Below are 54,512 nucleotides of genomic sequence, written 5' to 3' on the forward strand. Positions count from 1 at the left end.
GCACTCCTGTTCGGCGCGCATGAAACGAGCCGGCTTGCGCGCCTGACGGCGCGGGTCTAACCCTTCCAGCGGGCCACGCCCCCCCACCGGGGCGCATCTGCTTCTGGAAGGGAGCCTGCCACCATGGCGACAAAGCCGGACCTGCGTCCGAAGAATCCCCGTTTCTCCTCTGGCCCCTGTGCCAAGCGTCCCGGCTGGACGCTGGCCGCGCTGGAAGGCGCCGAGCTGGGCCGCAGCCATCGCGCCGCCGGACCGAAGGCGCGCCTCGCCGAGGTCATCACCCTGTCGAAAGCCGTGCTCGCCATGCCCGAGGGCTGGCGGCTCGGCATCGTCCCGGGCTCCGACACCGGCGCGGTCGAGATGGCGCTGTGGTCGCTGCTGGGCGCGCGGGGCGTCGAGATTCCCGCCTGGGAATCCTTCTCCGCCGACTGGGCCTCGGACGTGGTCAAGGAGCTGAAGCTGGCCGATGCGCGGGTGCTGAAGGCGCCCTATGGCAAGCTGCCGGACCTGGCTTCGCTGGATTGGAAGAAGGACGTCGTCTTCGTCTGGAACGGCACCACCAGCGGCGTCCGCGTGCCCAATGGCGACTGGATTCCGGACGATCGCGAGGGCCTGGCCATTTGCGACGCCACCAGCGCCGCCTTCGCCATGGACCTGCCCTGGAACAAGCTGGATGTGGTCACCTGGTCCTGGCAGAAGGTGCTGGGGGGCGAGGCCGCGCATGGCATGCTGGCCCTGTCGCCCCGCGCCGTCGCCCGCCTGGAATCCTACACCCCCGCCTGGCCACTGCCAAAAGTGTTCCGCCTGACCAAGGGCGGCAAGCTGGCGGAGGGCGTGTTCAAGGGCGAGACCATCAACACCCCCTCCATGCTCTGCGTCGAGGATGCGCTGGACGGGCTGCGCTGGGCCGAATCGGTGGGCGGGCTGAAGGGCCTGATCGCGCGGTCGGAAGGCAATCTGGCCGCCATCGCCGATTGGGTGGCGAAGACCCCCTGGGTGGACTTCCTGGCCGAGGATGCGGCGACGCGGTCCTGCACCTCCATCTGCCTGAAGATCGTGGCGCCCTGGTTCACGGCGCTGGACGCCGAGGGCCAGGCGGCTGCGGCGAAGAAACTGGCCTCGCTGGTCGAGAAGGAAGGCGTGGCGCTCGACGTCGCGAACTACCGCGACGCGCCGCCGGGCCTGCGTATCTGGGGTGGCGCGACGGTGGAGACCTCCGACATCGAGGTGCTGCTGCCCTGGCTCGACTGGGCCTTTGGCCAGGTTGAAGCGCAGCAGAAGGCGGCCGCGTGATGGCCGCCCCCAAGGTTCTCATCAGCGACAAGCTCTCGCCGGCGTCGATCGCCATCTTCCAGGCGCGCGGCATCGAGGTGGATTTCAAGCCCGGCCTGAAGCCCGCCGAACTGCGCGAGATCATCGGCGACTATGATGGCCTCGCGATCCGCAGCGCCACCAAGGTGACTCGCGAAATGCTGGATGCCGCGCCGCGGCTGAAGGTGGTGGGGCGCGCCGGCATCGGTGTCGACAATGTCGATGTGTCGAGCGCCACGGCGCGCGGCGTCGTCGTGATGAACACGCCCTATGGCAACGCCATCACCACGGCGGAGCACGCCATCGCGATGATGTTCGCGCTGGCCCGGCAGATCCCCGAGGCCAGCGCCAGCACCAAGGCCGGGAAGTGGGAGAAGAACCGCTTCATGGGCGTGGAGCTGTCCGGCAAGACGCTTGGCCTGGTGGGCGCGGGCAATATCGGCAGCATCGTCGCCAACCGCGCCGTCGGCCTGCACATGAAGGTTATCGCCTTCGACCCCTTCCTGTCGGAGAAGCGGGCGCTGGAGCTGGGCGTGGAGAAGGTGGACCTCGACGCCCTGGTCGCGCGCGCCGATTTTCTCACGATTCACGCGCCGATGACGGAGCAGACACGCAACATCCTCTCGCGCGAGCGCATCTTCGCCATGAAGAAGGGCGCGCGGCTGATCAACTGCGCCCGCGGCGGGTTGGTGGATGAGGCGGCGCTGTATGACGCGCTGAAGGCCGGCCATCTCGCCGGCGCCGCGCTCGACGTGTTCGAGACGGAGCCGGCGACCGACAGCCCGCTGTTCACGCTGGAAAACGTGGTCTGCACCCCGCATCTGGGTGCGGCGACGGCGGAGGCGCAGGAGAATGTGGCGCTTCAGGTGGCGGAGCAGATGAGCGACTTCCTGCTCACCGGCGCCGTTTCCAACGCCATCAACATGCCCTCCGTCACCGCGGAGGAGGCACCTCGCCTGCGGCCCTATATGGAGCTCGCGCGCCAGCTCGGCGCGCTGGCCGGCCAGCTCACCGCCGCCCAGGGCGAGGAGATCAAGGCGATCCATGTCGCCTATGAGGGCCAGGCGGCGGAGCTGAACCAGCGCCCGCTGACCGCCGCCGCGCTGGCCGGCGTGCTGACGCCGATGATGGGCGCGGTGAACATGGTCAACGCCCCCGTGGTGGCCCGCGAACGCGGCATCGAGGTGGCGGAGACGGTTCTGGAACGCAGCGGCGACTATGCCACGCTGGTGCGCGTGACGGTGGTGACGCAGGGCCTCAACCGCTCCGTCGCCGGCACGCTGGTGGGCACCGGCAAGCCGCGCCTGGTGGAGATCAAGGGCATCGCGGTGGAGGCCGATTTCGCCTCGCACATGCTGTATGTGACGAACCAGGACCGCCCCGGCTTCATCGGCCATTTCGGCACCACCCTGGCCGATGCGGGCATCAACATCGCCACCTTCCATCTGGGCCGCAACATGCCGGGTGGGGATGCGATCTGCCTGGTGGGCCTGGATGCGCCGGTGCCGGATGCGGTGCTGGCCACGGTGCGGGCGCTGCCGCTGGTCACGCGGGCGACGCCGCTGGCCTTCTGAAGGGGGCTCAGCCGGCGCGGGCGTTGCCGTCCAGCCGGCGGATTTCGCCATAGGCCGCCGCCGCGCCTTCCGAGACGCGCGGCAGCCGGGGCAGGGCGCCTAGCCGGGCCAGGGTGCCGGCGGGGCCGAGCGGAAAATCCGCGCCAGTCAGCGCCGCCTCCGCCCGCGCCGGGCGGCCCTGGTCCAGCGCGGCCGCGGCGTCACGCAGCGCGGCGATCACCGATGCGGCGGGGGCCTCCGGCGCGATGCCGATCGCCTGCCGCAGTTCCGCCACGCCGAGGCGGGTGGCGTGCAAAGCGGGGCCGGAGGCCTCGTGCCGGTAGCGCGGATCGTCCCGCAGTGCGGCGGCCACCACCTCCAACTGCACGGCGGCGCGGGCGGCCTGGGCGGGGTTGCCGGCGAGGCGGGAGGTATCGCCCAGCCACCAGGGGGCGGAGAGCGCGGCGCCGCGCACCGGGTCGCCGAAGCCCCCCAGATGCTGGGCGGCCGGATCGGCGCAGGCGGCGGCGAGCAGCAGGGGCAGGATGGCGCGGTATCGGGTCATGCCCGCCATCTTGCGCCGGGCGGCGGCGCGGGCAAGTCACCATTCGTGACGTGACCGGGACGCGCCGGCCAGGGCATGCAGAGGCCCATGACCCTACATCTTCCCGCCCTGCATCGCCGGGGCCTGATCCTTCTGGCGCCCGCCTTGCTGCCCATCGGCTGCGCCCCCGCCCAGGGCCAGGCGCTGGGCACGCCGGCGCAGATGGAGGGGCCCTACTACCCCCGCGCCATTCCCACCGACGCCGATGCCGACCTGCGTCGCGTGGCCGGGCAGGGGCGGCAGGCGGCGGGCCGGCCGCTGCTGCTGGAAGGGCAGGTGCGCAGCCTGGATGGCGCGGCGTTGCCCGGGGCGCGGATCGAGATCTGGCAGGCCGATGATGCCGGCATCTACCTGCATCCGCGCGACGGCCGACTGGCGCAGCGCGACACCGGCTTCCAGGGCTATGGCCGCGCCGTGGCCGATGCCGCCGGGCGCTACGCCTTCCGTACCATCCGCCCCGGCCGGTATCCGGGCCGCACCCCGCATATCCATCTGCGCGCCCATCCCCCGGGCGGCGGCGCGCCGCTGACCACCCAGATCTATTTCCCGGATGAGCCGCTGAACGCCCAGGATGGCCTGCTGCGCCGCGTGGCGGAGGCGCGCCGCGCTTTGCTGCTGGCACGGCTTTCCAGCACGGATGAAGGGCAGCGGGCGGAATTCGATATCGTTCTTGTCTGAGCGCCAGGGGTTGCGGAGGGGCCGCCCCCCTGCCACACACGCGCCGCCTTCACACGGCGCGAAGACCTCATGACCGACGATCCTCCGAATCCCGCCCTTCTGCCCGCAGGCCTTTCCGACGTGCTGCCGCCCGAGGCGGAGCGCGAGGCGATGCTCGTCGAGGTCCTGGCGGAGGTCTTCGCGCGCCATGGCTATGAGCGGGTGAAGCCCCCGCTGCTGGAATTCGAGGACAGCCTGCTCGCCGGTTCCGGCGCCGCCGTCGCCGAACAGACCTTCCGGCTGATGGACCCGGTCAGCCACCGGATGATGGGGCTGCGCGCGGATACCACGCCGCAGGTCGCCCGCATCGCCGCCACGCGGCTGGCCCGCGTGCCGCGCCCATTGCGGCTGAGCTATGCGGGCCAGGTGCTGCGGGTGCAGGGCACCCAGCTCGCCCCCGCGCGGCAATTGCCGCAGGCGGGCATCGAGCTGATCGGGCCGGAAAGCGCCGAGGCGGATGCGGAAGTGGCCGCCGTGGCGGCGGAGGCGCTTGCCGCCGTCGGCATCACCGAGGCCTCGCTGGACATCACTTTGCCACGCCTGGCGCCTGCGCTGCTGGATGCGGCGGATGTGCAGGGCGATGCGCGCCGCAAGCTGGCCCGGGCGCTGGACCGCAAGGATGCGGCGGCGGTCGCCGACCACGCTGCCCGCGCCGGCGGCGCCGCGCTGCTGCTGCCCGCATTGCTGGCCGCCGCCGGCCCCGCCGATGCCGCGCTCGCTGTTTTGGCAGCAGAGGCTTTGCCGCCCGCCGCGCGGCAGATCGCCGACCATGCCGCGGCGGTGGTGGAGGCGATTCGCGCCCGCGCGCCGGGACTGCGCATCACCCTCGACCCGCTGGAATTCCGCGGGCTGCAATATCACACGGGCGTCGCCTTCACGATCTTCGGCGCCGGCCGCACCGGGGAGCTGGCGCGCGGTGGCCGCTACCTGTCCGGTGAGGAGCCGGCGACGGGCATGACGCTGTACCCTGATGCGGTGCAGCGCGCCGTCGCCCCCGGGCCTGTGCGCCTGCGCGTCTTCCTGCCCGCAGGCGCCGATGCCGCCCGGGCTGCCGCCCTGCGCGCCCAGGGCCACGCCACCTTGGCGCAGCTCGCGCCCAGCGATACCGCGCAGTCCCTGCGCTGCACCCATCTGATGGACGGCAATGGCGCCCTGCGCCCCCTGCCGGAAGCAATCCAGGAGTAGTTCGACATGGCCAATGTCGCCGTGATCGGCGCCCAGTGGGGCGACGAGGGCAAGGGGAAGGTTGTCGACTGGCTCGCCAGCCGGGCCGATATCGTCGTGCGCTTCCAGGGTGGCCATAATGCCGGCCATACGCTGGTGGTGGGCAACCAGGTCTACAAGCTGTCGCTGCTGCCCTCCGGCGTGGTGCGCGGCAAGCTCGGCGTCATCGGCAATGGCGTGGTGCTGGACCCGGATGCGCTGCTGTCGGAAATCGCCCGCGTCACGGCCCAGGGCCTGTCCGTCACGCCCGAGAACCTGCGCATCGCCGAAAATGTGCCGCTGATCCTGCCGCTGCACTCGGCCATCGACAAGGCGCGGGAAGTGGCCCGCGGGGCGCATGCCATCGGCACCACCGGGCGCGGCATCGGCCCGGCCTATGAGGACAAGGTGGCGCGCCGCGCCATCCGCCTGTCCGACCTGGCGGAGCCGGAGGTGCTGTCGCACAAGCTGGATGAGCTGCTGCTGCACCACAACACCCTGCTCAAGGGCCTCGGCGCCGAGACCTTCGAGAAGCAGGACCTGCTGGACCGGCTGCTGGAACTGGCGCCGAAGCTGCTGCCCTTCGCCGAGCCGGTCTGGGAACTGCTGGACGCCGCGCATCACGAGGGCAAGCGCGTGCTGTTCGAGGGCGCGCAGGCGGTGATGCTGGATGTCGACCACGGCACCTATCCCTTCGTCACCTCCTCCAACACCGTCGCCGGCAATGCGGCGGCCGGGTCGGGCGTCGGGCCGAAGCAGATCGGCTATGTGCTCGGCATCGCCAAGGCCTACACCACCCGCGTCGGCAGCGGCCCTTTCCCGACCGAGTTGAAGGACGAGACCGGGCGGCTGCTGGGCGAAAAGGGCCATGAATTCGGCACCGTCACCGGCCGCCCGCGCCGCTGCGGCTGGTTCGATGCCTGCATGGTCCGCCAGGCGGTGAAGGTCGGCGGCATCGAGGGGCTGGTGCTGACCAAGCTCGACGTGCTGGACGGCCTGCCGGAACTGCGCATCTGCACCGGCTATACGGTGGACGGCCAGATGATGAAGCGTCTGCCGGCCTCCATCGCGGCGCAGGAAAAGGCGGTGCCGGTCTTCGAGGTGCTGCAGGGCTGGGCCGGCTCCACCCGCGGTGCCCGCAGCTACGCCGAACTGCCGGCCGAGGCGGTGAAATATGTGCGCCGGATCGAGGAGCTGGTGGAAGCGCCGGTGGTGCTGCTGTCGACCAGCCCGGACCGCGACGACACCATCATGCTGCGCGACCCTTTTGCGGGATAAGGACCCCAGCCATGAGCCAGGCCGAAGAATTCCACAACCTGGATGACGAGACGCAGGGCCTGGCCCGCGAATTGGCGCCGGGCGTCACCACCCGCATCTTTCCGGGCGAGCACGCCATGCTCTCCGTCGTCCGCATCGCCCCCAATGCCATGGGCACGATGCACGACCATCCGGAGGAGCAATGGGGCGTGCTGCTGGATGGCAGCGCCGTGCGCATCCAGGGTGGGGAGGAGATCGCCGTGAAGAAGGGCGACTTCTGGCGGACCCCGGGCGGCGTGCCGCATACCATGAAGGCCGGCCCGGAAGGCTGCCGCGTGCTGGATATCTTCGCCCCGCCGCGCGAGGCCTATCGCAAGCAGGGCAAGGGCTTCGGCTGAGACGCCGCCGGAATGAAGGCCCACCAGCCGTCATCCTCCGGCAGCATCGCCTCGGCGGCGCAGGCCCAGATGTCCCAGCTATGCTGGGCGACCTGATCCATCGCGATGAGCCACGCCAGCACGAGCAGCGCCATCAGGCCGATCAATGCGCGCGTGCTCATCGTGACGATCTCCTGCTGACCTTTCAGAATCGGTAGGTCACGCCGACCAGGCCGAAGGGCTGGGTCTTGCTTTCGGTGATCGGGCTGTCCGCCGCATCGCCCAGCAATTGCGCCACCCCCGCCGTGCCGTTCAGCGACCACCGATCGCTGAGGCTGTAGATCGCGGTGAGGCTGCCCTGGACCGAGCGGAACCCGGCCTCGGCATTGTAGGCGGCGAAGCGGGACCGGCTGGCCTGCCGGGATGTCACGCCGAACCATTGTTGCATGCTTTCCTCATCCGCCCAGCTCGCCTCGACCCGGCCGAGCAGCATCAGGCGGGGGCCGACCGGCTGGCGCATGGAGGCGCCGATGGTCAGCGTGGTGCCCTCCTGGTCGCCCAGGGCGCGCGCCGCCTCCAGCGACAGGCCGAAGCGGCCGAAATCGCCGCGCAGGAACAGTTTGGCCCGGGCCGCGCCCTCGATATCGCCCATGCCCTGAAGCCGCGCCGCCACGTCCTGGTCGCGGCCCGGCGCATAGCCGATGGAGCCGCCGATGGAGAAGGGACCCTGGCGGAAGGCGACCACGCCCAGCCCGTCGCGCGGATTGAGGAAGACGGTATCGAGCAGCGGCAGAGCGGGGCGGTAGGCGAGATCGACCAGCGGGAAGGGCGAGACCTGGGTCGTCTCGCTGCCCGGATAGGCCGGGCCGACGGCCGCGCCGGCCCCCAGCCGCAGCGACCAGCCACCGGCGGCAAGCGGCGCCGGCTGGGCCTGGGCCGCCAGGGGCAGGGCGGTCGCGGCCCCCGCCAGGATCAGGGTGGCCAAGGTGCGGGATGTCTGGCGAAGGCGGCGTGTTTCAGGCGTCATGCAGGCGATCCTTGGTGGCGTTCCGGGCGAGTCCCGGAATGAGCCTCCTTCTACCGCCGCTGGATTGCGGCAAGCTGGCACGGTCGCGGCCCCGGCGCGTCAGCTTCCGGCAACCTGGCCGTGGAATGCTGGCGCCGCCGGTCATCCCGGCCCGATCCCATGCCTAGAACCGAGAGGCCCATGCGTATCCTGCTGGTGGAAGACGAGGTCGAATTGGCAGGGGCGCTGCGCGTGGCGCTGGCGCGGCGCGGCTTCGTCGTCGACTGGGTGCCCGACCTGGAACAGGCGTGGGAGGCGGTGCGGGAGCCGGGGCTGCGCGCCGTGCTGCTGGACCGTGGCCTGCCCGATGGCGACGGGCTGCGGTTGCTGCCCGTGCTGCGCCGGCTGGCCGATCCGCCGCCGGTCATCGTGCTGACCGCCCGGGGGCAGACCACCGATCGGGTGGAGGGGCTGGATGCCGGGGCCGAGGACTACCTCGCCAAGCCCTTCGAGCTGGACGAACTGCTCGCCCGGCTGCGCGTGGTGATGCGCCGCCGTTCCGGCGCGGCGCCGGAGCCGCTGGTGCTGGGCGCGCTCAGCTTCGACCTGGTACATCGCGAGGCGCGCGTGGCGGAGGTGCCGCTGCATCTGCCGCGCCGCGAGCTGGCGGTGCTGGAATTGCTGCTGCGCCGCGCCGGGCGCGTGGTGCTGCGCGAGACGATCGAGAGCGCGGTCTTCGGCCTGGACGATGCGCCGGTCTCGAACACGCTGGATTCCCATGTCTCGCGGCTGCGCCGGCGGCTGGCCGAGAGCCAGGCGCGGGTGGGCATCCATCCCGTGCGCGGCGTCGGCTACATGGCGCGCGCCGAATGAAGCGCTGTGCCGACCGGCCGCCATCCCTCGCGCGGCGCATGACCATCGGGCTCATCAGCTTCCATTCGGTTGGAATTCTGCTGTTGCTGCTGTCCCAGCCACTGGTCTTCGCCAGCCCCGGATCGCTGCGCGAGTGGTTCGCGACGGAACAGGCCACGAGGTTGCTCGCGGAATCGCTGCGCCGCGACGCGCGGGGCGTGCTGGTCTTCGCGCCGACGCTCGCCATGGAAGCCTATATGCAGGCCACGCCCGAATTCTGGTTCGGGGCATCGGACGGAACCGCCCGTGTGCTCGGCGGCAGAGGCTTGCCGCCCGTCGGCCTGTGGCCGGGTGAGGGCGGTACGCTGGGGGCGCGGGCGGAGCTGCCGGTCGGCGTTGCCATCGACATCTGGACCGAAGGCCGTCGCGTGGGGGCGTTGATCGGGGGGCAACGCGGCAGCCTCTCCGCCGGCATCTGGGCCTGGGTCACAGAATGGCTCGGGTACTGGCTGAAGGCGGTTGCGGTCATCTCGGTCTGCACCAGCCTGGTGACCTGGTGGCTGGTCGGCTTCCTGCTGCGCCCGATCCGCGCCGCCGCCGCGGCCGCCAGCCGGCTTGTGCCGGGCCAGCACCAGGTGCTGCTGCCGGTGGCGGGCGTGCCCGGTGAAATCCTGCCTTTGGTCACCGCCGCCAATGCCGCCTTCGACCGGTTGGAGAAGGAGCATGAGCGCCAGCGCCGCTTCATTGCCAATGCCGCGCATGAACTGCGCACGCCGATCGCCATCCTGTCCCTGCGGCTCGATGAACTGCCCGAGGGCGCGACGCGCCAGCGGCTGCGGCTCGACCTCCGGCGCCTCGCCCTGCTGGCCGACCAGTTGCTGGACCTGGAGCGGATGCAGCACGCCCAGGCCGAGGTCGGCGCGGTGGCCGTCCAGCCGGTGGAGATGGTGGGGCTGGCCCGCGAGGTGGTGGCGGAAATCGTGCCGCTCGCACTCGATTCCGGCAGCGACATCGCCTTCCACAGCGCCGTCCCGCGCTGGGTCATCCAGGGCGATCCGCCGTCGCTGCGCAGCGTGTTGCTGAACCTGCTGGGCAATGCCCTGGCCCATGGCGGACCCGGCGTGCAGGTGGAATTGCGGATCGGGGTCGATGGCGTGCTGGAGGTCGCCGACCATGGCAAGGGCGTGCCGGCGGAGGCGCGGGAGCGGGTGTTCGAGGCCTTCCAGCGGGCCGGCGGCGGCACGGGGGCAGGGCTTGGCCTGTACATCGTGCGCGAGGTGCTGCGCGCCCATGGCGCGAGCATCGAGCTGCGGGATGGGAATCCGGGTGCCGTCTTCCGGCTTCGGTTTCCCCCGGTCCAGGGGCAGGTCGAAGGCGCGATGGGTTGAGACCGGTTCCAGGCGCCATCGCCTGCATTCCGGGCAGGGCGGCCGGCGGCCTGATCGCCTTGCCGGCAGCGGCCTCGCCGGGCCGCCCGCTTCCGCGTGAAAGCCGGGTGCCGGAGAGGCGCGTCGCATGTCTATCCTGTGGGGAAGCCTGAAGGACACGACGCCATGTTCCGACGCCATCTCCTCGCCACCCTGCCCCTGCTCGCCGCGCCCACCATCCTGCGCGCCCAGCCCGCCTGGCCGGACCGGCCGGTGCGCATCCTGGTGCCCTTCGCCCCGGGCGGGAACACCGATGGGCTGGCGCGGCTGACGGCGGAGATGCTGCAGGCCGAGATTCCCGGCGGCAGCTTCGTGGTGGAGAACCGCACCGGCGCCGGCGGGTTGATCGCGGCGGAGGCGATGGTGCGCGCCCCGGCCGATGGCCATACCTTGATGATGGTGGCGGTGGCCGTGCTGGCGGTGGCGCCGGTGGCGATGGCCCAGGCGCCGCGCTTCGATCCGGTGGCGGATGTGACGCCGATCGTGAACCTCGGCACCAACCCCTTCGTGCTGATGGCCCATCGCAGCGTGGAGGCCACCGACCTGCCCGGGCTGATCGCCTGGATGCGGGCGCGGTCGGGCAACTTCCCCTATGCCTCCGGCGGCGTCGGCAGCTTCCAGCACCTGTCGATGGCGCTGCTGCTGCAACGCATCGGCGTGCAGGCGGAACATGTGCCCTATCGCGGCGGCGCGCCCGCCCTGGCCGATCTGATCGCCGGCAACGCGCCGGTGATGTTCGCCAATCTGTCGGAGGCCGTGCCGCATGCCCGGAACCCGGCGGTGCGGCTGTTCGGCGTCTCCAGCACCGGCCGCGCCGCCGCCCTGCCCGAGGTGCCGGCGATCGCGGAGGTGGTGCCTGATTTCGAGACGATCACCTGGAACGGGCTGATGGGGCCGAAGGGCATGCCGCCGGCGGTGGTCGCGCGCATCCACGGCATCGTTGCGGCGGCCCTGCAGAAGCCCGCCGTGCAGGCCCGCATGGCGCAGATCGGCGCCGATCCGCTGGGCGAGGGGCCGGAGCCCTTCGCCGCCCGGCTGCGCGCCGATGTGGCGCGCTGGGGGGAGGTGGTGCGGAGCGCCGGGATCCGCTTCCAGTAGAAGGGTTCAGCGTGCCACTGCCGTCAGGCCCAGCCGCCGCGCCGTCTCGGCGGGGCCGGCGGCGGTCAGGCCCTCCAGCTCGCCGAAGCTGATCGGCTCGGCCGGACGCAGGCTGAATTCCAGCTCCCGCGGCTGGCGGATGAAGCTGGCGATCGCCTGGCGCACCGGCAGGAAGGGGTCGGCGGCCGGCGCGGCGGGGGCGGCGGCCGGGGCGCCCTTGCGGGCCGGGGCCGGGCGGCCGGGCGGCGGTGCGCCGGGGACCGGCATGGCGAGCGCCGCCTGGGCCATCTGTTCCCGCAGCCGCTCCTCCGGCATGCGCTGCTGGCGAGCCTGCTGGGCGATGGCACGGCCGAGCAGCCCCTGGTCGCGCAGGCTCAGCGACAGGCTGCGCAGCCGCGCCTGCATCAACCGGGCCATATAGGCGTCGTTGTCGCGGGCCTCGCCCGGGGTCGGCAGCGGCATGCCGATCAGGTCGGCGCGCAGCGTGAGGGTCACCGCCTGGTCCCAGGCGATGCGGAAGGGGTCGATATCCATCGCCCCATCGGCGCGCCGCACCGTGCCGCGCAATTCCAGCCCGCCGCCAAGGTCGCGGTAGCCCGCCTGGTCCAGCCAGGGGGCGGCGCCGGGCGGCAGGCTGACGCGCAGCCCCTGCAGGGCCATGCCGGTGCTGGCCAGCCCGCTCTGGTCCATGGAGGCCTCCACCAGCATCCGGCCGAGGCTGAACACCTGCTGGCCGCCGGCCTCCGCCGCCATGCCTTCCAGCACGATGCTCTGCGGTGTGCCGACCACCGGGTCCGGCACCTGCTTGTCGTCCATCACCGCGGCGATGGTGGTGGCGATGTCGATGCCCTGGGCGGCGATGCGGCCGATGCGCAGGTCGCCGGCGCCGAGCTGGCCGAAGGGCGCGGCCAGCCGCACGCCTTCCAGCGCCACATCCGTGGTGCGGCCCGGCACCCAGTCCCGCACCGCGAATCGGCCGATGGCGAGGTCCACCTGCTTCTCCGGATCGCGCAGGGTGGCGCCTTCCAGGGTCAGGTTCTGCACGGAGAACTGGCGCGGATCGGGCATCGAGCCATCCAGCGGCGGCAGCACCATGGATTGCACGGCGACGCGGCCGAGGCGGAAGCTGGTGCCGCCCTTCCCGTCGTCGCGGAAGTCCACGCCTTCCAGCGTCGCGGCGCCCAGCACGCCCGGCCCATAGCCCTCCGCCGAAGCACGGCCGACGGAGAGGTTGCCGTTCTTGCCGGTGCCGCGCAGCGACTCCAGCTCCATGGTGCCGAGCTCGAAGGTCTCCAGCGCGAAGGGCTCGCCGGGGGCGGGCAGCGCCATGCCACCCAGCACCAGGCGGGCCAGCTCGAAGCGGTCATCCTCCGTGCCGATATTGGTCAGCAGCACCACGGAGCGGGCCTCCGCCCGGCCCAGCCGCCGTTCCGTGACGTCCTGCACCAGCAATTCGGTGACCGACAGCCGCTCCCGCGCCGAGGTGATGGTCAGGTCGCCGAGCCGGGCGCGGCCCGTCACCGGGTCCACCTGGCGCATGCCCACGGCGAGCTGCGCATCGGCGCCGAAGCTGCCGCGCAGCCTTTCCAGCGCGGCGTCGAGCTGCCGCTCCGCCTCCGCCTGCGCCAGGGCGCCCACGCCGAGCAGGGCGATGGCGCCGGTGACGGCGGTGCTGAAGACGAAGGTCGCAAGACGGCGGCGCATGGCGGGCTCCCGTGATCTGGTTGGGGCCAGCCTATCCAGGAAGCGGGGTGCCGGTCCAATGCGGCCTATAGCGCCGGGTTTCGCGCCTGTTTCACGGGATGGCGGCGGCGGCGCGGACTCCCTCGATCATGCTGGTCTTCAGCAGATGCGCCCGCGCCTTGGCCGGGTCGGCAGCCGTCGCGCGGAGCTCATCCAGCCGTGCCAGGCGTGCGGCAGGGTCCTTCTCCTCCAGCGTCTTCTTGTTCGCGATGGTCATGGCCTGCAGGAAGGCCTCCGCCACCTTGCGGCGCTGGCGGTCGTAGCGGTCCAGCAGATCGTCATCGCCGCCCGCCAGAACGGCGGCGATTCGCTCCGCGGCGAGGATGGCGTCATGCACGCCGAAATTCATGCCCATGCCGCCGAGCGGATTGTTCACATGCGCCGCATCGCCGGCCAGCAGCACGCGACCCTTGCGGAAGTTCGCGGCGACGCGCTGGTGCACGGCATAGAGGTTTGTGTGCACCACCTCATAGCCTTCCGGGTCGGGGATCAGCGTGGCCAGGCGCCGGGCCGCGGCGACGCGGTCCAGCAGCTCGGCCTCCGGCGCTTCCGGATCGGTCGGGAAGACGATTCGCCACAGGCCCGGCGGCGCCTTGCCCGGCACCTTGAACAGCGCGCACCAGGTGACGGGGTCCGAGACGTAGGAAGAAATGGCATAGCCCTTCGCCGCCATGTCCCGCGGCGTGGTCACCACCAGGAAGCGCTCGGGATAGGTGAAGCCCTCGAAGGCGATGCTCTGGCTTTTCCGCACCACGCTGCGCCCGCCATCGGCGCCGAGCAGATAGGCGGCGCGGTGGAGGTCGCCCTCCGAGGTCGTCACGGTGACGCCATCGGCATCCTGCGCCGCATCGGCGACGGTCACACCCCACAGGACCTCGGCATGCGCGAAGGCCTCCAGGTGCCGCAGCAGGATGCGGCACAGCTTGTGCTGTTCGCATTGCAGCCGGAAGGGGAAGGGGGTGGCATCGGCCAGGATCGAGAGGTCGAATTCCGCGACCACCCCTTCCTCCCGCCCGCGAAACTGCCAGACCGGCGCCCGGATACCCTCCGCCAGCAGGTCGGCCGTGACGCCCGATTCGAAAAGCATCTCCATCGTCGGGGGGTGGATGGTGGCGGCGCGCGGGTCCTCGAAGGGTTCCGTATGGCGTTCCAGCACGCGCACGGCGATGCCGGCGCGGGCCAGCATCAGCGCCGCCGTCAGCCCCGCGGGGCCGGCGCCGGCGACCAGGACCTGCGGATCGGCCATGCGGATCAATGCTCCGCCAGCAGGCGGCCATGGCCGGGGATGCGATCCTCGATGCCGGTGGCGCGCATCGCATGCCAGGCGAGCACGGCATTGATCGCCAGCACCGGCTTGCCGAACCAGCGTTCCCCTTCCGCCGCCACATCGACGCCGACGAGGTTGGTGCCGACCTGCACCAGCGCCTCCACCCCCGGCGCATCCAGCTCCCGCAGGCTGTCGCGGATGGCCTGTGGCTGCACCTGGGCGATTTCGCGCGGGGAGGGGCATTTCAGGCCCTTCAGCGCCACCACCTCGAACCCCGCCTCGACGAACCAGGCGCGCACCATCTCATCGCCGCGCGGCTGGTGCGGGGTGAGGATGGCGATGCGGCGGGCGCCGAAGGCGCGCAGCGCGGCGGCGGTGGCGAAGCTGCCCATGCTGACGCCGACGCCGGCCTTGGCCTCCAGCTCCGCCGTCAGCTTCTCCGACGCCGCGAGGCCGCCCCAGAAGGCTTCCAGCGCCACGCCCATCACCAGGTGGTCCGGCGCGCAGGTCATCACCTGCTCGATGGCGGCGCCGAGCCCGTCGCGCATCGCCTGCACATGTTCCAGGAAGGCCTGTTCGCTGGTCAGCGGCCGTTCCTTGATGGAGACGCGGGCGAGGTGGAAGGTCACGCCGGCGGGGCGCAGCACATCCATCTCCGGCTGCACGATGGTGTTGGTGGAGGGCACCACGACACCGATCTTCTTCCGCCAGCCCAGAGCATCCGCCATGCGAGGAATCTCCCAATTGTCCGGACAGGTTAGAGAGGGTCCGGGCGATCGGGAAGCCTGCGTCAATGTTGTATGGGCGGTTCCGGCGGACGCACCGAGAGGCGGTCGATGCGCAGGCCGCGGCGTTCCATCACCCGCAGCGTGAAGCCCTCGACGGTGATCTCGGCGCCGACCTTGGGAATGCCCCGATGGCGCGCCACGGCCAGGCCGCCGATGGTCGCGGCCTCATCCTCCGGCAGTTCCCAGCCCAGCTCGCGGTTGATGTCGCGCACGCGGACATCGCCGCGCACCTCCACCTGCCCCTCCTGCGCCAGGTCGCCGAGGATGGCCTCGCCGCGCTCCGCGATCTGGCCGACCACCACTTCCATGATGTCCTCCAGCGTCACGATGCCCTTCAGCGAGCCGTATTCGTCGAGCACCATGGCCATCTTGATCGGCGCCTTGCGGAAATCCTGAAGCTGTTCCCGCAGCGGGCGGCTTTCGATGACCAGCGTGGCCGGATGGGCCACGGCGCGCAGGTCCATCCGCGCCCGGTCATCGCCCGCCGCATGCAGGGCGCGCAGCACGTCGCGGGCATGCACCACGCCCAGGATTTCCTCGCCCGCCCCCAGCAGCGGAAAGCGGCTGTGGCCCGAGGCCAGTACCTTGGCCAGAAGCTGCTCCGGCGGTTCGGCCGCATTCAGGCTGGTGACGCGGGAACGGTGGGTCATCACGTCGCGCATGACCATGTCATCCAGCGCCAGCACGCCGCGCAGCATGCTGCGTTCCTGGCGCGCGGCGAGGTCGGCGGAGCCCTGGTGGCCCATGCCATGCAGGTCGATCGCGCCGAGCAATTCGTCTTCCGTGATGCCCGGCTTCTCGACCTCCGGCGGGCGGCCGCCGAAGACGCGCAGGGTGAAGCGGACCAGCAGGTTCACCACATCGGCGACCGGCCCCAGCAGCCGCATGGTGCCGGACAGCACGGGCACGACGCGCAAGGCCGCCGTGTCCGGGCTGCGCAGGGCGAGGGTCTTCGGCAGGACCTCGGAGAACACCACCAGCAGGGCGGTCATGACGAGGGAGGCATAGGCGACGCCGCCTTCCCCGAACCAGGAAATCAGCAGGGCGGAGGCCAGCGCCGTGGCTGTGGTATTGACCAGGTTGTTGCCGACCAGGATGGCGGCGACCACGCGGTCCTTGCGCTCGCTCAGCCGGCCGAGTGTCACCGCCTTGCGGTCGCCTTCCTTGGCGCGGCGGGTGACGAAGGCGCGGCTGGCAGCGGTGAAGGCGGTTTCGGTCCCGGAGAACAGCGCAGAGGCGCAGAGCAGGGCCAGGATGATGCCAAGCATCAACAGGCTGGTGCCATCCATCGCGCGTCGTCTCTCCGTATTGCCGGCCGGGATCGGCCGTTTGGGGAAGCTAGCACAGGTAAGCCGAATCGCGCAGGGCGGTGCTTGCGGCGGGGCCGGGCTGGCGTGAATGTTGCTTTGCAATCGCGTGCCGCCGGAGCGTTCCGGGGCCAGGGGACTCGCACAAGATGGACCTCGCCTACCTCGCCGAATGGGCGAACCTGCTGATCCGCTGGCTGCACCTGATCACCGGCATCGCCTGGATCGGCACCAGCTTCTATTTCATCGGCCTGGACAACCAGCTCGACGCCCCGCGGGACGGCAACCCCCTGGTGAAGGGGGAGCAGTGGTCGATCCATGGCGGCGGCTTCTACCACAAGCAGAAATACCTGAACGCGCCGGCCAGCCTGCCGGAGCGGCTGCACTGGTTCAAATGGGAGGCCTACTGGACCTGGATCAGCGGGTTCTCGCTGTTCATGCTGATCTACTGGGGCCAGGCCAGTACCTATCTGGTCGATCCGGCGGTGATGGACCTGGCGCCGGGTGTGGCGGTGGCAATCTCGGCCACGATGCTGGTGGCGGGGTGGGTGGTCTATGACCTCGCCTGCCGCTCGAAATGGGGGGAGAACGAGGCGCTGCTCTCGGCCTTCGGGGTGGGGCTGCTGGTGGTCGCCGCCTTCGTCGCCTGCCATGTGTTTTCCGGCCGCGGCGCCTTTCTCCAGATCGGGGCGATGACCGGGACGATCATGGTGGCGAATGTCGCCATGGTCATCATTCCGGGGCAGCGGAAGATGGTCGCCGCGATGCAGGCGGGGCAGGTGCCGGATGCGAAATACGGCCGCTGGGGCAAGCAGCGCAGCGTCCACAACACCTATCTGACCCTGCCGGTGCTGTTCCTGATGATCAGCCCGCATTACCCGATGACCTGGGGCGCGCAATGGAACTGGGTGGTGCTGCTGGCCATCACCCTGGCGGGCGCGCTGGTGCGGCAGTTCTTCGTGCTGCGGCAATTCGGCCGCAACCCGGTGGCGCTGCCCATCGCGGCGGTGGCGGTGATCGGGCTGATGGCCTTCGCCCTGATGCCCGCGCGCGGCCCGGCGGGCGGGGAAGCGCCGGCCTTCGCCGAGGTGCAGGCCATCACCGCCGCGCGCTGCGCGAGCTGCCACGCGGCGCAGCCGACCCAGGAGGGTTTTGTCGAGGCGCCGAAGGGCGTGCGGCTGGATGAAGCCGGGCAGATCCGCCGCTGGGCGCAATCCATCCGCCAGCAGGTGGCGACGGAGGCCATGCCGCCCGGCAACCTGACGGAGATCACGGCGGAGGAGCGGGCGAAGCTGATCGCCTGGGTCGCCGCCGGGGCGCCGCGCGAATGAAGGCCTCCGCCCTGACCACCCATATCCTCGACACCGCCACCGGCCGCCCCGCCCAGGGCGTGATGGTGGAACTGTTCCGGATCGGGGCGGGCGGCCCGGTGAAGGTCACGCAGGCCGTGACCAACGCCGATGGCCGCACCGATGCGCCGCTGCTGAATGCCGAAAGCTTCGTCGCCGGGCGCTACGAACTGCGCTTCCATATCGGCGCGCATTTCGGCGGGGCGGGTTTTCTCGACGTCGTGCCGATCGTGGTGACGCTGCGGGAAGGGCAGGGGCACTACCACGTGCCGCTGCTCTGCTCGCCCTGGTCCTATTCCACCTATCGCGGCAGTTGACCGCCGCCCGTCTTGCCCGCCGCCGCCGCAGAGGCCAGTTTCGCCGCTTCTGACAGGGATGAGACGCAAATGGGCATCAAGGTCGCGGTCATCGGCGCGGGCACCATGGGGCATGCGCTGGCCCTGGTCTTCGCCCTGGGCGGGCATGAGGTGCGGCTGACCGACAGCAGCATGGCCACCCTCGACAAGGCCGGCGGGCTGATGGAGACGGCGCTGGAGACGCTGGTGGTGGCCGGCGAGGCACCGCGGGAGGCCGATGCCGACTGGCTGCACCACGCCGTCACGCGCCTGCCGGTGCTGGCCGAGGCGGTGGAGGAGGCGGACCTCATCCTGGAAGCCATCATCGAACAGCCGGACGCCAAGCGCGCGCTGTTCGAGGAGCTGGACCGGCTGGCGCCGGAGGCCGCGATCATCGCCAGCAATACCAGCTACCTCGACCCCTTCCCGCTGATCCCGGAACGGCGCCAGGCGCGGGCCGTCATCATGCACTGGTACACGCCGCCCTATCTGGTCGATCTGGTGGACATCGTCGGCGGCCCGGCCTGCGACCCGGCGGTGGTGCAGTTCGCCGCCGATTTCTGCCGCGCCATGGGCAAGCGCCCGGTGGTGATGCGCAAGTTCATCCCCGGCTACATCGCCAACCGCGTGCAATCCGCCATCGGGCTGGAAGTCCAGAAGCTGCTGGATGAGGGGATCGCGACGGCCGAGGAGATCGACACCGCGATCATCGAGGGCATCTCGCTGCGCCTGCCGATCCTGGGCGTGCTGGCCAAGGCGGATTTCACCGGCCTCGCCTTCACTCAGACCAGCCTGCGCAACCGCATGTACGAACCGCCGCCGGTGCGCGGGAAATGCGAGGCGGTGGATGCGATGGTGGCGCAGGGCCGCACCGGCGTGATGGCCGGCGCCGGCTTCTACGACTGGCCGGGCGAGACGGCGGATGTGCTGGAGGACCGGGACCGCCGGCTGCTCGCGCTGAAACGCGCGCTGCGGCAGATCGGCACGCTGGCGGGGCAGGGGCGGGACAAGGGAGAGGGCGCATGATCACCTATGATTTGCGGGGCAAGGCGGCGCTGGTGACCGGCGGCGCCTCCGGCATCGGGCTGGCCACCGCGACGCTGCTGGCGCGCAGCGGCTGCGATGTGGCGGTGAATTTTCTCGAAGGCGATGCGCGCGGGCCGGCTTCCGTCGCCGCGCTGCAGGCGGAGACCAATGCGCGCATCCTGGCCGCGCCGGGCAATGTCGGCGATGCGGCGGATGCGGAGCGGATGGTGCGACAGGCGGCCGCCGATCTCGGGCGGCTCGACTACCTGGTGAACAATGCCGGCACGCCCGGCACGCCGACCGCCATCGCGCCCCATGAATTCGACCGGCTGACGGAGGAGCTCTGGGACGCGGTGCTCGAGGTGAACCTTCGTGGCGTCTTCCGCTGCGCCAAGGCGGCCGGGCCGGCGCTGCGGGCGGCGGGGGGTGCCATGGTCAACATCGCCTCCATCGCCGGCATCAACTCCGCCGGCTCCTCCATGGCCTACGGCGCGACAAAGGCCGGCGTGATTTCATTGACGAAGAACCTGGCGCGCGGGCTGGCGCCGGAGGTGCGGGTGAACGCCGTGGCGCCGGGCGCGGTGGACAGCACCTGGATGATCGAATGGACCGAGGAACAGCGCCGTTCCTCGATCGAGGGCGCGCTGCTGAAGCGCCGCTGCACGCCGGAGGATCTGGCGGAGGTCATCGTCTTCCTGCTGGCCGGCGCCGCCATGGTCACGGGCCAGACGGTGGTGGTGGATGGCGGGCTGACGACCTGAGTCGCGACCTCGTGAAGCGGGTCGGCTTGATATACTAAACTAAATGGTTCAGTGATGGGTGGCACTCAATGGAGGCCACCCATGCCACGGATGATCTTCGTCAACCTGCCGGTCACCGACCTGCCGCGCGCCGTCGCCTTTCACGAGAAGGTCGGCGCCAGCAAAAACCCGCAATTCAGCGACGACACCGCCGCCTGCATGGTCTTCTCCGAGACCATCCACGCCATGCTGCTGACCCATGACAAGTTCCGGCAGTTCACCAGCAAGCCCATTGTCGATGCCCACAAGGCCTGCGAGGTGCTGATCTGCCTGTCCGCCGACAGCCGGGCGGAGGTGGATGACCTGGTGCGCCGCGCCGCCGCCGCCGGCGGTGACGCAGATCCGCTGCCGGTGCAGGATCACGGCTTCATGTATGGCCGCAGCTACCAGGACCCGGACGGCCATATCTGGGAAGTGATGTGGATGGACATGGAAGCCGCCACCGAAGCGATGGGGAAGGGCGCATGACCGGCATGACCCTGTGCCTGTGGTTCGACGGCCAGGCGGAGGCGGCGGCGAACCTCTACACCGCCATCTTCCGCGAGGGCGGCAAGCCGGCGGAGCTCGCCGGCCGCATGCGCCCGGCGCCGGAAGCGCCGGTGCTGACGGTGGAGTTCAGCCTGGATGGCCAGCGCTTCCTCGGCCTCAATGGCGGGCCGCATTACCGGCCGACGCCAGCCACGTCGCTGATCGTCGATTGCGCCGACCAGGCGCAGATCGACCATTTCTGGACCCGCCTTTCCGAAGGCGGCGCGACCAACCAATGCGGCTGGCTGACCGACCGCTACGGCTTTTCCTGGCAGATCGTGCCGGCTGAACTCGCCAGCATGATGCGCGACGCGGATGCGGCCCGGCGCGGCCGCGTGATGCAGGCGATGATGGGCATGACGAAGCTCGACCTCGCCGCGCTGCGCGCCGCGCGCGACGCCGCTCAATAGACCGCCGCGATGCACTCGATCTCCAGCAGGAATTCGGGAACCGGCAGCGCGGCGACGACGCAGGTGGTGCGGGCCGGCAGGGCGTCGGCGGGGAAGGCCTCGGCATAGAGGCGGTTCATCTCCGCCACGTCGCCTGCCCGCGTCAGCAGCACATTCGCCTTCAGGATGTTGCGCATGTCGCTGCCACCTTCCTCCAGCGCGCGTTGCAGATGGCCGAGGACGATGGCGAATTGCGCCGCGAAATCATCCTTCGGCACGCCATCCGGCCCCATCGGCCCGATGCCGGAGACGTAGAGCGTCGGGCCGTGCCGGACGGAGATGGCGAAGGGTGGCCAGGCGCGGCCGGTGGCGGGCGGCATGAAGCGGCTGATCTCGGGCATGGCGACGGCTCTCCTGGCTGGACGGGGCCAGGAAGCGCGTTCCAACATGCCCTGGCAACAGCCCGAGGTCACATGACATGCCGCAGGTCGATACCGCCCGCTTCCTCAAGGACCTGCACGAGCTGCGAAAGATCGGCGCCTACAAGACCGGCGTGCACCGCCCGACCTTCTCGCCGGAGGATATGGAAAGCCGACGCTGGCTGATGGAGCGCATGGCCGAATGCGGGCTGGAGCCGAGCATAGACGGCATCGGCAATGTCATCGGGCGGCATCCCGGGCCGGGGCCGAAGCTGCTGGTCGGCAGCCATATCGAAAGCCAGAACCAGGCCGGCTGGCTGGATGGCGCTCTGGGCGTGATGGCCGGCGTGGCGCTGGCGCGCAGCGGCCTGCCGGTGGATGTCATCGCCTTCGCCGATGAGGAAGGCCATTACGGCGGCTTCATCGGCAGCCGGTCCTTCATCGGCGAGCTGCCGGAGGATGAGATCGACCGCCTGTCCAACCGCTACCACGGCAAGCCGCTGCGCCAGGCGCTGCGCGAGGCCGGGCTGGAAGGCCTGCCGCGCATCCAGCGCGAGCCCGACCGGCACAAGGGCTTTTTCGAACTGCATATCGAGCAGGGCACGCAGTTGGAATCCGCCGGCCAACAGGTCGGCGTGGTGACGGGCATCGTCGCCATCTGGCAGTGGCGCATCACCATCGAGGGCATGCAGGACCATGCCGGCGGCACCACCATGGCCGAGCGCCGCGATGCCGGCCTGACCGCGGTGCGGCTGCTGGCCATGCTGGACGAACGCATGCCCTTCGCCTGCGGCCCGCGCAGCACCTGGACCTGCGGCCGTATCAGCCTCGACCCCGGCGCCGCCTCCATCATCCCCGGCAGCGCCGAGGTGCTGTTCCAGTTCCGCGACGTGGAACAGCCGATGCTCGACCGCATGGAGGCCTGCCTGCGCGCCTGCGTGCAGGAGGCCAATCGCCGCGAGCGCTGCACGGTGACACTGGAGGCGATGAGCCTGTCCAAGCCCGCGCTCTGCGACGACGCCATGCAGGCGGCGCTGGCCGCAGCGGCGGAAGACCTGGCGCCGGGCGCCTGGCGCCATATGCCGAGCGGGGCGGGGCATGACGCGCAATACATGGCAAAGGTGATGCCCGCCGCCATGCTGTTCTCCCCCTCCATCGCCGGCATCAGCCACCATTGGGCGGAGGATACGAAGGACGAGGACCTGGCGAAGTGCGTCGAGGTGCTGGCGGAAGGCGCGGCGCGGTATCTGGGAAACAACCCGCCAGTGGGATGTGGGGGCACTTGAACTCCCTCTCCCCCCGACGGGGGGAGAGGGCCGGGGTGAGGGGGGCTCCTCGGGATAATGCGAGGCCAAGACCCCTCACCCGCCCCTCAGCTCAGCAACGTCTCCGCCAGCCGCAGCAGCGACCCGCCCGGCTGGCGCAGCGCTTCCAGCACCCGGAAATGGTCCGCGCCCGGAATCGGCACCAGCGGCCCCGGCGCATGGGCGGCGCTGCGCAGCGCGTGAAAATCGCGGCTCTGGCGCACCAGCTCCGGCAGTTCCGCGGTGCCATAGGCCACGGCCAGCGGCTTCCGCACCACCGGCCGCCGCATCGGCGACAGTTCGGCGATCTCCGCCTCGGTCAGCTTCAGCGCGGCGTCGAGATAGGTGTCGCGGATCGGCGCCAGTTCGAAGATGCCGGAAATGGCGAGCCCTGCCGTCACCGCCGGATGTTCCAGCGCCAGCGCCGTCAGATGCCCGCCCGCCGACCAGCCGGAGGCGACCAGCGGCCCGGCGATGCCATGCTGCGCGCCGTGTTCGGAAAGCCAGTCCAGCGCCCGGTGGATCTGCCAGGCGATTTGCGTCAGCGAAGCGGCGGGCGCCAGCGTGTAGCCGTTGAAGGCCACCGACCAGCCCATCGCCAGCGCGCCCTCCGCGAGGTGGGAGAAATTCTCCCGCTGGTTGCGCTGCCAATAGCCGCCATGGATGAAGACCAGGCAGGGCGCCGCCGGGTCGCGGCCGGGGAACAGGTCCCAGGCCTCCCGCTCGCCCTCCCCATACAGAAGGTCGAGATGCGCCGGATGCGCGGCGCGGAAGGCGGCCGCCGCCGCGTCCCGCTCCGCCATCAGCGCCGTGCTGTCGGCCACCGCCTCCGCATTGTTGTAGGCGCGGTCGCGTTCCGCCTGGCTGGCGGTGGCCCAGAAGGCCGGAAGCGCGCTCATGGCGTCAGCACGCGGATCGGCTGATCGGCCAGATAGGCCTCAACCGCCTCCACCCCGCCCTCAAAATAGGCGGCGAAATTCTGGCGGGAGACATAGCCGAGATGCGGCGTCAGCACCGTGTTCGGGCAGGCCAGCAGCGGATGGGTCAGCGGCATCGGCTCCTCCTCGAACACATCCAGCCCGGCGCCGCCGATGCGCTTTTCGGTCAGCGCCGCGATCAGCGCGTCCTGGTCGATCAGCGGGCCGCGGCTGGTGTTCACGATGATGGCCGAGGGCTTCATCAGCCCCAGCTCCTTCGCGCCGACGATGCCGCGGGACCGGTCGGACAGGATCATGTGCAGGGTGACGACATCGGCCTGGGCGAACAATTCGTCCTTCTCCACCCGCGTCGCGCCGACCTTCTCCGCGGCCTCGGCGGTCAGGTTCTGGCTCCAGGCGATGACCTTCATGCCGAGCGCCTGGCCCACCTTGGCGACGCGGGAGCCGAGCTTGCCGAGGCCTAGCACGCCCAGCGTCAGCCCCTCCGCCGCCGTGCCGACGCTGTTAGGCTGGCCCTTGGCCTGCCAGGTGCCGGCGCGCAGGCTGGCGGTCTGCGCCGGCAGGTCGCGCAGCAGGGAGATGATGAGGCCCCAGGTGATGTCGACGGTGGGCGCGCCGCTGCTGCCGGTGCCGCAGGTGGTGATGCCCAGCGCATTGGCGGCGGCGACGTCGAAGGCGCGGTTCCGCTCCCCGGTCGTCATCAGCAGCTTGAGGTTGGGCAGGCGCTTCAGCAGCGCGGCGGGGAAGGGGGTGCGTTCGCGGATGCCGAGGATGGCGTCGAAGGGCAGCAGGCGCGCGACCAGCGCACCCTGGTCCTTCACGGAGTCCTGGAACACCTCGATCTGGAGGTCGGCGGGTAGCCGGTCCCAGGGGCCCATCTCCAGGGCGACGCCCTGGAAGTCGTCGAGAATCGCCAGCCGCGTCAGCTTCGCCATGGGTATCTGCCCTTCCGGATCGGTTGCACCCGGAATGCGATCACCTTCCCCCGGCGTCAATGGTGCGAGTCAGTCGGCGATGAGGTCCCAGCGCATGGTGCGCCCGGGGCGGATCGGCAGATGGCCCGGCGCGCAATCGGCGACCTGGCCATCGGCGGCGTGCAGGCGCACCGCGCAGGGCGTGAACAGCGCCGCCAATGGGTCCGGCGCCATCACGTCCAGGTCGTCCGGCTGCGCGCCGGGGAAATCGGTGGCCAGCGCGGCGGCGAGCATCGGATTGGGCCGCGAGACCGTCAGGCCGCGCGCCACCGGGGGCGGCGGTGGCGCATCCAGGCGTGGCGCTTCGCCGGACAGCAGCAGGGCGAATCCGCCCTCCGCATCGGTCCAGGTGACGACCCGTGCCGGTTCGCCCTGCAGCACCGTGGTGCATTCCAACCGGCCCAGCGCGATGCCGCGCCCGGCCCGGTCGCAGAGCCGGCCGATCACCGCCGTCATGCCGACGGGAACCGCGCGGCTCGGGGAGGGGTGGAGACGGATGGTCAGCCTGGGCGGCGCGGTGCGGTCGGGCGAACCCGCGCCCAGGGTCGGTCGCGCCGGGAATCGCGCGGGGATGCTGATGGTGGTCGCGGCTGGCAGGAAGCGACGCTCCGGGTCTGTCACCAGGATGCGGCGCGGCCCGGGCGGCAGGTCCTGGAGGAGATGGAGGCCGGTCACCGCGTCGAAACTCTGCACCGTGCCGCCAACGCCCACCGCGTGGAGCCGCAGCCCGGCGATGGCCGGCAGGGCGCCGGGGCGCCCCTCGGCCTCATAGCGCAGGGCGCGGATGCCAAGGATCGGTTCGCCGGCGACAGGCCGGGGCGGCGGGGCCAGGCGCCAGACGGGCACAAGACCTGCTGCAGTCATGCGGCGATACCCCATTCGGCCGATTCGTGGATCACCCGGGCTCCTCCAGATCGGTGCTTCGGGAACGCTAACAGGATTGCCGCGCGGGCTGCAACTGTCGGTTGTCTATGAGTCCGAAATGGTCAGACCCTCCGCCGCGCGGCGCAATTCGGCCGGCAGGGGGGTCGGCTGCCGCTGTGTGGCGCGGTCCACATAGACATGCACGAAATGCCCCTCGGCGCTTGCCGTCGGTGCCGGGCCGCGGAAAATGCCGATGCCGTAGCGGATGGAGGTGGTGCCGATGCGCTCCACCCGCAGCCCGGCCGTGATGGAATCGGGGAAGGCGATGGGGGCGTGGAACCGGCACTGGGTCTCGACCACCACGCCGATGACGGGGCTGTCGACCAAGTTGATGGCGCCTGAATCGAGCAGGAAGCGGGCCACGACCGTGTCGAAATAGGAGTAATACGTCACATTATTGATGTGACCGTAGATATCATTGTCCATCCAGCGTGTCGGGATGTCCAGAAAGAAGCGGAAGTCGGAACGGTTCGGGCGGGGGGTTTTCATCATTCGGTCTTTGCTTTGGCCAGGTCCGGGATCTGTCACAGCCCTTCGGATCGCGGCGCCGATCAGACAACAGTCGCGCCTTGGGGGGAAGGCGGGCGCGCCTTGGGGGGAAGGCGGGCGCGCCTTGGGGGGAAGGCGGGTTGCCCGGTTTGGGTCGTCGGGCTGGGGCGATCCGCATTCTGCCCGATTCGGCCCTCATGCGGCATGGCAGGGGCAGGGGCCAAGCCTCTGCAAAATGTCACGCCCGCATGAGAAGGCTTCGCTCTCTGCCCGCGGGCCAGTATAGAACGCGATCACGCCCCCTCTGCTCGGGAAACCCCCCCTCGCGATGTCCGCCGCGCCCCTGCCATCCGCCTCGCGCCTCGAACCCTTTCGCCTGCGCGGGGCGAATTTCAACCTGCTGGTGATGCGACTGCTCGACCATCGGGTGGAGGCGCTGGTGCCGGCCCTGGGTGACCAGTTCCGCCGCGCGCCGGGCTTCCTGCGCTTCGCCCCGGTGGTGATTGGGCTGGACGACATTCCCGCGCGACCGGAGGAGGTGGACTTCGCCGCCCTGGTGCAGGGCCTGCGCGCCATCGAGATCGTGCCGATCGGCACTACCGGCGGCACGCCGGAAATGCGCAACGCCGCCCAGGGCGCTGGCCTGCCGCCGCTGCGCCAGGCGGGCGGGCGGGAGGAGGATGTGGCGCTCGCCGCCCCGCAGCCCGCCGCCATGGCCCCCCCGCCGCCGCCCGTGGAGGCCGCGCCGGCGCTGCGCGCCGCCATGGTGATCGACCAGCCGGTGCGCGCTGGCCAGCGTATCTGGGCGCAAGGCACCGACCTCGTCATCGTCGGCACCGTCAATCGCGGCGCGGAAGTGATCGCGGACGGCAATATCCACGTCTATGGGCGGCTGCTCGGCCGTGCCATTGCCGGCGGGCAGGACAATCATGAAGCGCGGGTCTTCGCGCTGCATTTCGACCCCGAACTCGTCTCCATCGCCGGCTATTACGCCGTGCGGGAAGGGCTGGGGGAGGCGCCGATCGGCAAGACCGTGCAGGCGCGGCTGGTCGGCGAGCATATGCGTTTCGATCCGGTGGGCTGAGGCCCACCAGGTGTCCTGCCCGCCAAGCCTCGCTGCGCCAGCAGCGAGCGAGGCGGTTAAGCAGGCCACTGGTTCAGGGTCTGTTTGGAAATAGGTTGGCGGCGCGCCCGGCGGGGCCGCGCCGGGATGCTTTCGGGGGTTCAGCATGGCGGAAATCATCGTCGTCACATCGGGCAAGGGGGGCGTGGGCAAGACCACATCCTCGGCCGCCATCGCCACCGGCCTCGCGCAGCGGGGCAAGAGGACCGTCGTCATCGACTTCGACGTCGGCCTGCGCAACCTCGACCTCATCATGGGGGTGGAGCGCCGGGTGGTGTTCGACATCGTCAATGTCATCAGCGGCGAGGCGCGGCTGAACCAGGCCCTCATCAAGGACAAGCGGGTCGATACCCTGTCGATCCTGCCGGCCAGCCAGACCCGGGACAAGGACGCGCTGACCAAGGAAGGCGTCGGCAAGATCATCGAGGAGCTGTCCAAGGACCACGACTTCATCGTCTGCGACAGCCCCGCCGGCATCGAGAAGGGCGCCCTTCTGGCGCTGTATTTCGCCGACCAGGCGATCGTGGTGACCAACCCGGAGGTCTCCTCCGTCCGCGACAGCGACCGCATCCTGGGCGTGCTGCAGTCCAAGTCGAAGCGCGCCGAGGACAAGCGGGAGCCGGTGCGCGAGCACCTGCTGGTCACCCGCTACGACCCGGTGCGGGTCGAGAAGGGCGAGATGCTGAAGCTGGAGGATATCAGGGAAATCCTGGCCATCCCGCTGCTCGGCGTGATCCCGGAAAGCGAAAGCGTGCTGAAGGCCTCCAACACCGGCAACCCGGTCATCATGGACCAGGAAAGCGCCGCCGGTCAGGCCTATAAGGACGCCGTCGGCCGCTTCCTCGGCGAGAAGATCGAGCACCGCTTCCTCGAGCCGAGCAAGAAGGGCCTGTTCTCACGCCTGTTCGGGGGGAGGGCCGCATGAGCTGGCTCGCAGATCTCTTCAAGGGCCGGAAGCCGGAGCCGCAGACGGCTTCCAACGCCAAGGAACGCCTGCAGATCGTCCTGGCGCATGAGCGCATCGGGCGGACGCGGGAGGATTTCCTGCCGAAACTCCAGATGGAGATCGTGGCCGTGGTCGCGCGCTACGTCGCCATCGATCCGGGCCGGGTGAATGTCTCCCTGGACCGGGGCGGCGACATGTCGACGCTGGCCATCGAGATCGACCTGCCGGGTCCGCCGGCCAATACGGGGCGCCGCGCCGCGGCGGGGTAAATGTTACCGGTCGGTCGCTTTTTGGGCTACCGACCGGGCGGGGGCACGCCCATATGACTGGGCATGACCCCGCTCTCCGTCCTCGACCTCTCCCCCATCCCCGAAGGCAGCGACGCCGGCCAGGCGTTGCGTAATTCGGCCGATCTCGCCCGGCATGCGGAGGCGCTTGGCTACAACCGCTTCTGGATGGCCGAGCACCACAACATGCCCGGCATCGCCAGCGCCGCCACGGCTGTGGCCCTGGCCCATGTCGCCACCCATACCAGCACCATCCGCATCGGTGCCGGCGGCGTCATGCTGCCGAACCATGCGCCGATCATCATCGCGGAGCAGTTCGGCACCCTGGCGGCGCTGCATCCCGGCCGCATCGACCTCGGCCTCGGCCGCGCCCCCGGCACCGACCAGCACGCCGCCCAGGCGATGCGCCGCAGCCTGGTGCGGGAGGATGACTTCCCGCGCGACGTGATGGAGCTGATGGCCTATTTCGAGCCCGCCCAGCCCGGCCAGGCGCTGCGCGCGGTGCCGGGGGAGGGGCTGGCTGTGCAGCCCTGGATCCTCGGTTCCTCCACCTATGGGGCGCAGCTCGCGGCGGTGCTGGGCCTGCCCTATGCCTTCGCCTCGCATTTCGCGCCGGGGCAGATGCGCGACGCGATGGCGATCTACCGCGAACGCTTCCGGCCCTCCGCCCATCTGGCCGCGCCGCATGTGATGCTGGGGGTGAATGTGGTGGCGGCGGCGACGGATGCGGAAGCGCGCTTCCTGTTCACCTCCCTGCAACAGGCCTTCGTGAATCTACGGACCGGTCGCGCCGGCAAGCTGCCCGCGCCGGTGGAAGGGTTTGCCGAGCGGCTGGATCCGCGCGCCCAGACGATGCTGGACAATGCGCTGTCCTGCTCGATCGTCGGCGGGCCGGAGACGGTGCGGCGCGAGCTGGCGGCCTTTCTGGACAGCACCGGCGCGGATGAGCTGATGGTGACGGCGCAGGTGCATGACCATGCGGCGCGGCTGCGATCCTTTGCCATCCTCGCCGATGTGCGGGCCGAAGCGGCGCGCGCCGCCGCCTGATCCTGCATCCTTTCGCCCGCTGCGCCGTTAAGGGCGCGGTGCGGCGCGGAGGGCGCGGCGCCGGGATCGAGGACCCAGCATGCGCCGCGTTGAAATTCCGATGCCGACCGCCTCGTCCCGCCGGCTGTCCGGCGCGTGAACGCCCTGTCGCCAAGGCCCGGCTTGCCGCCCGGTGCGTCCGCCGATCTCCTCACCGGCCTGCGGCGCAGCCTGCCGAAACTGGCGGCGGAGGCGGCGACGGTGGATGTGGACGGCGCATTCCCCGAAGCCGGAATCGGCCTGCTGCGACGCCTCGGCCTGCTCGCCGCACCGCTGTCCCCCGCCCTGGGCGGCGCGGGATGGGGCACGATGCCTGAAGGCGCCGAGGCGCTTTGCCCCGCGCTGCGCCTGATCGGCCGTGCCAGCCTGCCGCTCGGGCGGCTCTATGAGGGGCATGTGAACGCCCTGCGGCTGGTGCTGCGGCATGGCGGCCCGGCCCAGGCCGAGGCCGCCGCGCGGGATGCGCGGCAGGGCCTGCTCTTCGCGGTCTGGAACACCGATGCGGCCGGCGATCCGCCGCTGGGCTTCACCGGAGGCGTGCTGCAGGGCGGCAAGGTGCTGTGTTCCGGCGCCGGCTGGGTGGCGCGCGCCCTGGTGACGTCCCGCGCGACGCCGGAGGCGCCGCCGCAGATGCTGCTGGTGCCGCTGCGCCCCGGTGAGGGCGCGGACCTATCCCCCTGGACGGCGCAGGGCATGCGCGCCTCCGCCACCGGCCGCATGACCTTGACGGGCCTGCCGGCCGCGCCGCTCGGGCAGCCGGGCGACTATCTCCGCCAGCCGGATTTCTCGGCCGGCGCCTGGCGCTTCGCCGCCGTGCAATGCGGCGGGGTGGAGGCGGTGCTGGGCGTGCTGCGGGCGCATCTGGCGAGGTCCGGGCGTGGCGGCGATCCGCATCAGGCGGCGCGATTGGGCCAGGCGGCCATCGCGGCGGAGACGGCGCGGCTCTGGGTGGAATCGGCTGCGGCGAGGGCGGAGGCCGCGACGCCACCGGCCGAGACCGCCGCCTATGTGAACCTGGCCCGCCTGGCGGTGGAGCGCGCGGCGCTGGATGTGCTGGAATTGGCCCAGCGTTCCGTCGGCCTCGCCGCCTTCCTGCGCCCCGATCCGCTGGAGCGGGTGGCCCGCGACCTCGCCACCTATCTGCGCCAGCCAGCGCCCGACCGCGCCTTGGGCGAGGCCGCGGCCACCGTGCTCGGCGCGGCTGCCGAGCCGGGCGACCTGTGGTGTTGAAGGCTGGCGATTGGCTGCACCGCGCGGAGCGCGACCTGCCGCATGGCACCTCCCTGGCACCACTTCTGGGGACGGAGGGCGCGGCGCTGGTCCTGGCGCCGCATCCGGATGATGAGAGCCTCGGCTGTGGCGGGCTGCTGGCGACCTGCGTCGCGGAGAAGCGCCAGACGATGGTGGTGGTGGTCAGCGATGGCGCCGGCTCCCACCCCTTCTCCCGCGAATGGCCGCCGGAGCGGATGGCGGCGCTGCGCCAGGCGGAAGCGCGCACGGCCGTGGTGATGCTGGGCCTCGACCCGGCGCTGCAACTGCATTTCCTGGGACTGCCGGACCGCGCCGTTCCGGAACGGGGCGCGTCCTTCACGGCGGCGCTCGAGCGCCTGGTGCTGCTGGCGCCGAAGCCGCCACTGACCATCTTCACCGCCTGGCGCCACGATCCGCATTGTGACCATGCGGCCACCCATGTGCTGGCGGCGGCGCTGCTGCGGCGCCTCGGGCCTGGCGTGCGGTTGCTGGAGTATCCGGTCTGGGGGCTGGCGCATGCACATGCCATCCCCGGCTTTCCCCTGCCGCCGGCACCCGTGCTGCAAGGCCCGCCGCGGGGATATCGCCTGGATGTCCGCCTTCAGCTTGGCGCCAAGCGCCGGGCGGTCGCGGCGCATCGGTCCCAACTCGGCGAGGTGGTGCGGGACGATCCAGGCGGCTTCGTGCTGCCCCAGGCGGCGCTCGACCTGGCCTTTCGCGATGAAGAACTGTTCCTGGAGCCGCCCGACGCATGAGCCGTGACAGCATCCGGCCCGACTATTTCGAGGCGCTGTATCGTGCGGACCCCGATCCCTGGGGCTTCGCCGACAGCGATTATGAGCGGACGAAATACGCCGAGACCCTCGCTGCTTTGCCACGCGACCGCTATGCGCGCGCCTTCGAGGCCGGCTGCTCCATCGGCGTGTTGACGGAGGCGCTGGCCCCGCGCTGCGATTCGCTGCTGGCGGTGGATGCGGCGGCGAATGCCCTGGCGGATGCCCAGGCCCGCTGCGCCGCGCTGCCGCAGGTCAGGCTGGCCCGTGCCGTGCTGCCGGGGGATTGGCCGCTGGGCGAGAGCTTCGACCTGATGCTGTTCTCCGAGATGCTCTACTACCTCGATGCGCGCGACCTGCGCCGGCTGGCGGCCTGCGCCGAGGCGAGCCTGGCGCCGGGTGGCGACATCCTGCTGGTGCATTGGACAGGCGAGACCGACTATCCCCTGACCGGCGACGCGGCCACCGGTATCTTCTGCACGGCCCTGGCGCCGCGGGTGGTCATCACGCGGCAAGTTCGCACGGATCGCTACCGCCTGGACCTTCTGCGCGCCCATTGAGCAGCGGCCGTCCGCGCCGCAGCGCCGCCAGTATGGCGCGCGCGCGGGCGGCTTCGAGCGGCAGGTCGGCCAGGCGCAGGCTGCGCCGTCGCAGCGGCGCGGCGCCGGCCTGCAACGCCTCCCAGGCCGGCGCGAAACGTGGCTGTGCGGCCAGGGCGGTGAGCGTTGCGACCGGAAGCCGCAGCATCCGGGACAGGCGCTGCGGGTCGTCGGGACGCGGCTGGCCCTGGTGCAGCCGGCGCAGCGCCTTGCGGCAGCGCAGCCGGAACAGCGCCGCCAGGGCGGGCTCCAGCCGTGCATCCACTGGCGCCTCCGGCCGTGCCAGGCGATCGCGCAGCGTATCCGCCATGCCGCCCGCCGCCCGCCCGGCCAGGCGGCAGGAGACGATGACCCGCGCCGCGGGACAGTGCCGCACCCGAAGCCCGGCGCGTTGCAACGCGGCGAACAGGGCCCGGTCCTCCCCCACCGGCACCGCCGGCAGCCCGCCGACGGCGCGATAGGCGGCGAGTCGCAGCGCGATGGAGGCGCCGGAATGCACCGCATGCCGCGGCCAGGGGTCGTGCGGGTCGGCCTCCACCAGGGCGGCCATTTCCTCCAGCAGCGCGGCATAGGCAGTCTCCGCCGCCTCCCGCTGCCGCAGCGATTCGGGCAGCTGGGCAGCCTCGGCCGGGTCGGGGGCATAGGTGCCGGCCACGGCATCGGCGCCGGAGGCGAAGGCGGCGAGGTTGGCGGCGATCCAGCCCGGCTCGGCGCGGCCATCGGCATCCGTGCTGAACAGCAGCGCCTCCGCCGGCGGGTCGAGCAGCGCGGCGGCGGCCTCCATCGCCGCGCGGCGGGCGCCGCCGGCATGGGCGGAGGCGGGGGGCAGGCGGGCCTCCACCACCTCCAGCCGGAAGGGCAGGTCGGGGGCGAGGCGACGGGCGAGGGCTGCGGTGTCGTCGGTGCAGTTGTTGGCCAGGACCAGCACCGTCACCGCTTGCGGATCCACCCCCTGCTGGGCGGCCAGCGCGGCGAGGCAGGCGGGCAGTCGCGCCGCCTCGTCACGCGCCGGGATGGCGATTGCGAGGCGCGGCGTGGGGGCGAAGGTCTGCGGCATGGGGGCGCCGCATCAACGCCCCTTATGCCCGCACGTTCCCAGCGTCTCAGGCCGCTTCCACACCCTTGATGAAATCCGCGCCGCGCTCCGCGATCATCAGCGTGGTCGCATAGGTATTGGCGGAGGTCATGCTGGGCATGATGGAGGCGTCGATCACGCGCAGCCCCTGCATGCCATGCACGCGCAGCCGGTCGTCCACCACGGCGCTCGGATCGGTTTCAGGCCCCATCCGCGCCGTGCCGATCAGGTGGTAGGTGGTGCTGCCGTTCTTCTTGGCGAAGTCCAGCAGCTCGTCGTCGCTTTGCACCTTCGGGCCGGGCAGCGTCTCGGCTTCCAGGTACTGCGCCAGTTCCGGCGTGCCGAGCATGCGGCGCAGCAGCCGCATGCCGCCGAGATGCACGCGGATGTCCATGGGGTCGGAGAGGTAGTTCGGATTGATCTCCGGATCCTCGAAGACATTGGCGCTGCGCGCGCGCACCCAGCCGGTGCTTTCCGGGCGGTGCTGCCAGGCGCCGGCGGTGACGCCGGGATAGTCGTCCAGCACATAGACCTTGCCCTCGGCATAGCTGCCGGGGGTGAAGACGCATTGCAGGTCGGGCTGGTCGAGACCCTCGAAGCTCTTCCAGAAGACATGCACATGCGATGGCGTGGTGGCCAGGATGCTCGGCCGCCCGGTGGCCCAGCGTGCGATCTGCCCGCCGAGGCTGACGCCGCGCGCCAACTGGTTCAGGGTCTGCACGCCGGGCTTCGCGCGCATCACGAATCGGCTGGCATAGTGGTCGCGGAAATTGGCGCCGACGCCGCGCAACTCATGCACCACCGGCACGCCGAGCGAGGCCAGCAGCGCCGCCGGCCCGACGCCCGAGACCTGCAGCAGCCGCGCCGTGTTCACCGTGCCGGCGGAGAGGATCACCTCCTTCCGCGCCATCACGCGACGCGGCGGCGCGCCGGGGCCGGCGAGGTATTCGATGCCGATGGCGCGCTTGCCCTCGAACAGGATGCGGCTGGCGCGGGCATTGGTGCGGACGCTGAGATTGGGCCGCGCCATCGCGGGCTTCAGGAACGCAACGGCGGCGGAGATGCGGCGACCCTTGTGGATGGTGCGCTGGTAGTAGCCGACGCCGGCCTGGTCGCCGCTGTTGTAGTCGCGCGTGCGCGGAATCCCGATGCCCTCGCAGCCCTGGATGAAGGCCTCCGAGACCTGGTTGATCCAGTCCATGTCGGTGACGGGGATCGCGCCATCGGTGCGGCCGCGCGAATCGTCCGACAGGCCGATGCGATTCTCGCCGCGGCGGTAATAGGGCAGGCAATCGGCATAGCCCCAGCCGCGATTGCCGCGCTGCGCCCAACTGTCGAGGTCGGTCGGCTGGCCGCGATTGTAGATCATGCCATTGACGGAGGAGGACCCGCCCAGCGTGCGCCCCTGCGTCGTGCTGATCCGCCGCCCGCCGGTCATCGGGATGGCCTCGGTCTTGAACTGCCAGGTCACCGCCGGGTTGGCGAGGGTCTTGATGAAGCCGGCGGGGATGTGGATGAAGGGGTTGCGGTCCGGCGGCCCGGCCTCCAGCACGCAGACCGTGGCGCCGGGATCGGCGCTCAGCCGGTTGGCGAGGACGGAACCGGCCGCGCCGGAGCCGACGATGACGTAGTCGAAGCTGTCGCCATCCGGCTTGGCCATGGTCGGTCTCCTCAGCCGCGCAGCAGAACCACGGCCTCGATCTCCACCGCGATGCCGCGCGGCAGGCTGCCCATGCCGACGGCGGAACGCGCCGGGCGCCCGGCCTCCCCGAACACATCGACCAACAGGTCGGTGCAGCCATTGATGACTTCCGGCTGGTGGCCGAAATCCGGCGTGCCGCGCACCATGCCGAGCACTTTCAGGATGGTGTCCACCCGGTCCAGCGAGCCCAGTGCGTCGCGCATATTGGCCAGCAGGTTGAGGCCGCAGAGCCGCGCTGCGGCATAGCCCTGCGCCACATCCAGGTCATCGCCGACCACACCCACCACGGAGCTGCCATCCGCCTGCCGCGGCCCGACACCGGACAGGAACAGCAGCCCGCCGCCGATTCGCCAGGGCACGTAGTTGCCCATGGGCTTGGGCGAGGCGGGCAGCACGAGACCCAGCTCGGTCAGGCGGCTTTCGGCGGACATGGGTGTCTCCCTTTGGGTCCACGCATCCTGCCGGGCCACGCGCCGCTGATCCATCCCCCCCCGCATCTGGTCTGAAACCGCCCCGGTTAGCCATGCCTCAACCTCTGACGGGTAGGCTTCCTCCCGTGGCAGGAGGCCCGGACACAGCTTGGCGGCGCGTGGCAAGGCCGCGCGCGCGGCGCTTCCGATGGAGTGGGCATGAGGATCGCGATCTGCGTGAAGAAGGACATCCATGGCCTTCTGGCCGCGAGGATCCTGGCCGATCGGCTCAGCTTCGCGGAGCTGCGCTTCTTCTGCAGCGTCAAGACGCGTGAGGCGGAGCTGGATGTGCCGGCGCTGCGGCTGATGAAGCTGCTGGAACGCGATGTCGCCATCGACACGCTGGCTGCGCTGGAATCGAGCATGCCTGGCCTGCCGCATCCGGAGACCTGGACGCCGCTGATGGACATGAAGGCGGAAGGTGGCGCGGCGACGCTGCTCGCCTTCCGGCCCGATGTCGTCGTCTCCGCCCGCTTCAGCCTGATCTTCCCGCAGCGAGTCATCGACGCGGTGCCGCGCGGCATCGTCAATGTCCATCCCGGCGCGCTGCCCGGCTATCGCGGCCTTTTCGCGCCCTTCTGGCAGGTGGCGAAGGGGGAACGCGAGCTGGGCTGCACGGTGCACATGGTCGATCGCGGCATCGATACCGGGCCGATCCTCGGCGTCGCGCGCGTGCCCTTCCAATCCTCCCGTTCCCTGATGTGGCACACTTCGCGTCTCTATTCGGGCGGTGTGGAGATCGCGGCGCGCGCGGTCGCCACGCTGGCGCGCGGCGGCACCCCGCCGGGCACGCCGCAGCCGGCGGGCGGCGCCTATTTCCGCTTCCCCTCCGCCGCCGATTTCGCCGCGCTGCCGCTGCCCATCGTCAGCGCCCGCGACTATGCGGAAGTGCTGGGCCAGGCCTTTGCCGAACCCGCCATCGCGCATGCGGATCGGCAGGCGGCATGAGCGGCGGTCTTTCCTTCGCCACGCGTCTCAGCGGCGTCCTGGCGGTGATGCTGCTGCTGGGCTGCGGCCTGGCGGCGGGGCTGAACTACCTGAAGTTCGAACGCATGCTGCTGGAACAGCAGGCCCGCGTGCTGGAGATCCTGGCCGGTGAGCTGGGCAGCACGGTGGAGAACAGCCTGGCACTCGGCGTGCGCCTGGCCGGCGTGCCCGGCGCGCAGGCGTTGCTGGAACGCAGCCGTGCGGCGGAGCCGCTGATCGGCGGGCTGACCATCGCCGATGCCGATGGCGTGGTGCTGTTCGACACCGACCGCCAGAACCTCGGCACCAGCCTGCCACAGCAACGCTTCGAGGCGCTGGCGCGGCAGGAGGCCTGGCGCTTCCGCATCGGCGCCGATTACGGCATCGGTGCCCCCATCGTGAACGGCTTCGGCCAGCCGGAAGGCGCGGTGCTGCTGCGCTACGACCGGAGTGCGGTGGACGAACGCCTGGCGGCGGCGCTGCTCGCCATGGTGCAGGCGACGCTGCTGGCGCTCGCCATCGCGGTGCCGCTCGGCGCGCTGGCGCTGCACCTCGTCACCCGCCGCACCCGTCGCTGGTTCGCGGCGGTGGAGGAAGCGATGCAGCCCGGCGCACCGCCCGCGCCGCTGGCCGCCGGCCTGCAGGCCGCGATCGGCGAGGCCGATGGCGTGCTGCGCGATGCCGAGGGCCGGCTGGAGGAGATCGCCGCCGAGGTGCCCGAAGAGCTGCCCGAAGGCCCACAGACGGAAACCCTGGAAAGGGCCATGACATGACCCCGGATCAAAGCCCGGATCAAAGCCCGGATCGCAGCCTGGTCGGCCGTGTCGTCGCGGTGGCCGTGCTGCTGCTGACGCTCGCCGTCGGCTTCGTCTCCCACAGCGCGCTGCGCAGCTTCGAGCAGGAGCTGCGGCCGGAGCTGGAGCGGGAGGCAACGGTCGTCGGCAGCATCGGCGTGCAGACCCTGCAACGCGCGCTGGATCTCGGCGTGCCCTTCCACGGGCTGTCGGGGCTGGATGACTACCTGGCCAGCCTGCTCGGCGCGCGTGAAGGCCTCGCCTATGTGGTGCTGAGCGATGCCGCCGGCCGGGGCGTGGCGACGGCCGGCCAGGTGCCGGCGGCATTCGCGGGCATCGATGCCGGCAGCGCGGCGCCGGATCGTGGCGCGGTGATGCGCCTTCAGGGCAACAGCTACGACGCCGCGCAGCCCCTGCGGGAAGCGGGGCGCGTGGTCGGCTGGCTGCATGTCGGCATCGCCCGCGCCCGTGTGGACAGCGCGCTGGATGACATGCGCTGGGACGTGCTGATCGTGCTGCTGGTGGTGTTGCTGGCCACCGCCGAATTCCTGCGCTTCATCCTCGCCCGCACCGTCTCCGCCCCCATCGGCATGGTGCTGCGCCTGCAGGGCCGGCTGGCGCAGGGCGACTGGACGCTGCGCGCGCCGGGTGGCATGGGCGCGGAGGCCGGGCGCGTGGCGCGGCACCTGAACGTGCTGGTGCGCCGCATGAACGATCGCTGGGACCGGCTGTGCTGGCTGGCGACGCAATCCGGCGCGGCGCGGCGGGCGAACGGGGTGCTGGACGATGTGCGCCAGCGCCTGCGCTTCGGCGTGGCCTCGGTGCAGGAAGGGCTGGGTGCGGGGGCTTCCTCCGCCCGGCTGCCGCTGTTCCTCTTCGTCTTCGCCGAACAGCTCTCCACCTCCTTCAACCCGATCTATGCGCTGGAACTGGCGGGTGGGCAGGGTGGCGTGATGGGGGCGGCGCTGCCCATCGTCACCTTCGTCGCCGCCGTCGCGCTGTTCACGCCCTGGGGTGCCGGGGTGGTGGCGCGGCACGGGCCGCGGGATGCGCTGCTGATCGGCCTGGTGCCGGCGGCGCTCGGCCATGTCGGCGCGGCGCTGGCCACGGACCTGACCACCTTCGCCATCGCGCGCGCCATCTGCGGCGCGGGCTATGCCATCGTCACCATCGCCTGCCAGGTGCATCTGGCGCAGGAGGCCCCGCGCGGCCGCGTGGCGCGCAGCCTCGGCGGCTTCACCGCGGCGGTGATGACCGGCGCGGTCTGCGGCACGGCGATCGGTGCGGTGCTGGCGGACCGGGTCGGATTCCGCTTCACCTTTGCCTTCGCCATGCTGCTGGTGGCCGGCACCGGCCTGCTGGTCTGGCGTGCCTTCGCGGCCGGCGGCAGCAGCGAGCGCAAGGAGATGGGCCTGTGGCGCAGCGCCCGCGCCGCCTTCGCGGAGCCGCGCTTCGCCCTGCTGGTGATCTTCGCCGCCATTCCGGCGAAGGTGCTGCTCGGCGGCTTCATCTTCTTCCTGGCGCCGCTGGAATTGCGGGAGCTGGGGCTGAGCCAGGCGGCGATCGGCCGCAATGTGATGCTCTATGGGCTTTGCATGCTGCCGGCGATCCTGGTGGGCGCCTGGCTGGCGGATCGCAGCGGGCGCGGCGGCCTCATCATCGCCGGCGCCGGCGTGCTGAATGGCGTGGCGCTGCTGCTGCCGCTGTGGATCGACCGTGAAACCGCGCTGCCGCTGGCCATCATCGGCACCGGCATCGCCCAGGGCCTGGCGGCGGCGCCGATGCTGGCGATCATCCCGGGCCTCAGCCTTCTGCGCAACGCGCCGAGCTCCGCCGCCATGCTGAGCTTCCTGCGGCTGGCGGAGCGCTTCGGCAGCGTCGTCGGCCCGCCGGCGGCTGCCGCGCTGTTTGCCCTCGGCGGCGGGCAGCACACCATGCTGGTGCTCGGTGCGCTCTCGCTCGCCACGGCGCTTGGTTATGGGCTGGCATTGGCCTTCGGACGCATTCGCCAGGGAGCAGCGGCATGAGCATCGCGAGGCGTTCTTTGCTGGCCACACCAGCCCTGCTGTCGATCCGTCCCGCCAGTGCCCAGGCGCGGCCCTTCCGGATCATGATGCTGCTGTTCCGCGGCTGGGAGGAGGCCTGCGACGGCTTCCGCGACCACTTCGCCGCGCGCCGCATCCCGGTGGAGCTGATGGTGCGCGACATCGGCCAGGACCTGCGCCGCGTGCCGGCGCTGGTGGAGGAGGTGCGGCAGATGAAGCCGGACCTCGTCTATGTCTGGGGCACCTCGCTCGCCATGGCCGCGCTCGGGCCGTGGGATGCGGTGGACCCGGCGCGGCACATCACCGGCGTCCCGGTGGTGTTCAACATCGTCACCGATCCCGTCGGCAACCGCATCGTGCAGTCGCGGGAGGCGCCGGGGCGACCCGTCACCGGCACCGAATACATCGCGCCGGTGGAGGTGCAGATGCGCGCCATGGCGCGCTACCGCCCCTTCACCCGCGTCGCCACCACCTTCAATCCGAATGAGCGCAATTCGCTGTCCGTCGTGGCCCAGATGAAGACGATGCTCGGCGCGGGCGTCATCGAACTGCCGGTGGCGCTGAACGAGGCGCGGCGGCCCGACCCGGCCTCCATCCCCGGCATCGTGGAACAGGCGCGGCGAGCCGGCGCGGAATGGCTCTACATCCCGCCCGACACCTTCCTGAACGACCATCGCGTGATCCTGACGCAATCCGCGCTGGATGTCGGCCTGCCCTGCTTCTCCGCCAGCGAGCGCTTCGTGCAATTCGCCGAGGGCCTCGCCGGTCTGGTCAGCCGCTACTACAGCGTCGGCGCCTTCACCGGCTTCAAGGCCGAGCAGATCCTGCGCGGCGGCCGCGCGCCGGAGAGCATTCCGGTGGAGACGCTGACGCGGCTGTCCTTCCTGATCCGGATGGAAAGCGCGCGGCGCCTGCAATTCTTCCCGCCCGTCGGGCTGCTGCGTGTGGCGGAGGTGGTGTGATCATGCTGCTGCGATCCCGAATCCTTCTGCTGTTCGCCCTGGCGACCCTGCTGGTCGCCGCTTCCGTCGCGCTGCCGGCCTGGCTGGTGCTGCGCGATGGCGAGGAACGCGCCGCCGGGCTGCGCAACGCGCTCCAGGCCGCGATGGTGCGGGAGGCGGTGGACCACGCCGCCGCGCCGCTGGTCGCCACGCTGCGCGGTGCCGCCTTGGATGCGACGCTGTTGGCGGCCCGCCAGGCCGGCGATGAATCGGCCCTGCGCCATCGCCTGGCCGAGTTGCGGCAATCGATCGGCCTGTCCGGCCCGACAGGTCGCATCGACCTGGTGGGCGGGCAGGGCCAGTTGCTGGCGGCGGCGCCGGCGGCGGCGGAACCCCTGGCCAGCGGCGCCACCGCGCTGCAGCGCGACCTGGCGCCTGGGCAGATCTTCGCGGGCTTCGAGGCGGAGGTCGAGTCGCCGCTGCTGCTGGTGACCAGCCTGCGGCTGCCGCAGGGCGACCTGCTGTCGGTCAGCATGGCGGCGGAGGCGGCGCTGGGGCAGATCGCCGGGCATCTTCGCGCCGATCTCCTGCTGCGGGATCGCGCCGGCGCGCCGCTGTTCAGCACCGCGCCGGAACTGCGTGAGCAGGCGGCGGCGCTGCGGGCCGGCGAAAGGCTGGAACGCGCCGGCCGGCTGTACCGGCTGGAGGCGACCGTGCTGCTGAATTCGGCCGGCGCGCCGGTGGGCGAACTGCTGGTGCTGGCCGATGCGACGGCGGAAACGCAATCGCGCAAGCTGCTGCTGCTGGTTGCCTTCGGCCTGCTGGTGCTGGCCGCCGGCGCCATCTGCCGCGCGCTGTATCGCGTGATCCGGGACGCTCTCGACCCGCTGACCGAATTGGCGCGCGCGCTGCAATCCGTGGCCGGTGGCGACATCTTCGCCTCCGCCGCCATCGGCCCGCGCCGCGACGAGGTCGGTGCGATCGGGGAGGCGCTGGAGGCCCTGCGCAGCAACACTTTGGCGCTGGACCGCCTGCAGACCGGCAACCGCCTGGCCGGGCTGCGTGAACGCGCGCTGATCGCGCAGGAAATCGCGCGGCTGACGGCGGTGCTGGAAGGCCCGGCGCGGCGCGAGATCCTGGGCCTGCTGGAAGGGGAGGGTGCGACGCTCGGCCCGGCCTTCGCGCGCATGTCCTCCCACGTCGTGCAGCAGCACCGCGCCATGGCGACGCTGCTGGCGGAACGCACCCGCGACCTGGCCCTGGTGCGCCAGGCGCTGGATGAACGCATGCAGCTCAACCGCATGCGGGAGGAACTGGATGTCGCGCGCCGGCTTCAGCTTTCCTCCGTGCCCACCACCTTCCCGCAGCTCGACTGCCTGCAACTTCACGCGGCGATGGTGCCGGCGAAGGAGGTCGGCGGCGACTTCTGCGACCTGGTGATGCTGGACGAGCACCGCCTGGCACTGATGATCGGCGATGCCTCCGGCAAGGGCGTCGGCGCCGCCATCTTCATCGCCATGGCGCGCAGCCTGCTGCGCGCTGCCATGGGCCGTGGCGCGACTCCGGCGGAGGCGCTGGCCCAGGCCAATGACATGCTGGCGGCGGACAATCCGACGATGATGTTCGCCACCGCCTTCGTCTCGGTGCTGGATTGCCGCACCGGCGTGCTGACCTATGCCAATGCCGGCCACAACGCGCCCCGTCGCCGGGGTGCCAGGGGGCATGAGAGCGAATTGCCCGTGGAAGTCGGCCTCGCGCTCGGTGTCATGGACGGCATGGATTTCGACGACCAGATCCTGCGCCTCGACGATGGCGACATGGTGCTGATGTTCACCGATGGCGTGACGGAGGCGATGGGTCCCGGCGATGCGATGTTCGGCGATGCGCGGCTCGCCGCCATCACCGGCGATGCGCGGATCGCCGATCCCGCAAGACTTGTCGATGCCGTGGCGCGCAGTGTCGAGGCCTTCGCCGAGACCGAGCCGCAGGCGGATGACATCACGATGCTGGCGCTGCACTGGCGCGGACATGCGACGGCGGCACCCGCCCCGGCGCGCGAGAAGGAGGATGCGACATGGATGTGACGACGGAACAGCACGGCGGGGCGGTGATCCACCGCGTCAGCGGGCGAATCGATACCGGCACCGCCGCCGATGCGGAACGCAAGCTGACGGCGGAGGTCCGCCAGGGCGGCCGCGTGGCGATGGACATGTCCCAGGTGGCCTATGTCTCCTCCGCCGGCCTGCGCGTGGTGCTGATGGCGGCCAAGCTCGCCAAGGCGAATCGCGGCGCGGTGTCGCTGTTCGGCCTGCAGGCCCCGGTGCGGGAGGTCTTCACCATGTCGGGCTTCGACAAGGTGGTGACGATTCGCGACGACCAGGCCTCGGCACTTGCCGCGGTGGGCGGCTGAGATGATCCGCCTGCATTGCGCCCGCGACCCGGAAGCGGTCGAAGGCGCGCTGGATGCGATCGAGGCGCATCTGACGGCGGCGGGTGCCGAGGCGGGGGAGGCGATGCAACTGCGCCTGGTGGCGGAGGAGATCGTCACCAATATCGCCCGCTGCGCCTGGCCACAGGGAATCGAGGCCCGCTTCCAGGTGGAACTCCTCGCCGAGCCGGGGCCGGAGGGGCTGCTGGTGCGGCTGACCACCATCGACGATGGCCAACCCTTCGATCCCACCGCGCAGGACATGCCGGATGTGGAGGCGGAGCTGGAGGATCGGGCCATCGGCGGCCTCGGCATGTTCCTGGTGCGGGAGATGACGGATGCGCAGATCTATGCGCGCGAGTCGGGCGAGAACCGTTTCCACGTCGAGCGTCTTTTCCGCCGCGCCGACTGAATGTTTCGCGTTGCGCTAAGTTTTACGCAATCAGTTGCTGCCAGGATGGTGACGCCGCAGGAAGCGGTGCTCACCGGCAAGTCCGGTCCGGCACGCAAGAATTTGCGTCCTCACAGTCGAACGCTGCGAAGGATGCCACCCTGATGTCACCGGCCATACCCGTGAATCGCGCCCGTCCCTTGGACATCGGGGCCTACCGCCCGGTCCCGCGCACCCTTCGCTGACATTTCCGCCGGGTTCGCCCGGTCGCCTCCATCAATTCGATATCCCATCCGGGCGTCGCCGCGCCGTGCCCGCATTCTGGAAGGAAGTTCCATGTCCCTGATCGAGAAGACCGCCTGGGTCGATCTGGAAGACAACGCCCTCGCCTCCGTCGTTGGCGGCAGCGGCTCGACCAATGTGCAGAGTTCGGGTGGCGAGGATGAGCAGGAGGCGGAGCTGGGTGTTTCCATCTCCGGCCCCACGGTCGCCTCCGGCGGCGTTGGCACCGGCGGCTCCGTCGGCGGCACGACGGAAGTGAATGGCGTGACGCTGCAGGCCGGCGCGGCCTGGGGTGCCGGCGCGGGCTATGAGGTGACGATGACCGGCGCCAGCGCCAGCGCGGGCGCCGGCGCCATGGCCTTCGCCTCCGGCAGCGTGACCGAGGGTGATGTGACCACCACGGTCAGCGTGCAGGCGGGTGCCGGCGTGATGGTGACGGCGGAGGTCGGCGCGACCGGTGTCAGCTATGGCGGCGTCGCGGGCGTCGGCGGCAGCGTGACCATCTCGGTCGAGACCGAGCACGACCTGGGCAATGGCGTGCAGGCCACCACCACCACCACCACGGAAGTGGGCGTGAAGGCTGGTGTCGAGGGCAACGTCACCCTGGGTGCCGAGGGCGTGGGCACCGAGGCCGAGATCATGGCCGGCGCCTATTACTCCGTCACGGTAGAGGCCTCCGTCGGCGCCGAGGAAGGCTCCGTCACCGGCTCCGTCGGCTATGTCGATCCGGGCTCGGCCGGCGTCGGTGTCGATGTCGGCGCGGGCTATGAGAATGGCGAGATCACCATCGGCGTGGGCGGCGAGATTTCGCTGCTGGTCGGCGGCGTCAATCTCGGCGTCAGCGGCACGGTCGATGTGAACGCGGTGGGCGATGCCGCGACGGAGGGCGCCGAGGCCGCGCAGCAGGCCGCCGAGAAGGCGGCGGCCGAGGCGCAGGAGGCGGCCGAGCGGGTCGAGGCCGAGGCGCGCGCGGTGGCCGAGAAGGTCGCGGCCGAGGCCCGTGAGGCGGCGGAGCGCGAGGCGGCCGAGCAGGCCGCGGCCGCCGAGAAGGCGGCGATCGAGGCGAAGGAAGCCGCCGAGAAGGCGGCGGCCGAGGCCCGGGCGGCGGCGGAGAAGGCCGCGGCGGAGGCGAAGGCGGCGGCGGAGAAGCTGGCGGCCGAACAGGCGGCGGCGGCGGCCAAGGCGGCGGCGGATGCCAAGGCAGCGGCGGAGAAGGCCGCGGCGGAAGCCCGTGCGGCGGCGGAGAGGGCGGCGGCGGAAGCGCGCGCGGCGGCGGAGAGGGCGGCGTCGGAAGCCCGTGCGGCGGCGGAGAGGGCCGCGGCGGAAGCCCAGGCCGTCGCCGACAAGGCGAAGAACGCGGCCAAGAGCATCGCCAAGAAGATCAAGAAGAAGTTCCGCTTCTGATCGGCCTGCCCCGGGATGCGCCCCGCGCGCATCCCGGTCGATCCGCAGCACCTGTGACCTTTCCAATCCGACTTCGAGGGCAGCCTGGCCATGGAATCTCCCGCGCGACCCGTCTATTTCCGCGAGGAGGCCGTCGCCTCCGCCACCTCCGTCACGGTCGTCGAGGATGCGCTGGAGGTGGTGCGTCCACCGCTGATGATCCTGTGGTGCGGCCTCGCGGCCCTGGTGGTCGGGCTGCTCGGCTGGTCCGCGACAACCGACGTGCCGGTGAAGATCGGCGGGCAGGGCATCCTGCTCGCGGCCGGCGGCCTGACCGACATCGTCTCCGACACCGAGGGCCGCGTGGTCGAGCTGCTGGTGGCGCCGGGGGATACCGTCACGGCCGGGGCCGTCGTCGCCGTGGTGGACCAGGCGGAGCAGCATCTGCAACTCGCCGCCGCGCAGGGCGAATTGCGCGATGCCCAGGCTGCGCGGGCGGAGATGGTGCGCTTCCAGGAACGCGACACGGCGGCCGACCTCGCCTGGCGCACCGCGCGCGATGAGGGGCTCGGCCAGACCCTGCGCTCGGCGCGGGAACGGCTGCGCCTGATGACGGAACGCGAGCAGGTGGTGCGCGACCTCGCCGCCCGCTCGCTGGCCACGCGCGACCGTGCCATCGGCGCGCAGGTGGAGCTGTTCGGCATTCGTGACCAGATCGAGACGGTGCAGAACGACCGCCGCGTGCTCGGCCTGGATGCGATGATGCGCCAGACGCAGCGGGAACGTGACATGCTGGCCGCCGACCAGCGCGTGGCGGCCGGTGAGCGCGCCGTCTCCACCCTGCAGGACCGCATTCGCCGCATGGGCGCGATCCGCTCGCCCTTCGAAGGACGCGTGGTGGAGGCGAAGGCCAATGCCGGGCAGGTGGTCAGCCGTGGCGGTCCGCTGCTGACGCTGGTGCGCAGCGATGTGCCGGGGGCGGAGGCGGGCGGCATCGTCGGCCTGGTCTATGTCGGTGCGCAGGATGGCAAGAAGCTGCAGCCGGGCATGGCGGTGGAGCTTTCCCCCGCCACCGCCCCGCAGCAGGAATATGGCTATCTGCGCGGCCGCGTGCTGCGGGTGGCGGATACGCCCGCCAGCAGCGCCGGCATGCTGCGCACGCTGCAGAACGACGCGCTGGTGACGGAATTCCAGCGCCAGCAGCGCACGCTGTTCGAGGTGAACATCGTGCTCGACCGCGACGAGGCCGGCCAACTCGTCTGGTCCGGCGGCAGCGGCCCGCCCTTCAGCATCGAGGGCGGCACGCCGCTGGCGATGCAGGCGACGGTGCGCAATGTGCGGATGATCGCGCTCGGCCTGCCTGCACTGCAACGCTGGCTGGGCGAGGATGTGCGCGTCGCGGCGACGCCGCAGCAGACCGTCGCCGCGCCCGTCACCGTGGCGGAGCGCTGAGCCATGCGCACCCCCTCCATCCTGCAGATCGAGGCGGCGGAATGCGGCGCCGCGGCGCTCGGCATCATCGCCGCCCATCACGGGCTGTGGCTGACGCTGGAGGATCTGCGTTCGCGCTGCGGCGTGTCGCGTGACGGCAGCAAGGCCCAGCACATCGTCGCCGCGGCGCGGGAGATGGGCTTCGAGGTGCGCGCCGTGCGCGGCGAGCCGGAGGCGCTGGCCACCGCGCCCTGCCCCCTGATCCTGCATTGGGGCATGGACCACTTCCTGGTGCTGGAGGGGAAGCGCGGCGGCTACTGGTATCTGAACGACCCGGCGCGCGGCCGTCGCCGCGTCGATGACCGGGAGCTGCGGCGGCAGTTCAGCGGCATCGTGCTGATGATGAAGCCGAGCCCCGAATTCAAGCCCGGCGGATCGCCGCCGAGCGCGCTGCGCGGCCTGGCGGACCGGCTGCGCGGCGGACGCAAGGCAGTGCTGCTGGCCTGCGGCGTCAGCGTGATGCTGGCGCTGCCGGGGGTGCTGCAGCCGTCCTTCCGCCAGGTCTTCATGGACCGCATCCTGACGGCGGGCGTCATCGCCTGGCTCTGGCCGATGGTGCTGGTGATCTTCGGCGTCGGCGTCTTCGCGGCGCTGCTGACCTGGATGCAGAAGACCATCCAGCACAATCTGGAAACCCGCGTCGCCGTCGCCGGCGGCATCGGCTTCATGGAACGCGTGCTGCGCCTGCCCATGGCCTTCTACGGCCAGCGCGGGCCGGCCAGCATCGCCGACCGCGTCATGCTGAACGACCGCGTCGCCGGCATCGTCGCGGGCGAGATCGGCGGCACCATGCTCGCCCTCATCATGGCGGCGGTCTATCTCGCGGTGCTGCTGCTGTTCGACCTGCGGCTCGGCCTGGTGGCGCTGGCGGCGGCGCTGTCGCTGGCCGCGGCGCTCGGCCTGCTCTCCGCCCGGCTGCGGGAGGATCAGCAGCGGCTGATGAACGAGCAGGGGATGGAGACGGCGGAGGCCAAGCAGGGCCTGCGCATGATCGAAAGCTACCGCGCCAGCGGCAGCGAGGCGCTGCTGTTCGACCGGCTGACGGCGCGCCACGCCCGCGCGCTGAACCTGCGGCAGTCGCTGATGCTGGGCCGCGCCGCGCTGCGGCACCTGCCGGGGCTGGCCACCGCGGTGGCCGCCGCGACCTCGCTGGCCATCGGCGGCGGGCTGGTCATCAATGGGGAGATGTCGATCGGCGCGCTGGTCGCCTTCCAGTTCCTGCTGGCGGTGTTCCTGGCGCCGGTCGGGCGGCTGGTGCAGCTTGGCCCGCGCCTGCAGGAAGCCGGTTCCAGCCTGCGCCTGCTGGACGACACGCTGCGCCATCCGCTGGCCGAGGAATTCTACAAGCCCCCGGCTGCGCCTCGCCTGATCCGCCGCCTGGAAGGGCGGATCGAGCTGCGGGACGTCAGCTTCGGCCATTCCCGCCGCGCCGCGCCGCTGATCCAGGGCCTGTCCCTGACGGTGGAGGCCGGGGAGCGCGTGGGCATCTGCGGCGGCTCCGGCTGCGGCAAGTCCACCCTGGCGCTGCTCGCCGCCGGGCTGCACGAGCCCTGGTCGGGGGAGGTGCTGCTGGATGGCAAGCCGCTGCGCAACATCCCCCGCGCGGTGCTGCGGCAGAGCGTGCAGGTGGTCGACCAGAACGCCATGCTGTTCACCGGCACGGTGCGCGACAATATCGCGATGTGGGACCCGACCGTGTCGGAGGAACGGCTGCATGCCGCGGCGCGCGATGCGGCGATCCATGAATTCATCCTGGACCGGCGCGAGGGCTATGCCTTTCCGGTGACGGGCGGCGGCGCCAACCTCTCCGGCGGGCAGCGCGCCCGCATCGAGATCGCCCGTGCCCTGGTGCAGGACCCGCGCATCCTGCTGTTCGACGAGGCGACGGCGGCGCTGGATGACACGACGGAGGCGGAGCTGCTGTCCAACATCCGTCGCCGTGGCGCCACCATGCTCATCATCGCCCATCGCCTGGCACCGCTGCGCGATTGCGACCGGGTTGTGGTGATGGAACGCGGCGCCATCGTCGAGATGGGACCGCCGGCGGAGCTGGCGGCACGGCGTGGCGCCTTCGCGAAACTGATGCTGGCGGAGGCCTGAGATGGACGCGTTCGCACTTGCCAGCACGGAGCGCCCGGTCGATGCGCGCTTCCAGCAGCCGCCGCGCAGCCTGGCCGAGCCCGGCGCCCTCTGGCTGCTGGAAGCCGGGGAGGCGGATATCTTCGCGGCCCAGGGCGGGCTGGATGACAGCGTGGCGCCGGCCGGCCCCTATCTGTTCATCGGCCGTATCGGCGCCGGCACGCTGGTGCCCGGCCATGGACCGGATCTGGAATGCCTGGTGCTGCGCCCGGCCGCGGGCGCGCGGCTGCGCCGGCTGACGCATCTCTCCGGCATCGGCGGCGCCCAGGCGCAGGTGGAGGCAATGCAGGCCTGGGCCTCGGCCCTGGCCGGCGGCCTCGGCGCGCGGCTCTGGCGCCCCTCCAATATCGATCGTGTCGCCCGGCCGGGCGTGACGCAGCGCCTCGCCGACCGGCAGTCGGTCACGGCGCGCGGCGTGCCGGTCTGGGTGGAGGTGCCGGAAGGCGGCGCCATGCTGCTGGGGCTGGAGCCGGTGCAGGGGCTGCTGCCCTTGCCACCGGAGGCCTGGCTTATCGCCGCCGCCGACCTGGAACTGCCGGTGCATGCGGCGCCACCCGCCGCTTCCCTGCCCGAGGCGATGCAGGGTCTATCGGCCTTCACCGATGCCTGCGTCGCCATGCTGGCCGGGCTGCGCAGCCTGTCCGAGATCGACGAGAGCGGGCGGCTGGAACAGCGCGCGCAGCATGATGCGGAGGCGGCGCACCGCACCGCCCAGCTCGCCGCCGACCTGCTCCACGCGCCGCCGCCCAAGCCGAGCCAGGCCGCCAGCGACTCCGGCCCGGCGGAGCCGCTGTTCCAGACCATGGTGGTGGTCGCCAAGGCCGCCGGCATCCGCCCGCGCATCCAGCGTCCGACCCGGCTGCGGGAACAGGATATCGACACGCCGCCGACGATGGAGGAAATCGCCCGCGCCTCCGGCCTTCGGCTGCGCCCGGTGGGGCTGCCGGCGGAATGGTGGAAACGCGACCTCGGCCCGCTGATCGGCCGCGACGCGAAGGGCGAGCCGCTGGCGCTGCTGCCCCGCCCGGGCGGCTATGTGGCGCAACCGCCGGATGGCCCCGCGCAACGGCTGGACGAGGCGGCGGCGGAGGCGATCTCCCCGCGTGCCTGGACGATGATCGAGCCGCTGTCCGACATGGCGCTGACGCCGGAACAACTGGCGCGCTTCGTGCCGCCGAAGAAGGGCGACCTGTGGCTGGCCTTCGGCGCGGCGCTGCTGGCGGCCTTCCTCGGCCTCGGCATGCCCATCGCCATGTCCTTCGCCACCGGGTCGCTGATTCCGGGCGGCAACCGGATCGGGCTGGTGGAGCTGGGCATCGCGCTGGCCTGTGTCGGCGCGGCGAATTTCGTGGTGCAGATGGCCGGCGACATCGCCAAGCACCGGTTGCAGGCGATGGCGGAGGCGCCGCTGCATGCCGGGCTCTGGGACCGGCTGCTGCGGCTGCCGATGCCGGTGCTGCGGCGCTTCAACCCCTCCGAACTGTCATCGCGCCTCGGCGTCGCGATGGCGGTGCCGCTGGGGCAGCGCAACTTCCGGCTGGCGGCGTTGGGCTATGGCACGGCGCTCGCGGCCTCCCTGCTCATGCTGGTGCTGTATCATCCGCTGGGCGCGCTGGTCGCGCTGGGCATCCTGCTGGTCCAGATCGGCATGGCGGTGGCCGCGGGCATCCTGAAATCCAAGGTGCATGAGACCGGCCAGGCGCTGTCGGGGCAGGCGGACAGCCTGGCGATCGAGGCAGTGGGCGGCATCGTCAAGCTGCGGCTTTCAGGGGTGGAGCACCGCTTCCTCGCCGCCTGGTCGGAACGCTTCGTCGCCATGCGCCGCACCAAGCTGACGGAGGAGCATATCGACACCTGGCAGGCCTCCGCCGCCAGCTTCATGTCCTTCCTCGGCGTCGGCCTGCTGTTCCTGATGTTCATGGCCGGCGGTTCGGCCGACAATGCGGCGGTGGCGGGCTTCCTGATGGCCTTCATGATCGCCAATGGCGCCGCCAATGGCCTCGGCCAGGCCTTCGCCGCCTACTACCCGCTGCATGCCATGCGCGGCTATGGCGCGCCGCTGCTGCAGGCGCAGCCGGAGCCGACGGCGGGGCGCATCGACCCGGGCAAGCTCTCCGGCCACATCTCCATGAGCAATGTCGCCTTCGGCTATGAGGGGTCGGAGGGGCCGCTGTTCTCCGGCCTGAACCTGCAGATCGAGCCGGGCGAGTTCGTCGCCATCGTCGGCCGCTCCGGCTGCGGCAAGTCGACGCTGGTGCGGCTGCTGCTGGGGCTGGAGCGTCCGGTCTATGGCAGTGTCGCCTTCGACCGGCAGGACCTGGTCTCGCTCGACCTCGGCCTGCTGCGGCGGCGCGTCGGCACGGTGATGCAGGGCGCGCAACTGCCGCCCGGCGCGCTGATCGACGTGCTGCGCGGCTTCAGCGAGGCCAGCGAGGCCGCGATCTGGAAGGCGCTGGAACAGGCGGCGATCGCCCAGGATGTGCGCGCCATGCCGCTCGGCATCCGCACGCCCATCGCCGATGCGGCGCATGTGCTCTCGGGCGGGCAGGTGCAGCGGCTGCTGCTGGCCCGGGCGCTGGTGAACCGGCCGGATGTGCTGATCCTGGATGAGGCGACCAGCGCGCTGGACCCGGCGACCCAGGCCATCACCACCCGCACCCTGGCGGCACTGACCTGCACCCGCATCGTCATCGCGCACCGGCTGGAGACGATCCGCGGCGCCGACCGCATCCTGGTGATCGAGGGCGGCAAGGTCGCGCATCAGGGCAGTTTTGCCGAACTGTCCAAGCGCGGGATCATCGGGCATGCGGGGGAGGTGGCGTAGAGCGTGATGACTTGAGGTGGACTCACCGAAAAGTCTGAATCACGCGATCAAAGGTCCGTCTGGCCGGCCAGCGAGGCAGATCAGCGTCTGCTGGCCGATCGCGACGGGAATGCGCTGGCCGGCGCGGAGCGCCGCCACCTCCAGCGTGCAGATCGTCAGCGTGCGGCCGGACTTCACCACCCGGCCGGTCGCCTCCAGCGCCTCGCCCTCCGCCGGGTTCAGCAGGTTCAGCTTGAACTCGACGGTGAGCACCGAGGAATCGGGCGGGAACAGCGTGAAGCCGGCATAGCCGCCGGCGGAATCGGCGATGGCGGAGGTGCCGCCGGCATGGAAATAGCCATGCTGCTGCGTCAGCTCCGCGCGATAGGGCAGGCGGATCACCACCAGCCCGCGGCGAATCTCCGTGAGCGTCGCGCCCAGATGCGCCATCAGGCCCTGGCGGTCGAAACTGTCCCGCACGCGCTGGACATTCGCCGCGTCCAATTCGTCGCCGATCTCCATGCGGGCTTGCTCCCTAAGCGTTGAGGTTGATGCGGTAGCGCGGATGGGGATCGGGCTCGGCGATGCGGTCGTAGAGGCGCCGCGCACCGGCATTCGCCGCCTCCGTCTCCCATTCCAGGCGGCGCCAGCCCTCCGCCCTTCCGACCTCGGCCAAGGCGGCGATCAGGGCGCGGCCGAGACCTCTGCCGCGCGCTTCCGGCGCCACCCAGAGGTCCTCGATCCAGCCGATATGGCGAAGGCTGAAACTGTGGGGGCGCAGGATGACATGGGCGAGTCCCTGCGCCACGCCGCCTTCCCAGGCCAGCCAGGCGCGCATCGGGAAGCCGGGGTCGAGGATGCGGTCCCACAGCGCGTCCAGCAGGGCCGGTGTCATGGGCGGGGCCTGGAAATGCCGGCAATTGGCCCGCCACAGCGCGTCCCAGGCGGGGCGGTCGTCCGCGCCGACGGGGCGGATGGCGGTGGCCGGGTCTGGCGGGGGCTGTCGCATCGCGCCCAGCCTCAAGCAGGCGCCGCCCCCTGTCGAGTGAGCCATCTTCCGCCCGGCATGAGCCAGGCTCACCTGCCGCCGCGGCCGCAGGGCCGGAAATGAAAAGGGGGCGCGGCCGGCAGCCGCGCGCCCCCCCGATTGTCGTCGCTCAGGCGAGGTCGAAGCGGTCCAGGTTCATCACCTTGGTCCAGGCCGCCACGAAGTCCTTCACGAAGGCGGCCTCGGCATCGGCGCTGCCATAGACCTCCGCCAAAGCGCGAAGCTGGGAGTTGGAGCCGAAGACCAGGTCCACCCGGGTCCCGGTCCACTTCACCGCGCCAGTCTTGCGGTCGCGCCCCTCGAAGACCTCCGCCGCCTCGGAATTCGGGCTCCAGACCGTGCCCATATCCAGCAGGTTGACGAAGAAGTCGTTGGTCAGCGCATCCCGCTTCTGGGTGAAGACGCCGTGGCGGGACTGGCCGGCATTGGCATCCAGCACGCGCAGCCCGCCGACCAGCACGGTCATCTCCGGCGCCGTCAGCGTCAGAAGCTGCGCCCGGTCGACCAGCAGCTCCTCCGCCGAGACGCTGTAGCGGGACTTCAGGTAGTTGCGGAAACCGTCGGCGGAGGGCTCCAGCACGCCGAAGGAGTCCACATCCGTCTGTTCCTGCGTCGCGTCGCCGCGGCCCGGGGTGAAGGGCACCTCCACCTCATGCCCCGCATTGCGGGCCGCCTGTTCCACCGCGGCGCAACCGCCGAGGACGATCAGGTCGGCCAGCGACACCTGCTTGCCGCCCGGCTGCGCCGCGTTGAAGGCCTGCTGGATGCCTTCCAGCGTGGACAGCACATTGGCGAGCTGCGCCGGCTGGTTCACCTCCCAGTCCTTCTGCGGCGCCAGGCGGATGCGCGCGCCATTGGCACCGCCCCGCTTGTCGGAGCCGCGGAAGGTGGAGGCCGAGGCCCAGGCGGTGGCGACGAGCTGCGGGATGGACAGGCCGGAGCCGAGGATCCGGGCCTTCAGCGCGGCGGCGTCCTGCGCATCGATCAGCGGATGCGTCACCGCCGGGATCGGATCCTGCCAGATCAGCTCCTCCGCCGGGACGAGCGGGCCGAGGTAGCGGGAGCGCGGCCCCATGTCGCGATGGGTCAGCTTGTACCAGGCCCGCGCGAAGGCATCGGCAAACTGGTCGGGATTGGCGTGGTAGCGCTTCGAGATTTCCAGATAGGCCGGGTCCGTCCGCATCGCCATGTCGGCCGTGGTCATCATCGGCGCGTGGCGCTTGTTCGGGTCATGCGCATCCGGGACGGTGCCGGCGGCTTCCGGGTTCTTCGGCGTCCACTGCCAGGCGCCGGCGGGGCTCTTCGTCAGCTCCCACTCATAGTTCAGCAGGTTGTCGAAGTAGCCATTGTCCCACTGGATCGGATTGTTGGTCCAGGCGCCCTCGATGCCGCTGGTGATGGCATGCACGCCCTTGCCGGTGCCGAAGGCGTTCTTCCAGCCCAGCCCCTGCTCCTCGATGGCCGCGCCTTCCGGCTCCCGCCCGACCAGCGCGGCGTCGCCCGCGCCGTGGCACTTGCCGAAGGTATGGCCGCCGGCGGCCAGGGCCACCGTCTCCTCATCGTTCATCGCCATGCGCGCGAAGGTCTCGCGGATGTCGCGGGCGGAGCCCATCGGGTCCGGCTTGCCGTTGGGGCCTTCCGGATTGACGTAGATGAGGCCCATCTGCACGGCGGCCAGCGGGTTTTCCAACGCGCGGTCGCCGACATAGCGGGTGTCGCCCAGCCAGGTGTCCTCGGCGCCCCAGTAGATGTCCTCCTCCGGCTCCCACACATCGGCCCGGCCGCCGGCGAAGCCGAAGGTCTTGAAGCCCATGGATTCCATCGCGCAGTTGCCGGCCAGGACCATCAGGTCCGCCCAGGAAATCTGCTTGCCGTATTTCTGCTTGATCGGCCACAGCAGGCGCCGCGCCTTGTCCAGGTTGCCATTGTCCGGCCAGCTATTGAGCGGCGCGAAACGCTGCGTGCCGGAGGATGCGCCGCCACGGCCATCGCCGGTGCGGTAGGTGCCGGCGCTGTGCCAGGCCATGCGGATGAACAGCGGGCCGTAATGGCCGTAATCGGCCGGCCACCACTCCTGCGAATCCGTCATCAGCGCATAGAGGTCCTTCCGCAGGGCCTCGATGTCGAGTTTCTTGAATTCCGCCGGGTAGTCGAAGCTCGGGCCCATCGGGTCCGACAGCGCCGAATTCTGATGCAGGATGCGCAGGTTGAGCTGGTTCGGCCACCAGTCCCGGTTGGACCGCCCGCCGAAGGTCGTGTGCTTGGGGGCGCCGTGCATGACGGGGCACTTTCCGGCGCTCGGGCCGCTATTTCCGTCCATGTTTCTCTCCGTTCCTGGCTGTTTGGCTGAGGCGTCGTGGGTGACCGAAGGACGACCTTGCTGCGGTGGTATGCTGATCCCGGTTCGTTCCCCGCCGTTTGCGTGGACCAACCCGACGGGGCCGGACGAGGGTCCGGATCCCGGTCTGAACTGGCTTTGCTGATGACAGGCGTGTCGCGCCGCC

Annotated in this window: 52 protein-coding genes; 34 read left to right on the forward strand and 18 right to left on the reverse strand. The window is 71.1% G+C overall.

What is annotated here, in order from left to right:
* The first annotated feature begins 123 nt into the window (after positions 1–123).
* Together JJQ90_RS17685 and serA are read left to right on the forward strand one after the other, a co-directional pair.
* Positions 124–1,293, forward strand: a complete 1,170-nt coding sequence (locus JJQ90_RS17685) for a phosphoserine transaminase (RefSeq protein WP_216877569.1) — start codon at positions 124–126, stop codon at positions 1,291–1,293.
* Positions 1,293–2,885 (forward strand): phosphoglycerate dehydrogenase, encoded by a 1,593-nt coding sequence (gene serA, locus JJQ90_RS17690; RefSeq protein WP_216877570.1) that lies wholly within the window; start codon positions 1,293–1,295, stop codon positions 2,883–2,885. Before JJQ90_RS17685 ends, serA begins: the two co-directional genes overlap by 1 nt.
* A 7-nt stretch (positions 2,886–2,892) precedes the next feature.
* Here serA and JJQ90_RS17695 read toward each other — a convergent pair whose 3' ends face one another.
* On the reverse strand, positions 2,893–3,429 hold the full coding sequence (locus JJQ90_RS17695) for a hypothetical protein (protein ID WP_216877571.1): 537 nt from the start codon (positions 3,427–3,429) through the stop codon (positions 2,893–2,895).
* 87 nt (positions 3,430–3,516) lie between these two features.
* Here JJQ90_RS17695 and JJQ90_RS17700 point away from each other — a divergent pair, with 87 nt between their 5' ends.
* The 4 genes from JJQ90_RS17700 to JJQ90_RS17715 all read left to right on the forward strand — a co-directional run bounded on the left by JJQ90_RS17700 (position 3,517) and on the right by JJQ90_RS17715 (position 7,043).
* On the forward strand, positions 3,517–4,146 hold the full coding sequence (locus JJQ90_RS17700; RefSeq protein ID WP_230410773.1) for a dioxygenase family protein: 630 nt from the start codon (positions 3,517–3,519) through the stop codon (positions 4,144–4,146).
* Positions 4,147–4,215: 69 nt separating this feature from the next.
* A complete protein-coding gene (locus tag JJQ90_RS17705) occupies positions 4,216–5,370 on the forward strand; it encodes an ATP phosphoribosyltransferase regulatory subunit (protein WP_216877573.1) in 1,155 nt (384 codons plus the stop codon).
* A 6-nt stretch (positions 5,371–5,376) separates the two neighbouring features.
* On the forward strand, positions 5,377–6,666 hold the full coding sequence (locus JJQ90_RS17710) for an adenylosuccinate synthase (RefSeq protein ID WP_216877574.1): 1,290 nt from the start codon (positions 5,377–5,379) through the stop codon (positions 6,664–6,666).
* A gap of 11 nt (positions 6,667–6,677) precedes the next feature.
* Positions 6,678–7,043, forward strand: coding sequence for a cupin domain-containing protein (locus tag JJQ90_RS17715; protein WP_216877575.1), 366 nt, complete (start codon positions 6,678–6,680; stop codon positions 7,041–7,043).
* Here the strand turns inward: JJQ90_RS17715 and JJQ90_RS17720 are convergent.
* The gene (locus JJQ90_RS17720; protein WP_216877576.1) at positions 7,013–7,204 is read right to left on the reverse strand and encodes a hypothetical protein; all 192 of its coding nucleotides are present in this window, start codon (positions 7,202–7,204) and stop codon (positions 7,013–7,015) included. The two genes, JJQ90_RS17715 and JJQ90_RS17720, sit on opposite strands and share 31 nt — an antisense overlap.
* 23 nt (positions 7,205–7,227) lie before the next feature.
* The gene (locus JJQ90_RS17725; RefSeq protein WP_216877577.1) at positions 7,228–8,049 is read right to left on the reverse strand and encodes a MipA/OmpV family protein; all 822 of its coding nucleotides are present in this window, start codon (positions 8,047–8,049) and stop codon (positions 7,228–7,230) included.
* Positions 8,050–8,229: 180 nt separating this feature from the next.
* On the opposite strand from JJQ90_RS17725, the gene JJQ90_RS17730 reads away from it, so the two are divergent.
* From JJQ90_RS17730 to JJQ90_RS17740, 3 genes are all read left to right on the forward strand, one after another.
* A complete protein-coding gene (locus JJQ90_RS17730) occupies positions 8,230–8,901 on the forward strand; it encodes a response regulator transcription factor (protein ID WP_216877578.1) in 672 nt (223 codons plus the stop codon).
* Positions 8,898–10,268: a sensor histidine kinase gene (locus tag JJQ90_RS17735; protein ID WP_216877579.1), complete on the forward strand. Its 1,371-nt coding sequence runs from the start codon at positions 8,898–8,900 to the stop codon at positions 10,266–10,268. The genes JJQ90_RS17730 and JJQ90_RS17735 overlap by 4 nt, the downstream gene beginning before the upstream one ends.
* Positions 10,269–10,433: 165 nt before the next feature.
* A complete protein-coding gene (locus tag JJQ90_RS17740; protein WP_216877580.1) occupies positions 10,434–11,405 on the forward strand; it encodes a Bug family tripartite tricarboxylate transporter substrate binding protein in 972 nt (323 codons plus the stop codon).
* A gap of 6 nt (positions 11,406–11,411) precedes the next feature.
* Here JJQ90_RS17740 and JJQ90_RS17745 read toward each other — a convergent pair whose 3' ends face one another.
* The 4 genes from JJQ90_RS17745 to JJQ90_RS17760 all read right to left on the reverse strand — a co-directional run bounded on the left by JJQ90_RS17745 (position 11,412) and on the right by JJQ90_RS17760 (position 16,492).
* Positions 11,412–13,109, reverse strand: a complete 1,698-nt coding sequence (locus tag JJQ90_RS17745) for a hypothetical protein (RefSeq protein WP_216877581.1) — start codon at positions 13,107–13,109, stop codon at positions 11,412–11,414.
* 91 nt (positions 13,110–13,200) lie between these two features.
* Complete coding sequence (locus tag JJQ90_RS17750) at positions 13,201–14,394, reverse strand: FAD-dependent oxidoreductase (protein ID WP_216877582.1); 1,194 nt, start codon at positions 14,392–14,394, stop codon at positions 13,201–13,203.
* Between the two features lie 5 nt (positions 14,395–14,399).
* Positions 14,400–15,143 (reverse strand): maleate cis-trans isomerase family protein, encoded by a 744-nt coding sequence (locus JJQ90_RS17755; protein ID WP_216877583.1) that lies wholly within the window; start codon positions 15,141–15,143, stop codon positions 14,400–14,402.
* Positions 15,144–15,205: 62 nt separating this feature from the next.
* The gene (locus JJQ90_RS17760) at positions 15,206–16,492 is read right to left on the reverse strand and encodes an HlyC/CorC family transporter (protein ID WP_216877584.1); all 1,287 of its coding nucleotides are present in this window, start codon (positions 16,490–16,492) and stop codon (positions 15,206–15,208) included.
* A gap of 167 nt (positions 16,493–16,659) precedes the next feature.
* On the opposite strand from JJQ90_RS17760, the gene JJQ90_RS17765 reads away from it, so the two are divergent.
* From JJQ90_RS17765 to JJQ90_RS17790, 6 genes are all read left to right on the forward strand, one after another.
* Positions 16,660–17,841, forward strand: coding sequence for a urate hydroxylase PuuD (locus tag JJQ90_RS17765; protein ID WP_216877585.1), 1,182 nt, complete (start codon positions 16,660–16,662; stop codon positions 17,839–17,841).
* A complete protein-coding gene (gene uraH / locus JJQ90_RS17770) occupies positions 17,838–18,176 on the forward strand; it encodes a hydroxyisourate hydrolase (protein WP_216877586.1) in 339 nt (112 codons plus the stop codon). Before JJQ90_RS17765 ends, uraH begins: the two co-directional genes overlap by 4 nt.
* 69 nt (positions 18,177–18,245) lie before the next feature.
* The gene (locus JJQ90_RS17775; RefSeq protein WP_230410774.1) at positions 18,246–19,220 is read left to right on the forward strand and encodes a 3-hydroxyacyl-CoA dehydrogenase family protein; all 975 of its coding nucleotides are present in this window, start codon (positions 18,246–18,248) and stop codon (positions 19,218–19,220) included.
* The gene (locus tag JJQ90_RS17780; RefSeq protein ID WP_216877587.1) at positions 19,217–19,981 is read left to right on the forward strand and encodes an SDR family NAD(P)-dependent oxidoreductase; all 765 of its coding nucleotides are present in this window, start codon (positions 19,217–19,219) and stop codon (positions 19,979–19,981) included. The genes JJQ90_RS17775 and JJQ90_RS17780 overlap by 4 nt, the downstream gene beginning before the upstream one ends.
* A gap of 81 nt (positions 19,982–20,062) precedes the next feature.
* Positions 20,063–20,488: a VOC family protein gene (locus JJQ90_RS17785; RefSeq protein WP_216877588.1), complete on the forward strand. Its 426-nt coding sequence runs from the start codon at positions 20,063–20,065 to the stop codon at positions 20,486–20,488.
* Positions 20,485–20,958 (forward strand): VOC family protein, encoded by a 474-nt coding sequence (locus JJQ90_RS17790; RefSeq protein WP_216877589.1) that lies wholly within the window; start codon positions 20,485–20,487, stop codon positions 20,956–20,958. Before JJQ90_RS17785 ends, JJQ90_RS17790 begins: the two co-directional genes overlap by 4 nt.
* On the opposite strand, the gene JJQ90_RS17795 is transcribed toward JJQ90_RS17790, so the two are convergent.
* Positions 20,952–21,338, reverse strand: coding sequence for a RidA family protein (locus tag JJQ90_RS17795; protein ID WP_216877590.1), 387 nt, complete (start codon positions 21,336–21,338; stop codon positions 20,952–20,954). The two genes, JJQ90_RS17790 and JJQ90_RS17795, sit on opposite strands and share 7 nt — an antisense overlap.
* Before the next feature lie 77 nt (positions 21,339–21,415).
* Here JJQ90_RS17795 and JJQ90_RS17800 point away from each other — a divergent pair, with 77 nt between their 5' ends.
* A complete protein-coding gene (locus JJQ90_RS17800; protein ID WP_216877591.1) occupies positions 21,416–22,642 on the forward strand; it encodes a Zn-dependent hydrolase in 1,227 nt (408 codons plus the stop codon).
* 86 nt (positions 22,643–22,728) lie between these two features.
* On the opposite strand, the gene JJQ90_RS17805 is transcribed toward JJQ90_RS17800, so the two are convergent.
* From JJQ90_RS17805 to JJQ90_RS17820, 4 genes are all read right to left on the reverse strand, one after another.
* Positions 22,729–23,559 (reverse strand): alpha/beta hydrolase, encoded by an 831-nt coding sequence (locus JJQ90_RS17805; protein ID WP_216877592.1) that lies wholly within the window; start codon positions 23,557–23,559, stop codon positions 22,729–22,731.
* Positions 23,556–24,533, reverse strand: coding sequence for a D-2-hydroxyacid dehydrogenase family protein (locus JJQ90_RS17810; protein WP_230410775.1), 978 nt, complete (start codon positions 24,531–24,533; stop codon positions 23,556–23,558). Before JJQ90_RS17810 ends, JJQ90_RS17805 begins: the two co-directional genes overlap by 4 nt.
* Positions 24,534–24,602: 69 nt before the next feature.
* Positions 24,603–25,436 carry a hypothetical protein gene (locus JJQ90_RS17815; RefSeq protein ID WP_216877593.1) on the reverse strand — a complete coding sequence of 278 codons (834 nt, stop codon included), beginning with the start codon at positions 25,434–25,436 and terminating at the stop codon, positions 24,603–24,605.
* Positions 25,437–25,541: 105 nt separating this feature from the next.
* Positions 25,542–25,988, reverse strand: coding sequence for an acyl-CoA thioesterase (locus JJQ90_RS17820; protein ID WP_216877594.1), 447 nt, complete (start codon positions 25,986–25,988; stop codon positions 25,542–25,544).
* Between the two features lie 325 nt (positions 25,989–26,313).
* On the opposite strand from JJQ90_RS17820, the gene minC reads away from it, so the two are divergent.
* The 7 genes from minC to JJQ90_RS17855 all read left to right on the forward strand — a co-directional run bounded on the left by minC (position 26,314) and on the right by JJQ90_RS17855 (position 32,011).
* Positions 26,314–27,069, forward strand: a complete 756-nt coding sequence (gene minC, locus JJQ90_RS17825) for a septum site-determining protein MinC (RefSeq protein ID WP_216877595.1) — start codon at positions 26,314–26,316, stop codon at positions 27,067–27,069.
* A gap of 145 nt (positions 27,070–27,214) precedes the next feature.
* Entirely contained in the window at positions 27,215–28,033 is an 819-nt protein-coding gene (gene minD, locus JJQ90_RS17830) for a septum site-determining protein MinD (protein ID WP_216877596.1), read from the forward strand.
* Positions 28,030–28,323 carry a cell division topological specificity factor MinE gene (gene minE, locus JJQ90_RS17835; RefSeq protein ID WP_216877597.1) on the forward strand — a complete coding sequence of 98 codons (294 nt, stop codon included), beginning with the start codon at positions 28,030–28,032 and terminating at the stop codon, positions 28,321–28,323. The genes minD and minE overlap by 4 nt, the downstream gene beginning before the upstream one ends.
* A gap of 63 nt (positions 28,324–28,386) precedes the next feature.
* Positions 28,387–29,388, forward strand: a complete 1,002-nt coding sequence (locus JJQ90_RS17840) for an LLM class flavin-dependent oxidoreductase (RefSeq protein ID WP_216877598.1) — start codon at positions 28,387–28,389, stop codon at positions 29,386–29,388.
* Positions 29,389–29,550: 162 nt separating this feature from the next.
* A complete protein-coding gene (locus tag JJQ90_RS17845; protein WP_230410776.1) occupies positions 29,551–30,657 on the forward strand; it encodes an acyl-CoA dehydrogenase family protein in 1,107 nt (368 codons plus the stop codon).
* On the forward strand, positions 30,651–31,433 hold the full coding sequence (locus tag JJQ90_RS17850; RefSeq protein WP_329959469.1) for a PIG-L deacetylase family protein: 783 nt from the start codon (positions 30,651–30,653) through the stop codon (positions 31,431–31,433). The genes JJQ90_RS17845 and JJQ90_RS17850 overlap by 7 nt, the downstream gene beginning before the upstream one ends.
* A complete protein-coding gene (locus JJQ90_RS17855; RefSeq protein WP_216877599.1) occupies positions 31,430–32,011 on the forward strand; it encodes an SAM-dependent methyltransferase in 582 nt (193 codons plus the stop codon). The genes JJQ90_RS17850 and JJQ90_RS17855 overlap by 4 nt, the downstream gene beginning before the upstream one ends.
* Here the strand turns inward: JJQ90_RS17855 and JJQ90_RS17860 are convergent.
* From JJQ90_RS17860 to JJQ90_RS17870, 3 genes are read right to left on the reverse strand one after another with little or no spacing between them, the layout of a single operon-like run.
* Positions 31,956–33,107: a glycosyltransferase gene (locus JJQ90_RS17860; RefSeq protein ID WP_216877600.1), complete on the reverse strand. Its 1,152-nt coding sequence runs from the start codon at positions 33,105–33,107 to the stop codon at positions 31,956–31,958. The two genes, JJQ90_RS17855 and JJQ90_RS17860, sit on opposite strands and share 56 nt — an antisense overlap.
* 46 nt (positions 33,108–33,153) lie before the next feature.
* Positions 33,154–34,785: a GMC family oxidoreductase gene (locus JJQ90_RS17865; RefSeq protein WP_216877601.1), complete on the reverse strand. Its 1,632-nt coding sequence runs from the start codon at positions 34,783–34,785 to the stop codon at positions 33,154–33,156.
* An 11-nt stretch (positions 34,786–34,796) separates the two neighbouring features.
* Positions 34,797–35,258 (reverse strand): RidA family protein, encoded by a 462-nt coding sequence (locus tag JJQ90_RS17870; RefSeq protein ID WP_216877602.1) that lies wholly within the window; start codon positions 35,256–35,258, stop codon positions 34,797–34,799.
* Between the two features lie 198 nt (positions 35,259–35,456).
* Between JJQ90_RS17870 and JJQ90_RS17875 the strand changes: the two genes are divergently transcribed.
* The 11 genes from JJQ90_RS17875 to JJQ90_RS17925 all read left to right on the forward strand — a co-directional run bounded on the left by JJQ90_RS17875 (position 35,457) and on the right by JJQ90_RS17925 (position 50,981).
* On the forward strand, positions 35,457–36,245 hold the full coding sequence (locus JJQ90_RS17875) for a formyltransferase family protein (protein ID WP_216877603.1): 789 nt from the start codon (positions 35,457–35,459) through the stop codon (positions 36,243–36,245).
* Complete coding sequence (locus JJQ90_RS17880; protein ID WP_216877604.1) at positions 36,242–37,036, forward strand: hypothetical protein; 795 nt, start codon at positions 36,242–36,244, stop codon at positions 37,034–37,036. Before JJQ90_RS17875 ends, JJQ90_RS17880 begins: the two co-directional genes overlap by 4 nt.
* Entirely contained in the window at positions 37,033–39,084 is a 2,052-nt protein-coding gene (locus JJQ90_RS17885) for an MFS transporter (protein WP_216877605.1), read from the forward strand. The genes JJQ90_RS17880 and JJQ90_RS17885 overlap by 4 nt, the downstream gene beginning before the upstream one ends.
* Entirely contained in the window at positions 39,081–40,064 is a 984-nt protein-coding gene (locus JJQ90_RS17890) for an ABC transporter substrate-binding protein (RefSeq protein WP_216877606.1), read from the forward strand. Before JJQ90_RS17885 ends, JJQ90_RS17890 begins: the two co-directional genes overlap by 4 nt.
* 2 nt (positions 40,065–40,066) lie before the next feature.
* The gene (locus JJQ90_RS17895) at positions 40,067–42,127 is read left to right on the forward strand and encodes a PP2C family protein-serine/threonine phosphatase (RefSeq protein ID WP_216877607.1); all 2,061 of its coding nucleotides are present in this window, start codon (positions 40,067–40,069) and stop codon (positions 42,125–42,127) included.
* A complete protein-coding gene (locus tag JJQ90_RS17900) occupies positions 42,118–42,453 on the forward strand; it encodes an STAS domain-containing protein (protein ID WP_216877608.1) in 336 nt (111 codons plus the stop codon). Before JJQ90_RS17895 ends, JJQ90_RS17900 begins: the two co-directional genes overlap by 10 nt.
* 1 nt (position 42,454) lies before the next feature.
* Positions 42,455–42,883: an ATP-binding protein gene (locus JJQ90_RS17905; protein ID WP_216877609.1), complete on the forward strand. Its 429-nt coding sequence runs from the start codon at positions 42,455–42,457 to the stop codon at positions 42,881–42,883.
* A gap of 315 nt (positions 42,884–43,198) precedes the next feature.
* Positions 43,199–44,548, forward strand: coding sequence for a hypothetical protein (locus tag JJQ90_RS17910; protein ID WP_216877610.1), 1,350 nt, complete (start codon positions 43,199–43,201; stop codon positions 44,546–44,548).
* Positions 44,549–44,638: 90 nt separating this feature from the next.
* Positions 44,639–45,979 carry an NHLP bacteriocin system secretion protein gene (locus tag JJQ90_RS17915; protein WP_216877611.1) on the forward strand — a complete coding sequence of 447 codons (1,341 nt, stop codon included), beginning with the start codon at positions 44,639–44,641 and terminating at the stop codon, positions 45,977–45,979.
* 3 nt (positions 45,980–45,982) lie between these two features.
* Positions 45,983–48,118: a cysteine peptidase family C39 domain-containing protein gene (locus tag JJQ90_RS17920; RefSeq protein ID WP_216877612.1), complete on the forward strand. Its 2,136-nt coding sequence runs from the start codon at positions 45,983–45,985 to the stop codon at positions 48,116–48,118.
* A 1-nt stretch (position 48,119) separates the two neighbouring features.
* Positions 48,120–50,981 (forward strand): ATP-binding cassette domain-containing protein, encoded by a 2,862-nt coding sequence (locus JJQ90_RS17925; RefSeq protein ID WP_216877613.1) that lies wholly within the window; start codon positions 48,120–48,122, stop codon positions 50,979–50,981.
* Positions 50,982–51,020: 39 nt separating this feature from the next.
* On the opposite strand, the gene JJQ90_RS17930 is transcribed toward JJQ90_RS17925, so the two are convergent.
* The 3 genes from JJQ90_RS17930 to katG form a co-directional block, all read right to left on the reverse strand.
* Complete coding sequence (locus JJQ90_RS17930) at positions 51,021–51,482, reverse strand: PaaI family thioesterase (protein ID WP_216877614.1); 462 nt, start codon at positions 51,480–51,482, stop codon at positions 51,021–51,023.
* Positions 51,483–51,495: 13 nt separating this feature from the next.
* Positions 51,496–51,969: a GNAT family N-acetyltransferase gene (locus JJQ90_RS17935; protein WP_216877615.1), complete on the reverse strand. Its 474-nt coding sequence runs from the start codon at positions 51,967–51,969 to the stop codon at positions 51,496–51,498.
* Between the two features lie 148 nt (positions 51,970–52,117).
* Complete coding sequence (katG, locus tag JJQ90_RS17940) at positions 52,118–54,328, reverse strand: catalase/peroxidase HPI (protein ID WP_216877616.1); 2,211 nt, start codon at positions 54,326–54,328, stop codon at positions 52,118–52,120.
* Positions 54,329–54,512 lie beyond the last annotated feature (184 nt).

The organism is Falsiroseomonas oleicola (assembly GCF_019029495.1).
Classification (GTDB): domain Bacteria; phylum Pseudomonadota; class Alphaproteobacteria; order Acetobacterales; family Acetobacteraceae; genus Falsiroseomonas; species Falsiroseomonas oleicola.

What these genes read in the sequence shown, in the direction of transcription:
- JJQ90_RS17800 (WP_216877591.1), top strand. Translation starts at nt 21,416, where the DNA reads ATGCCGCAGGTCGATACCGCCCGCTTCCTCAAGGACCTGCACGAGCTG.
- JJQ90_RS17755 (WP_216877583.1), bottom strand. Translation starts at nt 15,143, where the DNA reads ATGGCGGATGCTCTGGGCTGGCGGAAGAAGATCGGTGTCGTGGTGCCC.
- JJQ90_RS17820 (WP_216877594.1), bottom strand. Translation starts at nt 25,988, where the DNA reads ATGATGAAAACCCCCCGCCCGAACCGTTCCGACTTCCGCTTCTTTCTG.
- JJQ90_RS17865 (WP_216877601.1), bottom strand. Translation starts at nt 34,785, where the DNA reads ATGGCCAAGCCGGATGGCGACAGCTTCGACTACGTCATCGTCGGCTCC.
- JJQ90_RS17780 (WP_216877587.1), top strand. Translation starts at nt 19,217, where the DNA reads ATGATCACCTATGATTTGCGGGGCAAGGCGGCGCTGGTGACCGGCGGC.
- JJQ90_RS17930 (WP_216877614.1), bottom strand. Translation starts at nt 51,482, where the DNA reads ATGGAGATCGGCGACGAATTGGACGCGGCGAATGTCCAGCGCGTGCGG.
- JJQ90_RS17885 (WP_216877605.1), top strand. Translation starts at nt 37,033, where the DNA reads ATGACCCCGGATCAAAGCCCGGATCAAAGCCCGGATCGCAGCCTGGTC.
- JJQ90_RS17725 (WP_216877577.1), bottom strand. Translation starts at nt 8,049, where the DNA reads ATGACGCCTGAAACACGCCGCCTTCGCCAGACATCCCGCACCTTGGCC.
- JJQ90_RS17735 (WP_216877579.1), top strand. Translation starts at nt 8,898, where the DNA reads ATGAAGCGCTGTGCCGACCGGCCGCCATCCCTCGCGCGGCGCATGACC.
- JJQ90_RS17705 (WP_216877573.1), top strand. Translation starts at nt 4,216, where the DNA reads ATGACCGACGATCCTCCGAATCCCGCCCTTCTGCCCGCAGGCCTTTCC.
- JJQ90_RS17745 (WP_216877581.1), bottom strand. Translation starts at nt 13,109, where the DNA reads ATGCGCCGCCGTCTTGCGACCTTCGTCTTCAGCACCGCCGTCACCGGC.
- minD (WP_216877596.1), top strand. Translation starts at nt 27,215, where the DNA reads ATGGCGGAAATCATCGTCGTCACATCGGGCAAGGGGGGCGTGGGCAAG.
- JJQ90_RS17795 (WP_216877590.1), bottom strand. Translation starts at nt 21,338, where the DNA reads ATGCCCGAGATCAGCCGCTTCATGCCGCCCGCCACCGGCCGCGCCTGG.
- uraH (WP_216877586.1), top strand. Translation starts at nt 17,838, where the DNA reads ATGAAGGCCTCCGCCCTGACCACCCATATCCTCGACACCGCCACCGGC.
- JJQ90_RS17890 (WP_216877606.1), top strand. Translation starts at nt 39,081, where the DNA reads ATGAGCATCGCGAGGCGTTCTTTGCTGGCCACACCAGCCCTGCTGTCG.
- JJQ90_RS17750 (WP_216877582.1), bottom strand. Translation starts at nt 14,394, where the DNA reads ATGGCCGATCCGCAGGTCCTGGTCGCCGGCGCCGGCCCCGCGGGGCTG.
- serA (WP_216877570.1), top strand. Translation starts at nt 1,293, where the DNA reads ATGGCCGCCCCCAAGGTTCTCATCAGCGACAAGCTCTCGCCGGCGTCG.
- JJQ90_RS17730 (WP_216877578.1), top strand. Translation starts at nt 8,230, where the DNA reads ATGCGTATCCTGCTGGTGGAAGACGAGGTCGAATTGGCAGGGGCGCTG.
- JJQ90_RS17685 (WP_216877569.1), top strand. Translation starts at nt 124, where the DNA reads ATGGCGACAAAGCCGGACCTGCGTCCGAAGAATCCCCGTTTCTCCTCT.
- JJQ90_RS17855 (WP_216877599.1), top strand. Translation starts at nt 31,430, where the DNA reads ATGAGCCGTGACAGCATCCGGCCCGACTATTTCGAGGCGCTGTATCGT.
- JJQ90_RS17695 (WP_216877571.1), bottom strand. Translation starts at nt 3,429, where the DNA reads ATGACCCGATACCGCGCCATCCTGCCCCTGCTGCTCGCCGCCGCCTGC.
- minE (WP_216877597.1), top strand. Translation starts at nt 28,030, where the DNA reads ATGAGCTGGCTCGCAGATCTCTTCAAGGGCCGGAAGCCGGAGCCGCAG.
- JJQ90_RS17805 (WP_216877592.1), bottom strand. Translation starts at nt 23,559, where the DNA reads ATGAGCGCGCTTCCGGCCTTCTGGGCCACCGCCAGCCAGGCGGAACGC.
- JJQ90_RS17860 (WP_216877600.1), bottom strand. Translation starts at nt 33,107, where the DNA reads ATGCCGCAGACCTTCGCCCCCACGCCGCGCCTCGCAATCGCCATCCCG.
- JJQ90_RS17920 (WP_216877612.1), top strand. Translation starts at nt 45,983, where the DNA reads ATGCGCACCCCCTCCATCCTGCAGATCGAGGCGGCGGAATGCGGCGCC.
- JJQ90_RS17840 (WP_216877598.1), top strand. Translation starts at nt 28,387, where the DNA reads ATGACCCCGCTCTCCGTCCTCGACCTCTCCCCCATCCCCGAAGGCAGC.
- JJQ90_RS17935 (WP_216877615.1), bottom strand. Translation starts at nt 51,969, where the DNA reads ATGCGACAGCCCCCGCCAGACCCGGCCACCGCCATCCGCCCCGTCGGC.
- JJQ90_RS17880 (WP_216877604.1), top strand. Translation starts at nt 36,242, where the DNA reads ATGAGCGGCGGTCTTTCCTTCGCCACGCGTCTCAGCGGCGTCCTGGCG.
- JJQ90_RS17775 (WP_230410774.1), top strand. Translation starts at nt 18,246, where the DNA reads ATGGGCATCAAGGTCGCGGTCATCGGCGCGGGCACCATGGGGCATGCG.
- JJQ90_RS17715 (WP_216877575.1), top strand. Translation starts at nt 6,678, where the DNA reads ATGAGCCAGGCCGAAGAATTCCACAACCTGGATGACGAGACGCAGGGC.
- JJQ90_RS17765 (WP_216877585.1), top strand. Translation starts at nt 16,660, where the DNA reads ATGGACCTCGCCTACCTCGCCGAATGGGCGAACCTGCTGATCCGCTGG.
- JJQ90_RS17925 (WP_216877613.1), top strand. Translation starts at nt 48,120, where the DNA reads ATGGACGCGTTCGCACTTGCCAGCACGGAGCGCCCGGTCGATGCGCGC.
- JJQ90_RS17900 (WP_216877608.1), top strand. Translation starts at nt 42,118, where the DNA reads ATGGATGTGACGACGGAACAGCACGGCGGGGCGGTGATCCACCGCGTC.
- JJQ90_RS17915 (WP_216877611.1), top strand. Translation starts at nt 44,639, where the DNA reads ATGGAATCTCCCGCGCGACCCGTCTATTTCCGCGAGGAGGCCGTCGCC.
- JJQ90_RS17760 (WP_216877584.1), bottom strand. Translation starts at nt 16,492, where the DNA reads ATGGATGGCACCAGCCTGTTGATGCTTGGCATCATCCTGGCCCTGCTC.
- JJQ90_RS17815 (WP_216877593.1), bottom strand. Translation starts at nt 25,436, where the DNA reads ATGACTGCAGCAGGTCTTGTGCCCGTCTGGCGCCTGGCCCCGCCGCCC.
- JJQ90_RS17700 (WP_230410773.1), top strand. Translation starts at nt 3,517, where the DNA reads ATGACCCTACATCTTCCCGCCCTGCATCGCCGGGGCCTGATCCTTCTG.
- JJQ90_RS17720 (WP_216877576.1), bottom strand. Translation starts at nt 7,204, where the DNA reads ATGAGCACGCGCGCATTGATCGGCCTGATGGCGCTGCTCGTGCTGGCG.
- JJQ90_RS17785 (WP_216877588.1), top strand. Translation starts at nt 20,063, where the DNA reads ATGCCACGGATGATCTTCGTCAACCTGCCGGTCACCGACCTGCCGCGC.
- JJQ90_RS17910 (WP_216877610.1), top strand. Translation starts at nt 43,199, where the DNA reads ATGTCCCTGATCGAGAAGACCGCCTGGGTCGATCTGGAAGACAACGCC.
- JJQ90_RS17905 (WP_216877609.1), top strand. Translation starts at nt 42,455, where the DNA reads ATGATCCGCCTGCATTGCGCCCGCGACCCGGAAGCGGTCGAAGGCGCG.
- minC (WP_216877595.1), top strand. Translation starts at nt 26,314, where the DNA reads ATGTCCGCCGCGCCCCTGCCATCCGCCTCGCGCCTCGAACCCTTTCGC.
- JJQ90_RS17710 (WP_216877574.1), top strand. Translation starts at nt 5,377, where the DNA reads ATGGCCAATGTCGCCGTGATCGGCGCCCAGTGGGGCGACGAGGGCAAG.
- JJQ90_RS17870 (WP_216877602.1), bottom strand. Translation starts at nt 35,258, where the DNA reads ATGTCCGCCGAAAGCCGCCTGACCGAGCTGGGTCTCGTGCTGCCCGCC.
- JJQ90_RS17895 (WP_216877607.1), top strand. Translation starts at nt 40,067, where the DNA reads ATGCTGCTGCGATCCCGAATCCTTCTGCTGTTCGCCCTGGCGACCCTG.
- JJQ90_RS17740 (WP_216877580.1), top strand. Translation starts at nt 10,434, where the DNA reads ATGTTCCGACGCCATCTCCTCGCCACCCTGCCCCTGCTCGCCGCGCCC.
- JJQ90_RS17875 (WP_216877603.1), top strand. Translation starts at nt 35,457, where the DNA reads ATGAGGATCGCGATCTGCGTGAAGAAGGACATCCATGGCCTTCTGGCC.
- katG (WP_216877616.1), bottom strand. Translation starts at nt 54,328, where the DNA reads ATGGACGGAAATAGCGGCCCGAGCGCCGGAAAGTGCCCCGTCATGCAC.
- JJQ90_RS17810 (WP_230410775.1), bottom strand. Translation starts at nt 24,533, where the DNA reads ATGGCGAAGCTGACGCGGCTGGCGATTCTCGACGACTTCCAGGGCGTC.
- JJQ90_RS17790 (WP_216877589.1), top strand. Translation starts at nt 20,485, where the DNA reads ATGACCGGCATGACCCTGTGCCTGTGGTTCGACGGCCAGGCGGAGGCG.